This is a genomic window from Nannocystis pusilla, from assembly GCF_020073745.1.
GTDB classification, from domain to species: Bacteria; Myxococcota_A; Polyangia; order Nannocystales; family Nannocystaceae; genus Nannocystis; species Nannocystis radixulma.
Window position 1 is genome coordinate 1 of the sequence record NZ_JAIRAU010000009.1, and the last position, 57,671, is coordinate 57,671.

At 73.3% G+C, this 57,671-nt stretch carries 40 protein-coding genes; 22 read left to right on the plus strand and 18 right to left on the minus strand.

Annotated features, from left to right (window positions below; translation table 11 throughout):
* The 4 genes from K7C98_RS11185 to fni form a co-directional block, all read right to left on the minus strand.
* Window positions 1-700: mevalonate kinase family protein (locus tag K7C98_RS11185; RefSeq protein ID WP_431312829.1), on the minus strand; the 700-nt coding region annotated here is incomplete at its 3' end.
* The gene (mvaD, locus tag K7C98_RS11190) at window positions 697-1,692 is read right to left on the minus strand and encodes a diphosphomevalonate decarboxylase (protein WP_224191594.1); all 996 of its coding nucleotides are present in this window, start codon (window positions 1,690-1,692) and stop codon (window positions 697-699) included. The genes mvaD and K7C98_RS11185, both read right to left, overlap by 4 nt.
* On the minus strand, window positions 1,689-2,612 hold the full coding sequence (gene mvk, locus K7C98_RS11195) for a mevalonate kinase (RefSeq protein WP_224191595.1): 924 nt from the start codon (window positions 2,610-2,612) through the stop codon (window positions 1,689-1,691). Before mvk ends, mvaD begins: the two co-directional genes overlap by 4 nt.
* A complete protein-coding gene (gene fni / locus K7C98_RS11200) occupies window positions 2,609-3,673 on the minus strand; it encodes a type 2 isopentenyl-diphosphate Delta-isomerase (protein ID WP_224191596.1) in 1,065 nt (354 codons plus the stop codon). Before fni ends, mvk begins: the two co-directional genes overlap by 4 nt.
* A gap of 847 nt (window positions 3,674-4,520) precedes the next feature.
* On the opposite strand from fni, the gene K7C98_RS11205 reads away from it, so the two are divergent.
* Together K7C98_RS11205 and K7C98_RS11210 are read left to right on the plus strand one after the other, a co-directional pair.
* On the plus strand, window positions 4,521-4,928 hold the full coding sequence (locus K7C98_RS11205; RefSeq protein WP_224191597.1) for an AraC family ligand binding domain-containing protein: 408 nt from the start codon (window positions 4,521-4,523) through the stop codon (window positions 4,926-4,928).
* Complete coding sequence (locus tag K7C98_RS11210) at window positions 4,925-5,578, plus strand: HAD family hydrolase (RefSeq protein WP_224191598.1); 654 nt, start codon at window positions 4,925-4,927, stop codon at window positions 5,576-5,578. Before K7C98_RS11205 ends, K7C98_RS11210 begins: the two co-directional genes overlap by 4 nt.
* Before the next feature lie 207 nt (window positions 5,579-5,785).
* On the opposite strand, the gene K7C98_RS11215 is transcribed toward K7C98_RS11210, so the two are convergent.
* The 7 genes from K7C98_RS11215 to K7C98_RS11245 form a co-directional block, all read right to left on the minus strand.
* Window positions 5,786-7,129, minus strand: coding sequence for a D-arabinono-1,4-lactone oxidase (locus tag K7C98_RS11215; protein WP_224191599.1), 1,344 nt, complete (start codon window positions 7,127-7,129; stop codon window positions 5,786-5,788).
* 10 nt (window positions 7,130-7,139) lie between these two features.
* Window positions 7,140-8,852: a lipoxygenase family protein gene (locus tag K7C98_RS11220; protein ID WP_224191600.1), complete on the minus strand. Its 1,713-nt coding sequence runs from the start codon at window positions 8,850-8,852 to the stop codon at window positions 7,140-7,142.
* A gap of 282 nt (window positions 8,853-9,134) precedes the next feature.
* A complete protein-coding gene (locus K7C98_RS11225) occupies window positions 9,135-13,052 on the minus strand; it encodes a hypothetical protein (protein ID WP_224191601.1) in 3,918 nt (1,305 codons plus the stop codon).
* 116 nt (window positions 13,053-13,168) lie between these two features.
* Window positions 13,169-13,741, minus strand: a complete 573-nt coding sequence (locus tag K7C98_RS11230) for a hypothetical protein (protein WP_224191602.1) — start codon at window positions 13,739-13,741, stop codon at window positions 13,169-13,171.
* A gap of 25 nt (window positions 13,742-13,766) precedes the next feature.
* Window positions 13,767-14,144 carry a hypothetical protein gene (locus K7C98_RS11235; RefSeq protein ID WP_224191603.1) on the minus strand — a complete coding sequence of 126 codons (378 nt, stop codon included), beginning with the start codon at window positions 14,142-14,144 and terminating at the stop codon, window positions 13,767-13,769.
* Window positions 14,145-14,393: 249 nt separating this feature from the next.
* Window positions 14,394-15,170 (minus strand): hypothetical protein, encoded by a 777-nt coding sequence (locus K7C98_RS11240; protein WP_224191604.1) that lies wholly within the window; start codon window positions 15,168-15,170, stop codon window positions 14,394-14,396.
* 5 nt (window positions 15,171-15,175) lie between these two features.
* Complete coding sequence (locus K7C98_RS11245; protein ID WP_224191605.1) at window positions 15,176-17,383, minus strand: hypothetical protein; 2,208 nt, start codon at window positions 17,381-17,383, stop codon at window positions 15,176-15,178.
* An 84-nt stretch (window positions 17,384-17,467) separates the two neighbouring features.
* Between K7C98_RS11245 and K7C98_RS11250 the strand changes: the two genes are divergently transcribed.
* Window positions 17,468-18,616: a hypothetical protein gene (locus K7C98_RS11250; protein WP_224191606.1), complete on the plus strand. Its 1,149-nt coding sequence runs from the start codon at window positions 17,468-17,470 to the stop codon at window positions 18,614-18,616.
* 96 nt (window positions 18,617-18,712) lie between these two features.
* On the opposite strand, the gene K7C98_RS11255 is transcribed toward K7C98_RS11250, so the two are convergent.
* Window positions 18,713-21,097: an alpha-amylase family glycosyl hydrolase gene (locus K7C98_RS11255; protein ID WP_224191607.1), complete on the minus strand. Its 2,385-nt coding sequence runs from the start codon at window positions 21,095-21,097 to the stop codon at window positions 18,713-18,715.
* 69 nt (window positions 21,098-21,166) lie between these two features.
* On the opposite strand from K7C98_RS11255, the gene K7C98_RS11260 reads away from it, so the two are divergent.
* On the plus strand, window positions 21,167-23,785 hold the full coding sequence (locus K7C98_RS11260) for a glycoside hydrolase family 15 protein (protein WP_224191608.1): 2,619 nt from the start codon (window positions 21,167-21,169) through the stop codon (window positions 23,783-23,785).
* A 34-nt stretch (window positions 23,786-23,819) separates the two neighbouring features.
* Window positions 23,820-25,508 (plus strand): alpha-glucan family phosphorylase, encoded by a 1,689-nt coding sequence (gene glgP, locus K7C98_RS11265; protein WP_224191609.1) that lies wholly within the window; start codon window positions 23,820-23,822, stop codon window positions 25,506-25,508.
* Window positions 25,509-25,581: 73 nt separating this feature from the next.
* On the opposite strand, the gene K7C98_RS11270 is transcribed toward glgP, so the two are convergent.
* Window positions 25,582-26,583, minus strand: coding sequence for an NAD-dependent epimerase/dehydratase family protein (locus K7C98_RS11270; RefSeq protein ID WP_224191610.1), 1,002 nt, complete (start codon window positions 26,581-26,583; stop codon window positions 25,582-25,584).
* A 64-nt stretch (window positions 26,584-26,647) separates the two neighbouring features.
* Between K7C98_RS11270 and K7C98_RS11275 the strand changes: the two genes are divergently transcribed.
* The 8 genes from K7C98_RS11275 (at window position 26,648) to K7C98_RS11310 (ending at window position 36,233) form a co-directional block, all read left to right on the plus strand.
* Window positions 26,648-27,535, plus strand: coding sequence for a C-type lectin domain-containing protein (locus K7C98_RS11275; protein ID WP_224191611.1), 888 nt, complete (start codon window positions 26,648-26,650; stop codon window positions 27,533-27,535).
* Between the two features lie 108 nt (window positions 27,536-27,643).
* Window positions 27,644-28,903 carry a tRNA guanosine(34) transglycosylase Tgt gene (gene tgt / locus K7C98_RS11280; RefSeq protein WP_224191612.1) on the plus strand — a complete coding sequence of 420 codons (1,260 nt, stop codon included), beginning with the start codon at window positions 27,644-27,646 and terminating at the stop codon, window positions 28,901-28,903.
* A 99-nt stretch (window positions 28,904-29,002) separates the two neighbouring features.
* On the plus strand, window positions 29,003-29,374 hold the full coding sequence (gene yajC, locus K7C98_RS11285; protein ID WP_224191613.1) for a preprotein translocase subunit YajC: 372 nt from the start codon (window positions 29,003-29,005) through the stop codon (window positions 29,372-29,374).
* A gap of 30 nt (window positions 29,375-29,404) precedes the next feature.
* On the plus strand, window positions 29,405-31,546 hold the full coding sequence (secD, locus tag K7C98_RS11290; protein WP_224191614.1) for a protein translocase subunit SecD: 2,142 nt from the start codon (window positions 29,405-29,407) through the stop codon (window positions 31,544-31,546).
* A 10-nt stretch (window positions 31,547-31,556) separates the two neighbouring features.
* Window positions 31,557-32,975 (plus strand): protein translocase subunit SecF, encoded by a 1,419-nt coding sequence (gene secF, locus K7C98_RS11295; protein ID WP_224191615.1) that lies wholly within the window; start codon window positions 31,557-31,559, stop codon window positions 32,973-32,975.
* A 108-nt stretch (window positions 32,976-33,083) separates the two neighbouring features.
* The gene (gene recJ, locus K7C98_RS11300; RefSeq protein ID WP_224191616.1) at window positions 33,084-34,787 is read left to right on the plus strand and encodes a single-stranded-DNA-specific exonuclease RecJ; all 1,704 of its coding nucleotides are present in this window, start codon (window positions 33,084-33,086) and stop codon (window positions 34,785-34,787) included.
* Between the two features lie 33 nt (window positions 34,788-34,820).
* Complete coding sequence (locus tag K7C98_RS11305; protein WP_224191617.1) at window positions 34,821-35,741, plus strand: hypothetical protein; 921 nt, start codon at window positions 34,821-34,823, stop codon at window positions 35,739-35,741.
* 24 nt (window positions 35,742-35,765) lie between these two features.
* Complete coding sequence (locus tag K7C98_RS11310) at window positions 35,766-36,233, plus strand: hypothetical protein (RefSeq protein ID WP_224191618.1); 468 nt, start codon at window positions 35,766-35,768, stop codon at window positions 36,231-36,233.
* 88 nt (window positions 36,234-36,321) lie between these two features.
* Here K7C98_RS11310 and K7C98_RS11315 read toward each other — a convergent pair whose 3' ends face one another.
* The gene (locus tag K7C98_RS11315) at window positions 36,322-37,362 is read right to left on the minus strand and encodes a hypothetical protein (RefSeq protein ID WP_224191619.1); all 1,041 of its coding nucleotides are present in this window, start codon (window positions 37,360-37,362) and stop codon (window positions 36,322-36,324) included.
* Between the two features lie 183 nt (window positions 37,363-37,545).
* Here K7C98_RS11315 and K7C98_RS11320 point away from each other — a divergent pair, with 183 nt between their 5' ends.
* Both K7C98_RS11320 and K7C98_RS11325 read left to right on the plus strand, forming a co-directional pair.
* Window positions 37,546-41,490, plus strand: a complete 3,945-nt coding sequence (locus K7C98_RS11320; protein WP_224191620.1) for an adenylate/guanylate cyclase domain-containing protein — start codon at window positions 37,546-37,548, stop codon at window positions 41,488-41,490.
* A gap of 31 nt (window positions 41,491-41,521) precedes the next feature.
* Entirely contained in the window at window positions 41,522-42,124 is a 603-nt protein-coding gene (locus K7C98_RS11325; protein WP_224191621.1) for a hypothetical protein, read from the plus strand.
* A gap of 66 nt (window positions 42,125-42,190) precedes the next feature.
* On the opposite strand, the gene cls is transcribed toward K7C98_RS11325, so the two are convergent.
* The gene (gene cls / locus K7C98_RS11330) at window positions 42,191-43,660 is read right to left on the minus strand and encodes a cardiolipin synthase (protein WP_224191622.1); all 1,470 of its coding nucleotides are present in this window, start codon (window positions 43,658-43,660) and stop codon (window positions 42,191-42,193) included.
* 45 nt (window positions 43,661-43,705) lie between these two features.
* Here cls and K7C98_RS11335 point away from each other — a divergent pair, with 45 nt between their 5' ends.
* Window positions 43,706-45,076: an aldehyde dehydrogenase family protein gene (locus K7C98_RS11335; RefSeq protein ID WP_224191623.1), complete on the plus strand. Its 1,371-nt coding sequence runs from the start codon at window positions 43,706-43,708 to the stop codon at window positions 45,074-45,076.
* A gap of 159 nt (window positions 45,077-45,235) precedes the next feature.
* Complete coding sequence (locus tag K7C98_RS11340; RefSeq protein ID WP_224191624.1) at window positions 45,236-46,252, plus strand: hypothetical protein; 1,017 nt, start codon at window positions 45,236-45,238, stop codon at window positions 46,250-46,252.
* A gap of 122 nt (window positions 46,253-46,374) precedes the next feature.
* Here K7C98_RS11340 and csrA read toward each other — a convergent pair whose 3' ends face one another.
* From csrA to K7C98_RS11355, 3 genes are all read right to left on the minus strand, one after another.
* Window positions 46,375-46,590, minus strand: coding sequence for a carbon storage regulator CsrA (gene csrA, locus K7C98_RS11345; protein ID WP_224191625.1), 216 nt, complete (start codon window positions 46,588-46,590; stop codon window positions 46,375-46,377).
* A 262-nt stretch (window positions 46,591-46,852) separates the two neighbouring features.
* Window positions 46,853-48,598 (minus strand): peptidase MA family metallohydrolase, encoded by a 1,746-nt coding sequence (locus K7C98_RS11350; RefSeq protein ID WP_224191626.1) that lies wholly within the window; start codon window positions 48,596-48,598, stop codon window positions 46,853-46,855.
* Window positions 48,595-51,660: a DUF4175 family protein gene (locus K7C98_RS11355; protein ID WP_224191627.1), complete on the minus strand. Its 3,066-nt coding sequence runs from the start codon at window positions 51,658-51,660 to the stop codon at window positions 48,595-48,597. Before K7C98_RS11355 ends, K7C98_RS11350 begins: the two co-directional genes overlap by 4 nt.
* A 149-nt stretch (window positions 51,661-51,809) precedes the next feature.
* On the opposite strand from K7C98_RS11355, the gene K7C98_RS11360 reads away from it, so the two are divergent.
* The 5 genes from K7C98_RS11360 (at window position 51,810) to K7C98_RS11380 (ending at window position 57,669) form a co-directional block, all read left to right on the plus strand.
* Window positions 51,810-52,475 carry an RNA polymerase sigma factor gene (locus K7C98_RS11360; RefSeq protein ID WP_224191628.1) on the plus strand — a complete coding sequence of 222 codons (666 nt, stop codon included), beginning with the start codon at window positions 51,810-51,812 and terminating at the stop codon, window positions 52,473-52,475.
* A complete protein-coding gene (locus K7C98_RS11365) occupies window positions 52,472-53,140 on the plus strand; it encodes an anti-sigma factor family protein (protein ID WP_224191629.1) in 669 nt (222 codons plus the stop codon). Before K7C98_RS11360 ends, K7C98_RS11365 begins: the two co-directional genes overlap by 4 nt.
* Window positions 53,140-53,649 carry a hypothetical protein gene (locus K7C98_RS11370; protein WP_224191630.1) on the plus strand — a complete coding sequence of 170 codons (510 nt, stop codon included), beginning with the start codon at window positions 53,140-53,142 and terminating at the stop codon, window positions 53,647-53,649. The genes K7C98_RS11365 and K7C98_RS11370 overlap by 1 nt, the downstream gene beginning before the upstream one ends.
* A 139-nt stretch (window positions 53,650-53,788) precedes the next feature.
* On the plus strand, window positions 53,789-56,191 hold the full coding sequence (locus K7C98_RS11375) for a biosynthetic peptidoglycan transglycosylase (RefSeq protein WP_224191631.1): 2,403 nt from the start codon (window positions 53,789-53,791) through the stop codon (window positions 56,189-56,191).
* Between the two features lie 35 nt (window positions 56,192-56,226).
* Window positions 56,227-57,669, plus strand: a complete 1,443-nt coding sequence (locus K7C98_RS11380) for a hypothetical protein (protein ID WP_224191632.1) — start codon at window positions 56,227-56,229, stop codon at window positions 57,667-57,669.
* Window positions 57,670-57,671 lie beyond the last annotated feature (2 nt).

Consider the following 57,671-nt stretch of genomic DNA (forward strand, 5'->3'; position numbering starts at 1 on the left):
CGCGGATGGCGGTGAGGCCGGCGTCGGGGTCGGGGTCGGCGCTGGTATAGGCGGCGCGGAACTGGTCGGCGGCGCGGCGCAGCAGGTCGGTGGCCGCGGCGTGGCCGGCGGGGTCGCGCTCGCCGGCGGCGCGGACCTGCTGCACGAACGAGGCGGTGATCGCGGGGGCGCCGGCGTCGAAGAAGCCGACGTGCAGCCACGCGGGGTGGGCGACGGCGACGGGGGCCTCGCCGCGGGTGAAGGCGATGGTCCCGCCGAGCACGGCGCAGGCGACGTCGGCCCCGCTGCCGCCGCCCTGGACCTGGGCGTGGGCGGTCTGGGCCAGGCGCAGGGCGACCGCGCGGACCTCGGGGTCCTCGGGGTCGAGGCCGGCCTCGGCGAGGTGGAAGCCGACCACCGCGGCGACGGCGGCGGCCGAGCTGCCGAGGCCGAGCTTGCGCGCGCCGGCGGCGAACGAGCCGGTGTCGACGCTGGTCAATGGGCCAGGTGCGAAAGTACCTGTGCGTTCGGACAGGTACGCACGGACATGCGCGTAGGCGGCCTCGGTCAGCGGCGAGGCCGGCGGGCGGTCGGGGTCGTCGCAGTGGGAGGCGACGGCCCGGCGGCCGACGGCGGTGACGAGCGCGGTGGCGCCGGCGAGCACGGCGTACTCGCCGATCAGGAACGCCTTGCCGGGGGCGGAGACGGCCAGGCGGGTCACGCGAGCACCTCGACGGTCGGGTCGGGGCCGGGGCCGACGAGGTCGACGGCGTGGACGCCGGGGACGTCGCGCAGGCGGGCGGCGAGGTCGTCGGCCTGTCCCGAGAGACAGAGGACCTTGACGTGCGGGCCGGCGTCGCTGGTGACGTAGCCCTGCAGGCCCTCGGCGCGCAGGCGCCACACGGCGTGGACGACGTCGAGGGTGGCGCCGCGCCAGTACACGATCGGCGGGCGGCTGGCCATCATGCAGGCGTGCATCTTGAAGCAGGAGTGCTCGACGATGTCCCCGAGGACAGCCAGGTCGCGGGCGGCCAGCGCGGCCTCGGCGGCGGCGAGGTCGGCCTCGGAGGTGTCGACCCAGGGGCCGTAGTAGGGCGAGGTGTCGCGGCTGCGCTGCATGCCGGCGGTCGAGCCGATCGCCTTGGGCCCGCGCTCGGTGTGGACGATGAGCAGGCGGACGTCCCAGTGCGCCTGCGGGTGCAGCGGGTAGGCCCGGCAGTCGCTGCCGTCGGCCGCGACGCCGCGCTCGAGGCGGACGAAGCCGCCCCACAGCGAGCGCGCGGCCGAGCCCGAGCCGCGGCGGGCCAGCGCCGAGAGGGCCGGGCGCCCGGGGTCGTGGTCGAAGGCGGCGGCGGCCGCGAGCGTGAGCGCGGCGAAGCCGGAGGCCGAGCTGGCCAGGCCGGCGGCGGTCGGCAGGAAGTTGCGCGAGACGACCTCGCACGGCGGGCGCGGGCCGGCGTGGCCGGCGGCCTGCCACACGCGGTCGAGCTGGCGCAGCACCTTGCCGGCGACCTCGCCCGAGGCTGGCTCTTGGTTCAGGGTGAAAGAGTCATGTCCTGCGGGACAGACGGTGGTCTCGCTGCGCAGGCGGTCGAGGGTCAAGGACAGCGAGCCGACGGCCGGCAGATTGAGATCGGCCGGCGACGAGTCGCGCTTGCCCCAGTACTTGACGAGGGCGATGTTGGTGTGGGCGACGGCGCGGGCGCTCTTCATGACGCGGCGACCTCGACGAACAGCGGGCGGAGGGAGGGGAAGGCGGCGGTGAGGCTTTCGGGGGCGTCGCCTGCGAGGGCGAGCAGGCAGCCGCCGCAGCCGGCCCCGGTGAGCTTGGCGCCGCGCGCCCCGGCGGCGCGGGCGTCGGCGGCCATGCGGTCGAGCGCGGGCGACGAGACGTCGAGCGCGCCGAGCAGGCCGTGGGCGACGTCGAAGAGGACGCCGAGGGTGTCGAGGTCGCCGTGCTCGATGGCGTGGATGCCCGACTCGACGGCCTGACCGACCGCGATCAGCACCGGGCGGACGACGCTCGGCAGGTGCTCGAGGCGGCTGCGGCAGCGCGCGACCTGATCGGCGGTGCTGCGCGGGATGCCGCTCGGGATGATGCACAGCGGCAGCGGGGCGCCGGGGCGGATCTGCCGCGGCGGCTCGCCCCGGACGTAGCGCAGGACGCCGCCCTGGGCGGCGACGCGGCTGTCGAGGCCCGAGGGCTCGCCGTGGAACACGCGCTCACCGGCGAGCGAGGCGGCGACGACGTCGTCGAGGCTGGCACCTGGCCCATAGACCAGGCGCGCGAGGGCCACGGTGAGCGCGGCCGAGGAGCCGAGGCCGGCGCGCGGCGGCAGGGCGCTGCTGCCCCGGATCGCCCAGCCGGTGACGGGGCCGTCGCAGTGGGCGAGGACCTCGAGGCAGGCGCGCGCGACCGGATGATCGCTGCCGGGGTGGAGCTCGAGGTCGAGGTCCCAGGCGGGGATCGTGAGCGTGATCGGCAGGCGCGGGTCGGATCGCGGGCTCGCCTCGAGGACGATGCCCTGCGGCAGGCCGGCGGCGACGGCCGGGTAGCCGTAGACGACGGCGTGCTCGCCGAGGACGATGACCTTGCCGTGCGCCTCGGCGCGGGGGTGCAGCGGGATGGTCATCCGCGGCGCTCCGGGATCCAGCGGGCGAGGGTGGGGCCGAGCACCCGCGGGGCGCGCTGAAGATCGGCGATCGTGCGCGAGCCGGTGAGGAGCATGATGCTGCGGACGGTGAGGACGACGCGGCGGAGGAACGCGACCACGCCGTCGTAGCCGCCGGCGCGGTGGGCCTTGAGCACCGGCGCCGCGAGGCCGCCGGCGGTGGCGCCGAGAGCGACGGCGCGGGCGACGTCGCTGCCGGTGCGCAGGCCGCCGGTGGCGACGATGCCGCGGAAGCCGAGGCCCTGGACCTGCAGCACGCTGGCGGCGGTGGGGATGCCCCAGTCCCACAGCTCGTCGGCGAGGGCCCGCTCGTCGGGGTCGACGGCGCGGTGGGCCTCGACGGCGACCCAGCTGGTGCCGCCCGAGCCGCTGACGTCGAGGTGCTCGACGCCGACGCTGCGGACCCGCTCGGCGACGCCGCGCGACAGGCCGCAGCCGGTCTCCTTGACGACGACCGGGATGTGCAGCTCCTCGACCAGGCGGCGCAGGGTGTCGAGGCCGCGCGAGAAGTCGCGATCGCCGCCCGGCTGGACGATTTCCATGGCCGGGTTGAGGTGGATGCACAGGGCGTCGGCGCCGGTGTCGCGGCACAGCGCGGCGATTTCGTCGGTGCTCATGCCGCGGGCCTGGACGATGCCGAGGTTGCCGAGCAAGAGGACGTTCGGCGCGTGCTCGCGGACCTTGAAGGTGTAGGCGGTGTGCGGGCGGACGAACATGGCCCGCTGGCTGCCGAGGCCGAAGCCGAGGCCGAGCTGGTCGGCGGCGCGCGCGAGGTCGCGGTTGATCGCCGCGGCCTCGTCGGTGCCGCCGGTCATGGCCGCGATGACGACCGGGGCCGCGAGCCGCTTGCCCAGCAGCTCGACGCCGGCGTCGATCTCGTCGAGGTGCATCTCGGGCAGCGCGTCGTGCACCAGCTCGACCTGCTCCAGCAGGCTGGTCTTCTCGCGGAAACCGACGTTGTCGCCGGCGCACAGGGCGAGGTGGTCCTTCTTGCGCTGCGAGATGTCGAGGCGGTCGGCCATGAGCCAGGGCAATGTAGCTGCTAGCCCCAGGGGGCCGCCCGCTCCGCCGCGCGCCTGCCCGTGCGGAAACTCGTTCGCGCGGCCGGATGTCGCGGAGAGCGGGCGCTCGCGCCGCCCGGGCCCGTGATCCGCAGCACAGGACCGGTGGACTTCGGGTGATCCCGCAGCCGCGTCGGCGCGCGCGTGCGAGCCCGGCGAACCGCGTTTCAAGGACATGTCGGATCGGGCATGGCCGAACGGTCATGTCATTCCCGGGCGACGTCCCCGTGCCGCGCCTGGAGACACCCGCCGGGTCGTGTCGGTCGATCGGCTCGTCGCCGGCGACGGGCGCTCGGGACCGGGGCGAGCGGAGCGGCGAGCCGCGGGGCGCGCGGAGCAGGCGAATCGACCTGGCGCTCGGGACAGGCACGAGGGCGAAGAACATGGCGTTTGGGACAGGTGATCGGCGGCGCCTCGCGGGCTGTTTGAAAGGACAGAGTCGGTCGGGGCGCGGCGGACCGCGTGAGCGGAGCGAGGACCGGCGCGGCGCAGCTGCCGGGGCGAACGCGCTCGGCCTCGACTCGAACGTCACGACGGCCGCGTACCCCCGACCGATCGGCGGCGAGCGTGCGCGCCTGCGACCAGGCGGACGATCGCGCGGCGAATCGCAGCTTCGCCGCCGTGTCGCGCAGGGCGAGCGGGCGACGAACCATCTGGAGCCGAGCGGTCGCCTGCGCCGTCTGCCCGCCGCCACCGCACCGGGCTCGCCCCGGCGCGCCGGCGACAGGCCGCGCCTCGCGTGCGTGAGCGAGACGGTGGGCGCGCGCAGTTGCGCGGGGCGGCCGAGTCGCGCTACGGATCGGGCGCGATGCACCCGACGCAAAAGCTCCCCAACGGGGTGACCGTGTACAAGTGGCCGCACAACGTCGAGCCGAGCGCGGAGTCGGTGGCGGCCGAGATGGCGCGGTTCGGCTTCCGCAGCTACGACCTCCAGACGGTGCCGCCGTGGTTCTTCCGCAGCCGCCACGCGCACGACGAGGAGGAGATCCGCGGGGCGGTCAGCGGGGTGACGACGTTCCACTTCGACGAGGGGCCGGTGACGCTCGAGGCGGGCGACATCCTGATCATCCCGTCGGGGGTGCAGCACGAGGTGCGCAGCCACAACGGGCGCACGTTCTCGGCGTACAAGGGCTCGCGCAGCGGCGAACGCCACGTGACGGAGCACGGCGACGGCCGCGGCAGCGTCGAGGACCTGACGCGCGGGGGCGAGTCGTGACCCACCTGATCGCGCTCGACCTCGACGGCACGCTCGAGGACAGCCGCGACGACATGGTCGCGGCGGTGCTGCGCGTGCGCGCGAGCTTCGGCCTGTCCGAACAGCCAGGTGACCGGTTCCGCGGCTTCGTCAACGCCGGGATGGACCACCTGTACCGCAACTGCTTCGCCGACTACGTCGGCGCGGGCGGGACGGTCGACGACGTCCGCGCGGCCTACGAGGCCGACTACCTGGCCCACATCGCCGACTCGACCCGGCTCTACGCGGGGATCGGCGACGCGCTGGTCGAACTGGCGGCGCTCGGCTGCCTGGCCTGCGTGACCAACAAGCCGCAGCGCCTCAGCGCGGCGCTGCTCGAGGCGCTCGGGGTCGGGCGCCTGTTCTCGGCGGTGATCGGCGGCGACACCTGCCCCGAGAGCAAGCCGAGCCCGGTGGTGCTGGCGGAGGCCTGCCGCCGGGTCGGACGCACCGGCCAGGCGCTGATGATCGGCGACTCGGCGGCCGACGTGAAGTGCGGGCGCTCGTTCGGGGCGACGACGATCTGGTGCGCGTGGGGCTACGCGCCCGACCCGGGGGCCGAGGTGCCGCACCACACGGCCCGCACGCCGGGGGAGCTGCCGCGGCTGGTGCGCTCGCTCGTCGCGGGCTGAGGTCCGCGTCGTGAGCGACGGAGCCGCGGCGCGCTGCGGGGCGATCATCAGGCGGCGGCGAACAGCGTCGGTGTGCGATCCCGGCGTGGTCGTGGAAGAGCGGTCGGCGGATCCGCGAGAGCGGCGCGAGAATATGTCCTTTGTGACATGTCGAGATGGACATGTTCATGGGGGCATGCCTCGGAGAGCATGCCCTTCAGGACATGCTCAAGGGTGCAGCTGGAACACGGCGTCCTCGAGCCAGTCGTTGAGGAACAGGCCGCGGGGGTCGAGGGCGGCGCGGTGGGCCAGGAAGGCGTCCATCTTGGGGTAGCGGGCGCGGACGTCGCGGGGGCGCAGCATGTACTTGCCCCAGTGCGGGCGGGCGCCCTCGATCGCCAGCATCTCGGCGGTCCAGGCGTCGTAGAAGGCGTCGGCGTCGCGCGAGGTGCGGGTGGTGACGACCTCGATGTCGCAGATCGCCCGGGCGTGCGCGGGGGCCAGCAGGGCGGCGCTGGGGCCGATGAAGCGGGCGTGCACGACCATGTTGACGGGGAAGCGGGCGGCGCGGGCGAGGCGCTCGATGAGGCCGATCGTGCGCCGCCAGGCCCGCTCGGCGTCGGCCAGCGGGACGCCGTAGGACATGTCCCAGCAGCGCGGGTAGGCCCGCTGGTAGTGGAAGGCGCGCGAGGCCGGGGCGACGGCGCTGCCGGGGGTCATCGACAGCTTCGGCGCCAGCTGCATGAACGCGGGCGTGAGCTCGGGGGCGACGCGGCCGAGCAGCGGCAGCACGGCGTTGCAGGAGGCGAAGGTGCAGGCGTAGGTGAAGGCGAACTTGAGCCGCTGGCTCAGCGAGGCGCCGGGGTCGGGCGCGTCGGTGCGGCGCATCAGCTTGCACCACATGCGGTCGGTGAAGGGGAACCAGTAGAGCTCGAAGAATTCGTAGGTGCGGGCGAGGTCGGGCAGGTCGGCGAGCACGTCGTCGATCGCGATCATGCGGTCCTCGACGTGGAGGTGGAACTCGGGCCAGCAGCGCATGGTGACGTCGTGGACGACCCCGAGCGCGCCGAGCGAGCAGCGGGCGGCGTCGAACAGCTCGCCGTCGGCGGCGCTGAGGTGGTGCACGTCGCCGCGGGCGTCGACGAGGGTCATGGCGACGACCTCGTCGGACATGGTCGAGGTGCCCAGGCCGGTGCCGTGGGCGGCGACGGCGATGGCGCCGCCGACCGAGATGTCCTGGAAGATGGTCGGCGAGATCAGGGTGAGGCCGCGCGACTGGGTGAACTGCACGAGGTCGCGGACGGTCGCGCCGGCCTCGACGCGGATCGCGGGGGCGCCGTCGTGGCTGGTCTCGTGCATGCCGCGGAGCTGGCCGAGGTCGATGAGGCTGCCGCTGGTGGGCACGAGCGGGCTCCACGAGCACGAATTGCCGAGCGGGCGGATCCTGCCCTTGCGACCGGCGAGGCGCACGGCCTCACGCAGCTCGTGCAGGCCGCGCGGACGGTACAGATCGGCGGTGCAGGCGAGGTTGTCGTTCCAGTTGCGCCACTTGTACTGCGGGATCAGCTGCACAGTTCACCCGTCAGATGTTGATGCTGTTCGGGACCAGCCGCGGCAGCAGGTACGGGTACGGCCGCGGTCGGGCGTGGTTGCGCTGCTCGATCTCCCGCTCGATCGCGGCGAGGTCGGCGACGAGCCGCGCGATCGCGGGGCGCGCCGCGGCGACGTGCCCGAGCTCGAAGCGGCTGTAGTCGCCGAAGCGATCGAAGCGGTAGCAGGCGATCTGGTTGTTCTGGAACTGGTCGGCGCCGAGGGCGAAGGGCGGGAGCGTGGCGGCGATCCGGGCGGCGTCGACGACCTCGTGCTCGCGCGGCGGCGGGCGGTAGGCCGCGCCGGGGAACGCGGGGACGTAGGTGAAGTGGTCGGTCTGCGGGAAGTGCACGGCGGCGTGGCCGGGGCCGGCGATGAAGAGGAATTGGGCGAGGAGCTCGACGAGGACGTCGAGGCCGTCGAGCCGCAAGCCGGGCAGGAGGCCGCGCAGGCGCCCGCCGTCGTCGGCCTGCAGCTCGGCGACGAAGGCCTGCAGCTCGGCATCGTCGCGCACGGCGGCGTCGTCGCGGTAGTACGTGCGCACGTAGGCGGCGACGAAGCGGCGCAGGACGGGGGTCCACAGGCGGGCGTCGTCGCGCCAGGGGTACTCGCGCGGGCCGTCGCCGACGCCGCGGGCGGCGAGGTCGGCCTCGAGCTCCTGCTCGCGCACCGACCAGCGCTCGTAGCTGCGGACCATGATGTTGCGGGTCTCGGGCAGCTCGCCGGCGTAGAGGTTGGCGAACACACCATCTGGCTTTTGGAGCAGGTTGAGGGCGGCCCGGTTGACGGCGATGGTGTGCTGGGTGTGCGGCCGCAGCAGCACGTGGATCGGGTGCGAGGGCGCGAGCTGGCGCCGCATGCTGACCGCGAACGGCTCGGCGACGTAGTGGTGGCGGTAGATGTGGCTCGACATCGCCTGCAGGTTGAACTCGGCGATCTCGACGTAGGTCTTGGCGAGGGCCCAGCGCGGGCTGCCGTCGCGCAGGTAGACCGGGTTGGGCTCGGCGGCGCCGGGCTGGTCGACGCGGATCGCCACCGGCACGAGGTCGCACAGCGGATCGCGGCCGGGGCGCTGGCAGAACAGCGCGACCGGGGCCGGCAGGTACTTGCCGCGCCAGCGCGAGTCGCGACCGACGAGCGCGCCGGGGGCGAGGCTGCGGGCGAGGAGCTCGAAGTCGGCGACGAACAGGTTGCCGGCGGCGTGCTCGGCCGCCAGCGTGGCGCCGTCGCCGAGGACCTGCGCGAGCTCGGCGTCGCCGAGCGGGAGGCGCCGGCGCAGGTCGTCGAGGTCGCGCACGCGCGCGAGCAGCAGCGGGTTGGGGCCGTCGATGCGGTTGCGCGCGAACAGGCCGTCGCGCTGGTGCTCGGTGACGGCCGGCGGCGCGTGCAGGCCGAGGCGCGGGCTGAACAGGTCGCGGAAGCCGTCGAGCTTGTCGACGCCGCCGACGGCGGCGCGCAGGCGGTAGAGGAGCTTCTTGGCCTGGGCGTCGGCGACGGAGCGCAACAGGTGGGGCAGGTACGGCAGGGCCCAGCGCAAACTGTAGAGCTCGCTGAGCGGGAACTCGCCCGCGACGGCGATCGGAGCGAGCGGGTTGTCCTCGCGGCGGGCGTAGGTGTAGCGGGTCCGGGCGACGGCGAGAGCCCGGCGCCTGGCGGCCGGATCCGGGGCGTGCTGCGGCAGCGACGGCGCGGGTTCGGGCTTCATCGAGCTCGACCGTAGCACGCGGATCCAGGGGCTGACCTCGGGGCGGGCCTGCCCTGCACACACCCGCGTTCACGCCCCGCGTCCTCGCGGGCCCCCGGGCGAGGTCGCGGGGCCGCAGCGAACGCGGGCCTGTTTCTCGGGACAGGTCACTGTCGTCGCGCTCGCGGCCGGCCTCGCGCGGGTCCGCGCCGCGGCTAGCGATCGAGAACATGTCCCCGAGGGCAGGGCCTTCAGGGCATGTCCTCGAGACCCTGTCCCTCAGGGCAGGGCCGCGGGGTCAGGTCACGAGGTGCGCTTGCGGCGGGTGAACGAGCGGATCAGGGCGGCGACGTTGGCGCGGACCTGGGGGTCGGTGCTGAGGCGGTAGCCGGGGGTGCGCATGGCGGCCGGCACGAGCGGGAGCAGCTGGTCGTTGAGGGCCTTCTCGGCGCGGGCGTCGACGATCTTCTCGATCAGCTCGGCGACGACGGTGTCGCCCTCGAAGTCGAGCTCGAAGCGGGCGGCGCCGAAGTCGTAGTGCAGGCCGCAGACGAGGAAGTTGAGGCGGGCCGGGCCGTCGATCACGAGCGCCGGCTCGGCGGCGATCCGCAGGCGGCGGTCGTCGAGGCGCATGCGCACGCTGGTGCCGGGCTGGAGCAGGACGTCGACGAGGGAGTGGTGGAACACCAGGGTGCGGCCGCGCTCGTCGACGGGGAAGCGATCGAGCAGGCCGCGCACGCCGGAGGCCCCGGGGTCGCCGCTGTCGCCGATCTGGCGGCGGATGAGCGCCTCGACCAGGGCGTTCTCGAGCTGGCCGAGGCCGCCGACCTGGACCTCGCCGGTCTGGAGGTGGTAGCGGGCGCCGCGGAGCTGGATCGCCAGGCGCAGGCCGGGCATGCGCGCCGACAGGCCGCGCTCGCTCTCGACGGCGGCCTCGACCTCGCTGGCGGTGAGGGTGACGGTGTCGGCGGGGTCCATCGACAGCGTGAACTCGCCGTAGTCGCCGGGCAGGCGGGCGCCGAACACGGCGAACCGCGTGGGGTCTTCGGGGGGCGCGGGCGGCAGCGGGGGGCGCGGGAGGCCGAGCCGCTGGGCCCACACGGGCGGCAGCCGGGGCGCGACGAGGACCTTGTAGAGGTGCGAGAGCACGGCCTCGGTGACGGGGCTGACCGCGGCGGCCTCGTGGTAGGCCTGCTCGGTGATGCCGCTGATGTCGAGCTTGACGGCGGCGTCGCTGCTGCGCAGGCCGAGGTCGTGGAGGTAGAAGTCGGGCAGCCAGTCGAGCGCCTCGCCGGTGACGAACAGGCCGGCGGCTGACCGAAGGGACAGGCCGCCGTTGTCGAGGTGGAGGTCGATCGAGCCGCCCCTGGCGACGCAGATCTTGAGCGGGCCCCACGGCTTGCCGGCGCCGAGCGCCAGGAGGGTGTCGTGGCCGGCGCGGGGCGAGCGATCCTTGGGCCAGAAGTGGCGCATGAACTCGGCGAACAGCGCCCGCATGGCGTGGCTGACGAGGCGCTGCGCGAGCTCGCCGGCGGGCGGCGAGGCGTCGACCTCGAGGGTCCACGGCAGGAAGGTGAGGTCGACGCTGCGGACGGTGAGGCCGAGGCCGAGGCCGAGGACGCGCACGGTGGCGCCCTTGCCGAAGCCGATGTGCGCGCCGCTGCGGCTGAGCGAGACGTCGACGGTGCGCGCGGCGTCGGTGGCGACGCGCACGGCGCCGAGAGGGCCGAAGGTGTTCTCCCACACGACGAGGCCGGGCGGGACCGGCAGCGGCGGCGGGACGGGGGCCGCCGCCGGGAGCGCGAGGCGGCGCAGGACCTCGGCGAGCGGCCCGGGGGGGACGAAGCGGGCGAACAGGCGGCGCAGGACCTCGTGCATCAACGCGCCGGCGGGCGGGTCGCTCAGCAGCTCGAGCGCGGCGGCGGCCGGGCGGTAGCGCAGGGCCTCGATCCGGAGGTCGCCGAGCAGGGCGGTGCCTTCGGGGACGAGCTGCAGCGGGGCCCCGGCGCGCAGCTCGAGCGCGTCGGGGCTGCGCGTGAGCGCGAGGCCGGCGCCGGCCGGCAGCTCGAGGCGGACGCGCGCGCCCTTGCTGGCCTTGGGGACATGTGCCAAAAGCCAGGGCTCGTCGCGCCCGACCTGCGGGGCCAGGGGCAGGTGCGGGCGCACGCGGGCGAGGCCGTACTGCTCGACGCAGCGGGCGACCACGGCGGACAGGTAGTCGCCGAGCGGGACGTCGGTGTCGGCGCGCAGGGCGGTGGCGGCGATGTCGTGGTCGACGGCGGCGACGCGGAGGGCGAGGCGCAGCTCGGGGGCGACGACGGCGAGGCGCTGCCGGCTGGTGACGCCGAGGTCGGTGGGGCGGAGGCGGGCGGTCAGGACGTCGGCGGGGTCGAGGCGGACGTCGAGCGGGCCGACGACGGGGACCTTGACGCTGGCGGCCAGCGCGGGCAGCTGCTGCTCGAGCGCAGGGTCGAGCTGCGGGCCGCCGTCGCCGCGCACGCCGAGGATGGCCGGAAGGACAGGTGCGGCGCGGACCCGGATCAGCTGGGCGAGGGCGAGGGCGCCGAACTCGCCGAGGTCGGGGGTGGTCTCGGCGGCGACGCTGCCGTCGGCCCAGCGGTACTCGAGCCGGTGGATGTCGGCGTCGGGCAGCATCGGCAGGCCGTGGAAGCGCAGGCGCAGCCCGGCCGTCGCCTCGACGACCAGCGCCTCGCTGCCGTGGCGGACGTGCACCTCGGCGCCGGCGTCGGTGGTGAGCTCGACGCCGGTCCGCGGGTTGAAGGGCTGACGCAGGATCAGCAGCGCGTCGGCGTCGCCCCCGGGGACGAGGCCGAGGCGGCCCAGCAGGTCGAGCGGGAGCCGGGGGAGGACGCGGGCGTCGAGGAAGCGGCGCAGCAGCGCGCGCATCAGCGGGCCGAGCGGGGGGTCGGTCTGGACCTCGAGGCGGACGGGCGGCTCGCCGGGCGCGGCCGCGACCAGCAGGCCGCGGACCAGCCGCAGCTCGGCCAGCTCGGGCAGCTCGTCGGCGTGGACGGCCAGGCCGCCGGGGGCCTCGAAGCGGACGCCGCCGGCGGCGCGGGTCAGCACGAGCTCGCGCTCGGCGAGCAGCGCCAGCTCGCCGCGGGCGCCGAGCGGGATCCGGGCCAGGACGCGGGCCCCGGGCGGCGGCGCGCCGCCGTGCAGGCGCGCGGGGACGATGGCGGCCAGGCGGGCGCGCAGGCCGGACGCTGGCGCCGAAGACATGTCCCCAGGAGCATGCCCGGAGGGACCGGTCTCGATGGGCATGTCCGTAGAAGCCTGGTCGGAAGGGCCGGTCGAGGAGGACAGGTCCGAAGGGGCATGGCCGGAGGGACCTGTCGAAGAGGACAGGTCCGCGGGGGCCTGCGCGGAGCGACCGGCGCGCCGGGGCTTGCGGCGCGGGCGCGGCTGGCCGCGGAGCCGGCGCACGAGGTCGACGAGGCGGACGCGCCGCTGCTCGTCGGCGAACAGGTCGTAGCCGGGGATGGTCATGGCCGCCGGGAGGCGGCCGCGCAGCCAGCGGGAGGCGATCCAGGCGGCGAGGCGCAGGATGGCCCGGCGGACAGGTCCGGTCGGACCGGGATCGATCTCGAGGCGGGCCGGGCCGAACAGCAGGCGGACGGCGAGGATCGGCAGGGCGAGGCCGAGGACCCGGAGGAGCGCGGGCCGGCTGAGCGCGACCTCGGCCCGGTCGCCGCGCAGCTCGGCGGTGAGGCGGGTGTCGCCGTGGATCCACGCGCTGCTGGCGAGCGGGCCGCGCCACAGGCGACGGGCGCCGCTGGCCGGATCGGCGGGGAGGTTCTGCGCCAGGTGGTCGAGGAGGCTGCGGCCGGGCTGCCAGGCGAAGCCGCGGCGCAGGGCGATCCGGACGGCGACGCCGGCGGCAGCGAGCAGGAACGGGCCGATGGCGTCGGCGTCGGCGGTGACTGTCCCGTAGACCAGGTCGAGCCGCGTGCGCCGGACCTCGACGGTCGGCAGGTCGGGGACGCGGGCCAGGAGGGCGCTGCCGGGCTCGATCTCGAGGGCCTCGGCGTCGAGCGCGAGGCGCAGCGGGGCGCCCAGCGCGAGCTCGAGGTCGAGGGGACCGACGACCGGGATGTCGAGGCGACCGAGAGCTTCGCGCGGGACGTCGGCGCCGGCCGGGGCCCTGGGCCCGTCGTGCGGGCGCCGATAGCCGGGGACGTGATCGTCGGGGCCTGCCATGCTCAGGGTGTATCGGATCTGGCGGACGTTGGGCAGACGGAGGCGGTAGATCGGGCCGCTGCGAGGCGACTCGCAGCGCCGGAAATGCGGCGACGGACGAGCGGCGGTGTGCGCGCTCAATCGCCCGTGCCGCGGCGAAACGGGGCCGCAGGGGCGCGCTCGTGCGGGACGGCGATCGGGGTCAGCGTGGCCTCGACGAGCATCCGCAGCGCGCGTTGCTGGCGACGCAGGCTGCTGCGATCGGCGGCGAGCAGGCCGACGACGATCAGGAACGGGACGAGCAAGGTTGCGGCGACGACAGGGCCGGCGATCGCTATCTGGAATGCGGCCATCGCCAGGCCGAGCGCAATGATATACGCGAATGCGGTGCGCGTGAGCGGGTGGAGGCGGAAGCGGACGACGACGCGCGCCCCGTCGTCCTGCGGGGTCAGCTGGACCTCGCAGATGGCCCGCGTGCCGGGGCGCCAGGCGCCAGGATCGGCGGTGAGGTGGAAGCCGTGTTCGCTGCGCTCGAGCGCGTAGCCCGGGTCGGCGCCGTGGCCGGTGTGCTCGCGCAGCAGGGCGACCTCGGGCGCGGCGAGGAAGCGGTCGACGACGGCGGCCGGGGTGGCGGCGACGGTGAACTCGAGGGTGGCCGGGACGCGAGCGAGGGCCCTGGGACGGCGCGCGGGGAGGTCGGACGGCGACATGAGGGGCCGACCCCGCGCGAGCGACCTAGCCCTTGGGCAAGGACTTTTTGACCAGGTCGCTGGCGACCACGGCGAGCTTGCCCGCGGCCTCGGCGACGGCGGCGCTGGTGCCCATGGCGCGGACGATGCCGGACAGGGCGGTGGTGGCCTGGCGCAGGGCCTCGAGCTCGGTGCGCGACAGCGGCAGCAGCTCGACGACGACGAGGCTGACGCGCTGGTGCTCGTCGCGGAGGACGCTGATGCGCTCGTCGAGGCCGCGGATCTGGTCGTTGATGGCGCTCCAGCGGGAGGGCTGCTCGTACGGATCGACCTGGTCGAGCCGCTGGCGCATGCGCTCGCTGGCCTCGCCCAGCCGCGCCAGCGCCTGCGACAGATCTTCGATGAGTTCGTGTTTGTTGCTCATGCCGACGTGTCCCGCGGGTCGCGGACGGGAGGCCGCGGCGCCGGTCTTCGCCCGCCGCGCTGCCCTCGATCGCTGCCGCCTGTCCGCCACGTCGCAACACTACGCAACTCGCCGCGACGGCGCCAGCCGGGGCGAAGCGGGGCTGACTCGCCGCGGGCGCGCGGGCGACGTCACGGCGACGTGTCGCCGCGCGGGACGCTGCGTGGCGAGCGGCGCGGGCGTGTCGGCGAGCGGATGCGTCGCGTCGCGTCACGGTGGGGTGTTGCCGAGCGGAGCCGGCGTGGTGAGAGGCGAGGGGACGCTGGGGTCGCGGTGCGATTCGGGCGGCTCGCGCTCGTCGGGGCCGCGCGGCGGCGCGGTGGGATCGTCCGGATCGCCGGCGGGCGGGTTCGTGATGGTACCGGGGCCGGTGACGCCGTTTCCGCTGCTGCTGCTGCCGCCACCCCCGCCGCCCGAGCTGCCGCCGCTGGACGTGGCCGCGCCGACGGTGGCGCGGACGTCTTTGAGCCCGGCGTCGACCTGCTGGCCGACGATCGCGCCGTACTCGACGTAAAACCGCGCGCCGTCGAGGAAGCGCGGCGGGCTGGCGAGGACCAGCAGCTGCTGGACGAAGCGGTGCAGCGCGGCGCGGTCGATCGTGAGGCCGTGCGTGCGCGCGAGCACCGACTCCTCCCACTCGTAGGAGCGATCCTGCACCGCGGCGGTGGCGGTGGCGGCGGCCACGAGGGCGTCGTAGAGGGCGAGCTGCTTGCTGCGCTCGGGATCGCTGGCGATCTTCCAGAAGTGGATCGTGCGGGCGTTGAACTGGCCCTGCTCGGCGATCTGCTGCTGGCGCTCGACCAGGTTGCGCTGGCGCAGCTGGGCCACGGCCGCGCGCGAGGCCGCGAACTCGGCGGTCTCGCGCTCGAGCCGGCCGCCCGCCTCGGCCAGCACGGCGGCCTGGGCCCGCATCTCGCGCTGGGCGCAGCCTGGCGCGAGGGACAGGGTGAAGAGGACAGGGCCGAAAGTCCATGCTCGTGAGGACATGTCGATCACGGGGCGAGGACGGCCCCGGCGAGCACGCCGAAGCCGACGGTGGAGACGATGAGCTGGGCGAGGGCCTCGGGCGCCATGCCGCCCCGGGTGAACCTGACCAGCTCGGTGACGCCGGCGGCGAGGTAGACCTGGCGCAGGGCCATGGCGGCGCGCGAGCGGAGGATGCTGGCGTCGTGGCGGACGCCGAGGTCGAGCACGTCGGCGCGCTTCTCGTTGGCGCGGCCGAGGGTCCAGGCGTTACCGTAGGCGACGAGCGACTTGGTGAGCTCGTCGCGGCACTTGCCGGCCTCGTAGGCGGGCATGAGCGCCTGCAGGGTGCAGCCGGCCCGCTCGAGCCTGGCGAGGCCGGCGTGGGCCTCCATCAAGAAGACGGCCTCGTCGAGCTGAGCGGCCAGCTTGGCCCGCGCGAGCCGGAGCCGGCGCTCGGCGAGGGCGATGGCCTCGACCAGGGCGTCGTGCTCGACCCGCAGGGTCTCGCGGATCAGCGCCAGCACGGCCAGCTCGAGGGTGCTGACGGTCTGCTCGAGGCGGTCGATGCCGGCGATGGTGGTGTGGACGATGCGGGCGAACCGCGGGGCGCTGGCGAGGGCCTCGGCGGCCCTGGGGTCGTCGTCGGCGGCGGCCTTGCGGCGCGCTCGCAGCTGGCGCGCCTCGATCAGGGCGTCGACGGCCGCGAGCTGCTCGGCGAGCTGCTGCCGCCGCCCGAGCTCGGCCAGCGGCCGCAGGTCGTGGGTGACGAGCAGCGGCGGGATCGGGACCTCGGCGAGCTCGGCGAAGCGCGCCTGCAGGACGGCGTCGTCGCAGCCGCCAGAGGTGACGTCGAGGGCGCCGGGCGAGGAGGCATTGGTGGCGGTGCCGGTCGAGCCGGCGGTGGGCGCGGGGCCCTGCGGGAGCGAGGCCGCGCCGGCGGTCGTCGTGGCGGGCGCGCGGGCGGCGGGCGTCGGGGACGTGCTCGCGGGCGCGGCGGGATCGGGGCCGGCGGCCGGGGCCAGGGCGGCCCAGGGCTGGCCGAGCAGGCCCGCGCCGGGGAACAGCGCGGCCTGGCCGATCGGGCCGGTGAGAGCGGACAGGTTCAATCGGCCATGTTCTTCAGAACCTGCGCCGAAGGGCATGTCCGTGGAGACATGCGACGGAAGACCGGTCCCCGAGGACATGGTGCTCGGGACAGACGCGGCGGCGACCGAGGCGGGGCGATCGGGCGCGGGTGCGGGCTGGGCGGTCTTGCCTGGCTCGGAGGACAGGCCGGGCGTGGCGGGGTCGGGCGAGGCGGGCGGCCGGCGCAGCGGAGGCGGGGGGATCGGCTTGAGCTTGCCGGTCTGCGGCTCGGGGGCGGCGCACGCCTGCTTGGCGGCCTCGTAGGCGTGGAGGCGGCGGGCCAGCTCGTCGTTGTGCTGCCGCAGGGCGTCGTGGACGTCGAGCAGCTGGCCGACCAGCCCGCCGAGCTCGCTCGGGCCGCAGGCGGGGCCGTTGCAGACGACGCGATCGCGCAGGGCCTGGAGGTTGGCGCGCCGCTCGTCGCACAGCCGGCCCTGGCGGTCGCTGCTGGCTTGAAGGACAGGTGCATGGCCGGGGCGATCGAGGACGGGACAGCCGGGGCCGGCGGCGTCGGCGGAGCCGAGGCGCAGGGCGCGGGCGGCGAGCTGGTGCTCGTTTACGGCGCGGGCGAGTCGGCTCTCGGCGCTGTCGGGTCCCTTCCAGTGGCGCTGCAGGGTCCGCAGCTCGCGCAGGAGGTCGGCGGCCGGATCGGGGCCGGCGGCGACAGGGGCCCTGGTCTTGCTGCCGCTGACCGGCGCGGGCGGGTCGGACAGCGGGAAGGCGTGGCCGGTGAGGGCGTGCAGGCGGGTCGAGATCTTGCTGCAGAGGGTGGTCCAGCCGTCGCCCTTGAAGCGCGCGCGGCAGCGCGTGAAGTAGAGGACGGCGATCTCGGGGTCGGTCTCGCCCCTGGCGCCGAGGATGTCGAGGAGATCGCGGTTGCGGCCGACTTCGGCCCACGCCTGGGCGGCGGCGACCTCCTCGGTCAACATGGTCTGCGACTGCCCCAGCTCCTCGGCGAAGCCGTCGACGAGCCGCGCGGCCTTCAGCTCGCCGTCGGCGCCCTCGGCCGAGGCCGCGTCGCGCGGACGGTGAAGGTGCAGCCCGCAGCCGAGGGCCGCGACCATCACCACGGAGAGAAAGGGCGGGACGAACCGAAGCCGAGCGGGCACGGAGGCCCAGCACTGTGGCACGGCAACGCCGCACAAGCCAGCGCCCCCGCGGCGCGAGCCCGTGGGGTACGATCGCGCCCGACGATGGCGCCGTACTCGGGCCCGGAACCAGGTCGCGGCTCGCCCGGCGCGCTGCGGCGGCTGCACGACCGCCACGCGGAGCGCCTGCGGACGGCGGCGCGCTGGCTCGGGATCGACGATCACGAGCGCGACGCGGCCGTGACACGCTGTTTCCGGGCGATCGCCGAAGCTGTCCCCGAGGACAGCGCGGTCGGCTGGGCGGCGCTGATGCGCGCGCTGGCGCGGGCGCGCCCGTCGGACGTGCCGCCGGGGCCGCGCGCGACCGGCGAGGCGGCGCTGCTCGATTTCCTCGCCGGCCGGACCGCGGAGGAGCGAGCGGTGTTCGCCCTGGCCGAGCTCGGAGGCTTCGACGCGGTCCAGCTGGCGCAGGCGATCGGGGCCCCGCCGGCCGCCGGCCAGGCGCTCATCGTCGGCCTGCGCCGCGCGTTCGCGGCCGACCCCGCGGTGGCGGCGGCGGGCGGCCCGGCGACGGTGCTGGCCGAGTGCGTGGTCGTCGACCGCGCGCCGCCGGGCTGGCGGGCGCAGGCCTGGGCTGAACTTCTGGGCATGTCCGAAGAGGCAGGAGATCCGGGGATCCCGCGCGCGGCGATCGTGGGGGTCGCGGCGCTGGCCCTGGCGGTGCTGGTGGTGCTGCGCCCGCGCCCGCCCGCGCCGGGGCCCGAGCCCGCGCTGGCCTCGGGCCCGACGGTCGAGCGGCCGCCGCTGCACGAGGTGCCGGAGCCGCGGCCGGAGCCGACGATCGAGGCGCCGCCGCTCCTGGGTGAACCCAAGGACATGGCGAAGAGTTCAGGTCGCGAGCGCCAGGTGGTGGTGCGCAAGGGCAAGAAGAAGGGCGGCGGAGGCGGCGCGCGCAAGGAGGCGCTGGCCCAGCGCCTCGCGGCCGCCGAGGCGCGCGACCCGGGCAACGTGATCGTCGAGCTCGAGATGCTCGGCGCGGCCCGCAAGGCGCTGAAGTCGTCCCCCCACCAGGCGCTGGCGTACGCGGACCAACACGCGCGCGACTTCCCGAACAGCCAGATGGTCGAGCAGCGCGCGGAGCTGCGGGTCCGGGCGCTGTGCGCGTTGGGCCGCGCGGCCGAGGCCCGCGCGGAGGCGCAGCGACGCGCGTCGGCGAAGGTGCAGACGGCGCTGCGCGAGGGCTGCGGCGGATGAACGGGGGGACGCGAGCGGGCGGCTCGGACCCGCGCGACGCGGATGTCTGCGAGCACATGGCGATAAGGCCATGCTCTCGAGGACATGTTCATAGGATCATGGCGCGAAGACCAGCGAGCCGCCGGCGGGGATCGTGAAGTCGAGCTTGCCGAGCGCGGTCACGGTGGCCTTGTCGCCGGCGAGGACGTCGGTCAGCTCGGTGGCGGCGGCGAAGCCGAGGGCCGGGCCGGCGTCGACGCTGACCATTTGCGGCGCGCCGGCGCGGGTGAGGGCGACGATCGCGGCGTCGCCGTCGGCGATCTTGCGGCCGAACACCAGCGTGTCCTCGTCGGCGAACAGCGGCACGTAGGCGCCGCGGCGCAGCGGCGCGAGCTGCTGGCGGGCGGCGCCGAGCTTGCGCGCGTGCTGCAGGGTGGCCAGCTCGTCGGCCGACAGCTCGTCCTCGGGGCGCCACATCAGGCGGTTGTTGGGGTCGGCGCCGCCCCACTGGCCGTACTCGTCGCCGTAGTAGAGGAGCGGAGCGCCTGGCAGGCCGAGCAGCCAGGTGAGGCCGAGGCGCGTGCGCCGGTACGGCTCGGGGTCGTCGGGCGCGAGGGCGGTGTCGTCCCACTGGTTGCCCGGCACGCCCTTGTCGTGCTGCGCGTCCTGACCGCGGTAGTCGGCGTGGCTGACGAACCGCGGGGTGTCGTGGCTGCCGATGTACGGCGTCATGATCGCGCCCTCGGGCCAGCGATCGAGGCCGTGCCGGACCCAGTAGTCGGCGTGCAGCATGCCGGCGTCGCCCCAGGCGAAGGTGCGGTAGCTGACGCCGTGGTAGAGGACGAAGTCGAACTGGCCGTCGAGGCCGAAGGGGCCGATGTAGCGGGCGATCGTGCCGTAGTTCTCGTCGTTGCACGGGTCGGCGCAGTCGCTCCAGCCCATCGCCGTCTCGCCCATGAGGAAGTACTTGGTGCCGGCGCGCTCGAAGCCCTCGCGCACGGCGGCGGCGAGGTTGCGCGTGGCGGCCTCCTCGACGTGCTTGACGGCGTCGACGCGCAGGCCGTCGAGGTCGAAGCGGTCGAGCCACCAGGTGGCGTCGGCGACGAACTGGGTGTTGGCCTCGGTGACGCTGTGGTCGATGTCCGGCAGGTAGTCGGCGAACATGCACTCGAGGGCCTTCTCGGTCCAGTCGCAGCCGGGGGTGCCGCACACGCAGCCGGTGCGGAACCACTCGGGGTGGGCCTGCATGTACTCGTGCTCGGCGTGGACGTGGTTGATCACGAAGTCCTGGAGGATCCGGATCCCGTGGCGATGTGCCTCTTCGACCATGGCCGAAAGGGCAGCCTCGCCGCCGAGCCGCGGGTCGACCTCGCGGGCGCGGATCGGCCAGTAGCCGTGGTAGCCGGTGACCCAGTGGACGTTATCGGCGGCCTTGAAGGCGGCGTCGGGGTTGGTCTGGAACGGGGTCAGCCAGATCGCGCGCACGCCGAGCTGATCGAGGGTGCCGTCGGCGATGGCCTCGCGCAGGCCGTCGAGGTCGCCGCCGTCCCAGTCGCCGCGCGGATCGGCCATGGGCGTCGGCCCCGGATCGCCGCCGGGGTCGCCGTCGCGGAAGCGATCGGTGACGACCATGTAGACCAGCGCGTCGTCCCAGCGGAACGGCTCGGCCTCGATCCAGAACGGCAGGAGGATCGGCTCGCTGACCTGGCCGTCGGCCGACGCGACGCGGAGGACGACGCGGTGCTTGCCGTCGGGCAGATCGCCGAGCGCGACGGTGATGTCGCCGGTCACGCCGTCGACGACGAACTCGCCGTCGGTCAGCGGGCGCTCGTCGCTGCCGGTGCGCAGGAGCGCGCTGTAGGCCGCGGGATCGGGCCCGGCGCCGCCGATGCCGTCGACGTAGCGCAGGCTGGCGTTCCAGGTGCCGGCGCCGGGGCCCGGCCGGGCGGCCTCGGCGGCGGCGACGTCGACGCCGGGCCTGCGGCAGTCGGGCACCAGGACCGCGGAGTTCTCGGTCCCGTCGACGTACTTGCGCCGGCCCTGGCCGGGGTCGAGGACCCACTGGGTCGCGCCGCCCTGCTCGTAGACGACCTTGTAGGCGTGCAGGCCGGGCGCGAGATCGACTGTTCCTTGATACATGCCATCCGGGTCAGGTCCTTCGAGCCATGTCGCAGAGTTCAGGTCGAATCCGACCCACTCGCCGACCACGCCCGGGCCGGTGGCGCCGGGCGGCGGATCGAAGCGGAAGCGCGTCGGACACACGAGATCGCCGCCGCCGGTGGGATCGTCGGTGGTCGGGTCGGTGCCGGTCCCGGTGGTGATGCCGGTGGTGGTCGGCTCGGGCGTGGCGGTCGAGGCTGCGTCGGTGCCCGGGAAGCTGCTCGGGTTGTTCGTGAGTCCGCCGGTGGTGGGGCCGTCGCTGTCGCCCGCCGGCGGCGCGCCGCTCGAGCAGGCGCCGGCGAGCAGCAGGGCAGGGACGAGGCGGATCGACGGGCGCTGCATGCGGCCGACGATAGCAACACGCCGCGCGGCGAGACAGCGTCCGCGCCCGCGCGGTAGTGTGGACGGGTCATGTCGCGAAGAACATCCTCCGTCGCCCTAGTCGCCGCGCTGGTGTCGATGTCGCTCGCCGCGTCGGCCAGCGCCGCCGAGCCGCAGCGGACCCGCTACAAGCTGCCCAGCAGCAACGGCTGGGGGGCGCTGCTGGTCGATCTGTACGAGGGGCACGCGACCGAGCTGCGCGAGCACGTGTTCGCGGCCGAGGAGCCGCAGATCGACGCGCAGGGCCAGGACATCTGGGACGGCGAGCAATTCGCGACGGTCCACACCCGCAACGTGTTGTACGACGCGTACTTCGGGGTCCGCGCCGAGGGCGATCAGTTCTGGTTGACGTCGGCGCCGGTCGACCAGGACGCGAGCGGCTACGTCGCCTGGAACGACCTCGAGACGGCGGGCACCGGCATCGTCGCGATCGTGCAGCCGCTCGGGGCGCTCGAGGCGACGACCTTCGCGTTCGCGCCGCAGGGGCTCGAGGCGGCCGGGATGGTGCTGCTGCTGCGGCTCAAGAACACCGGGGCGCAGCCGCTGCAGGGGGTGCAGGCGTTCTCGCTGCACAACTTTCACCTCGGGTTCGGCCGCGCCGACCGGCCGTGGGACGTGCACGAGGACATCGCCGCCAACGGCGAGACGGTCGAGTTCGTCGGCGGCGCCGAGCCCCGCTTCCGCGAGCGCGGGTTCGCCGGGACGATCGTGACGCGCGCGCTGGCGCCGATCGTGCACCGCGGGGTCGGACCCGAGGTCGATCTGTTCGGCGTCGTCGCCCAGAGCCAGCTCGACTTGCCCGACAACGCGGCGCCGGCGAACGCGGTCGACGACGCGACGACGGCGTTCCAGTGGGACGTCGGCACGATCATGCCCGGGGCGGAGGCGTGGGTCGGGATCGCGGCGATCCACCGCGGCGACCCGTTCGCCGCGGCGGAGGCGGAGACGATGATCGACGCGTGGATCGACGGCGTCGGCCCGCAGGTGATGCTGGCCCGCGAGCGCAACGTGTGGGCCGACCTCCACGCGGCGACCAAGCTGCCCGACGGATTGTCGGCGCCGGAGGTGCCGATGCTGCGCCAGGCGGTCGCTATGTTGCACATGGGACAGGTCCTCGAGGACAGGTCGTTCGCCCGCGAGTGGTTGAGCCAGGACGGCGAGCCGCGGCGGACCCGCTTCCCGGGCCTCGACGACCAGCCGGCGACGCTGCCGGCGTGGATCAAGCACCGCGGCCACGGGGCGGTGCTGGCCAGCCTGCCGCCGGGCGAGTGGACGTACGCGTGGATCCGCGACGGCGCCTACGCGACCGCGGCGATGGCGGCGCTGGGGATGAAGGAGCACTCCCGCGCGGCGCTGAACTTCTACCTCGACGCCGAGGCCGGCCGGTTCCGGCAGTGGTCGGAGCTGCAGCCGTACGCGATGCCGCCGTACCAGATCAGCCTGGTGCGCTACCACGGCTTCGGGGTCGAGGAGACCGACTTCAACGCGTTCGGACCCAACCTCGAGTTCGACGGCTTCGGGCTGTTCCTGTGGGCGCTGCGGGCCCACGAGGTGCTGACCGGCGACACCTCGCTGGCCGACGCGCGCTGGGAGGAGATCGCGACCGAGGTCGCCGACGTGCTGGTCGCGCTGATCGACCCCGAGACCGGGATGATCCGCGCCGACTCGTCGATCTGGGAGACGCACTGGCTCGGGCGCCAGCGCCGGTTCACGTACACGAGCATCACGGCGGCGCGCGGGCTGTGCGACGCGGCGGCCATCGCCGAGCGTCGCGGCGACACTGCCCGTGCGGACATGTACCGAAAGACAGGCGAGTCGATCCGCGCGGCCATCGCCGCGCACGCGACCGACGGCGAGCGGGCGCTGGCCGGCAGCGTCGAGGAGCTGGCGACCGGCGAGGGCTACTTCGACGCGGCGGTGTGGGACGCGGTGGCGATGGGGCTGTTCGACCCGCACGGGCCGATCGCGCAGGCGACGTTCGCGGCGCTCGACGAGCACCTGCGCGTCGACGCCGGGCCGGGTTGGTCGCGCAACGACGACCGCTGGGACCACGCGAACATGGAGGACGCGACGCCGTGGGGCAGCGACTACGACAGCGCGGAGTGGGTGATCACGGACCTGCGCGGCTCGGTGGCGCTGCGCGCGGGCGGTCAGGAGGCCCGCGCCGACGCGCTGATCGAGTGGGTGCGGGCGCAGGCGGCCACGAACTACTTCATGACGGCGGAGACGTTCGACGAGCAGACCGGCACGTACAAGTTCAACGCGCCGATGCTCGGCTTCGGCGCCGGGGCCTACGCGCTGGCGCTGGCGCATCGCGCGGGGGCGCTGAGCGACCCGGCATGCGGGGCCTACTTCGTCGAGGACGAAGAGGGCACTACCGGCGCCGACACCGGCGACTCGACCGGCAGCACCGGCGCGCCCGACACGACGACCGCGGTGCCGACCACGGGCGCGACGACGGACGCGACGACCGAGGCGGCGACGACGACGGGGCTGACGAGCGGGGCGAGCGCGGGCACTGCAACTGCGGGCCTCACCGACGGCAGCAGCAGCGACGATGGCTGCGGGTGCACGTCGGGCAATTCGGGGGCGCCGGCGGCGCTGCTGCTGCTCGGGCTCGCTGTGCGGCGTCGGCGACGGCGCGCTTGACCCAGCGGCGCGCGGCGCTCCACCATCGGGCTGGATGACCTCCTCGCCCCAGCTCGTCGCTTACTTCTCGATGGAGATCGCCGTGTCGAGCGAGCTCCCGACCTACGCCGGCGGGCTCGGGGTGCTCGCCGGCGACCACTTGCGGGCGGCCGCGGACAGCGGCGTGGCGATGGTCGGCGTGACCCTGCTGTACCGCAAGGGCTACTTCCGCCAGGTCCTCGACGCGCAGGGTCACCAGCAGGAGCGCGACGTGCAGTGGCTGCCCGAGCACCACCTCGAGCGGGTGTCGGCGCAGGTGGTCGTGACGATCGAGGGGCGCGAGGTGAGGGTCGGGGCCTGGTGCACGTGGATCCACGGGGTCGGCGGCGGGCGCGTGCCGGTCTACATGCTCGACACCGACGTCGACGGCAACGGCGAGGAGGACCGCCGGATCACCGATCACCTCTACGGCGGCGAGGAGCGCTACCGCCTGCAGCAGGAGGCGGTGCTCGGGATCGGCGGGCGGCGCCTCCTGGCCGCGCTCGAGCTGGCGCCGACGCGCTACCACCTCAACGAGGGCCACTCGTCGCTGCTGGCGCTCGACATGCTCGCGGTGGAGATGTCCTCGAGGACAGACGGCCCGGAGGACATGGCGGCGGCGCTGGCGGCGGTGCGCTCGCGCTGCGTGTTCACCACGCACACGCCGATCCCGGCCGGCCACGACCGCTTCCCCGGGGCGCTGGCGACGGCGGTGCTCGGGCGCGAGCTGGTCGAGCTGTACGGCAAGCTGCCGACGCCGCACAGCGCCGAGATCAACATGAGCGCGCTGGGGATCGAGCTCAGCGGGTTCGTCAACGCGGTCTCGCACCGCCACGCCGAGGTCTCGTCGGGGATGTTCCCGGGGCACACGGTGCACGCCATCACCAACGGCGTGCACTCGTCCACCTGGACCGCGCCGGCGATGCGCGCCGTGTTCGACCGCTGGATCCCCGAGTGGCGGCGGCACGGCCACGCGCTGCGGCAGGCGCAGAAGATCCCGACCGCGGCGATCGTCGCGGCCCACCGCGAGGCCAAGCGCGCGCTCGTCGACGAGATCAACCGCCACGGCGACCACAACTTCGGCGAGGAGCGGTTCACCATCGGCTTCGCCCGCCGCGCCACCGCCTACAAGCGCATGCTGCTGATCCTGCGCGACGTCCGGCGCCTGCGCGAGATCGCCAGCCGCTGGGGCACGCTGCAGATCGTGTTCGCCGGCAAGGCCCACCCGCGCGACCTCGAGGGCAAGCGGATGATCGAGGCCGTGTTTCGCCAGCAGGAGACGGTGCTGCCGGCGGTGCGGATCGCGTTCGTGCCCGGCTACGACATGCGCCTCGGCGGGCTCATCACCGCCGGCGTCGACCTGTGGCTCAACACGCCGATGGCGCCGCTCGAGGCCTCGGGCACCAGCGGCATGAAGGCCGCGCACAACGGCGTGCCCAACCTCAGCGTGCGCGACGGCTGGTGGTGCGAGGGCTATGTCGAGGGCCAGACCGGCTGGGTGCTGGCGCCCGGGCACCCGAGCGACGACGCCGACGCGGCCCAGCTGTACCGCGTGCTCGACGAGGAGATCCTGCCGCTCTACCTCGGGGCGCCCGAGCGCTGGGCCGAGCGCATGCGGGCCAGCATCGCCCTCGCGGCCAGCTACTTCAACGCCCACCGCATGCTCGGCGAGTACGTCGACCGGGCCTACGCGCCTGGCTCGTGAGCGAAGGTACATGTCCTGGACGGCATGCTCCCTAGGGGCATGCTCCGAGGGACATGTCGCCCGGGACATGACCTTACAGATAGCCGTTGGCGGCGAACCACTCGGCGGCGCGGCGCAGGGTCTCGTCGAGCGGGCGCACGCTGAAGCCGAGCTCCTCGCGGGCCTTGCGGTTGTCGAAGTGCAGCGCCTGGCTGGCGTAGGCGACCGAGCCGGCGGTGATGAGCGGCTCGCGCCGGGTCACGCGGTCGGCCAGCCGCTCGAGCGCCCAGCCGGCCGCCCTGGCCACGGCGACGGGGGTGGCGAACATGGCGTGGCGCATGCCGAGGACGCGCCGCATCTCGGCGATCAGGTGGGAGATCGTCAGGTTGTGGCCGGTCAGCAGGTAGCACTCGCCGCGGCGGCCGCGCTGCTCGGCGAGCAGGTGGCCGCGGGCGACGTCCTCGACGTCGACGAGGTTGAGGCCGCCCTCGAAGCACACGCGGATCCGGCCGCTGAGCGCGTCGACGAGGGTCTTGCCGGTCGGCGTGGGGCCGACGTCGCCGGGCCCGAGCGGCATGCCGGGGCCGACGATCGTGACGTCGACCAGCGGCGCGAACGACAGCGCGACCTGCTGGCCGAGGTACTTCGAGCGCACGTAGTCGAAGCTGTTCGACCACAGGTTGAAGGGGGTGGCCTCGTCCGAGGGCACGCCGTCCTCGCGCACGCCGACGGCGGCGATCGAGCTGGTGTACACGACCTTGCGCACCCCGGCCTCGGCGGCCGCGGCGAGCACGTTGGCCGAGCCGGTCACGTTGACGTCGTAGATGACCTTCGGGTCAGGTACCCAGGTGCGGTAGATGGCGGCGAGGTGGTAGACGGCGTCGCAGCCGCGGACCAGCGTGCGCATGCGTTCGCGGTCCAGCACGTCGGCCTCGACGCGCTCGACCCGGGCGGGGTCGATGCCGGCGAGGTTGCGCGGGTCCTCGCCGGGCCGCAGCACCGCTCGCACCGAGCGGCCCTGCTCGACGAGGAGGCGCACGACGTGATGACCGATGAAACCGGCTGCGCCGGTCACGAGCACGGGACCTTCGGACATGCCCGCGATGAAACCGTAAACCACCCGTGACGTGAAGCCCCGCGCGGCGTGGTAGGGTGGAGACATGTGGTCCCCCCACCACGGCGCCCTCGCGCTGCTGCTCTGCGTCGCCGGCGGCTGCTTCGTCGATTACCCGCCGGAGCTGTCGGGGCCGGGCGGGTCCGCCGGCGGCGAGTCGACGGCGGCCGCGACCACCGAGGCGGAGTCGCACGCCAGCGACGACGGCTTCGAGGGCTGCCCGTCGACCGATCCGCCGGGGATCTGGTACCTCGACGCGGACGGCGACGACTGGGGCGTCGAGCCGGGGCAGGTGGCCTGCGACGAGCCGCCCGGGACCTCCCCGGCCCGCGGCGACTGCGACGACGACGACCCCGAGCGCTTCCCCGGCGCGCTCGAGGTGTGCGACGGCGAGGACGACGACTGCGACGAGATCATCGACGAGTTCTCGCCGGCCAACGACAGCTGCCTCGGCTGCTCGCTGAGCGAGCGCGACGGGGCCCCGCACTGGTTCTGCAAGGTCGACGCGATCGACTGGGTCGGCGCCCGCGCGGCCTGCGTGGCCCGCGGCTGGACCGTCGAGCTGCTCAGCATCCACGACGAGGCCAGCTACACGTGGGCGCGCAAGCAGGCCGAGGCGCTGTTCGACGTCGCCGATCCGATCGCCACGTTCTGGATCGGCCTGCGCCGCGCCGACCCGCACTGGACCGGCTGCGAGGCGGACGTCGAGCAGTGGCAGTGGAGCGACGGCAGCCCGGTCGACTTCGCGGCCTGGACGATGGGACAGCCCGACGCCGCGAACTGCGACCCGATGTGCTCGCCGCAGCACGCGCTCGACGACAGCTGCCCGCGCGAGAACTGCGGCCACATGCTCTACACGGAGGGCGGCTGGAACGACCGCGCCTGCTACGCCAAGGGCGTCGGCTACGCCTGTCGCGCGGCCGCACCGCCGTGAGCCCGTGCGCCGCGACGATCGGCCGCTCGCGCGAGCGGGGCAGGGCGGTCGTCGGCCGCGGCGGCGGGCGTTGCGGCGGGGATCCCGGTGTGGCATTCCTTGCCGACGATGACGACCCGGGCCGATCCGCGCCTCGACCTGTCCTGTGAGACATCCGGCCTGCAGCCCCGCCCGCCCGGCACCTTCGAGGTGCTGGCGCAGGAGCCGGGCTCGCCGGCGCGGGCCGGGCGCCTGTGGACGGCGCACGGCCCGATCGACACCCCGTGCTTCATGCCGGTCGGCACCTACGGCGCGGTCAAGGGCCTCGACGCCGACGACCTGCGCGAGGTCGGGGCGCAGATCATCCTCGGCAACTCGTACCACCTCGGCCACCGCCCGGGCTCGGCCCGCGTGGCCGCGCTCGGCGGCCTCCACCGCATGATGGCGTGGGACCGCCCGATCCTCACCGACAGCGGCGGCTTTCAGGTGTTCAGCCTGCGCGGGCTGCAGAAGATCGACGACGCCGGGGTCTCCTACCAGACGCACTTCGACGGCTCGCGCCACCGCATGACCCCCGAGAGCGTGCTCGCCACCCAGGCCGCGCTCGGCTCCGACATCTGCATGATCCTCGACCACTGCCCGCCGGCCGACGCGGCGCCCGCGCTGATCCGCGCGGCGGTCGACCGCAGCACCCGCTGGGCCGAGGAGGCGGCGCGCCGGCGCGGGGAGATCCTGCAGCCCGGGCAGCTGTGCTTCGGCATCGTCCAGGGCGGCACCGACGTGGCCCTGCGCCGCGAGCACCTCAAGGCCCTGGCCGACCTGCCGTTCGAGGGCCTCGCGCTCGGCGGCCTCAGCGTCGGCGAGCCGATCCCGGAGATGCACGCCACCATGGCCGCGATCGGCCCGGAGATGCCGGCGAACCGCCCGCGCTACGTGATGGGCATCGGCACGCCGCACGACCTGCTCGCCGCCGTGAGCTCCGGCATCGACATGTTCGACTGCGTGATGCCGACCCGGCACGCCCGCAACGGCCAGCTGTTCACGTTCTCGGGCCGACTGAACATCCGTCAGTCCCGCTTCCGCGACGACGACGCCCCGATCGACGCCGCCTGCCGCTGCCGCTGCTGCGCGCGCTACAGCCGGGCCTACCTGCGCCACCTCCACGAGCAGAACGAGCCGCTGTACGGCCGCCTGGCGACGATCCACAACCTGTACTTCTATCAACAATGGGTCGGAGCCCTCCGGCGCGCCTTGCGCTCAGGCCGCTTCGAGGCCCTTCGCGGCGAATTTTCATCCATTATTTCCAAGGTTTACGCCGACGCTGGCGCGGCCGACGGCAACGTCGACGAGGGCGCCGGCGCGGTCCACTCCGCGCCGGAACCGGCGTGACAGGCCCGGGGTTCTTTGGTACCCCCCTGCGACCGGTGACCGGCCTGCGTTTTTGCACGCGTCGGCCGCCCGCGGCGGCGTCAGAACGCAGGCGCCCCCGTGGATACTCCCGTCCGGACCATCGCCATGCTCGCCACGACCATCACCATCCTCGCCGAGGCCGCCCCCTCCAGCCCGTTGGGCGGCTTCATCGTCCCGATCCTGATGTTCGCGGCGATCTACTTCATCTTGATCCGCCCGATGGGCAAGCAAGAGAAGGAGCGCAAGAGCCGGCTCGACAAGCTGGCGACGGGGGACACCGTTCGACTCACCGGCGGCATCATCGGCCGGATCAGCAGCATCGACGGCCCGATCGCGATGGTCGAGGTGGCCGAGCGGGTCAAGCTCAAGGTCCTGCGCGCCGAGATCGCCGACCGCTTCGATCCCGAGGCGGCGACCGCGGCTCAGCCCGGCGCGGCGGCCACCAAGTGAGGAATTCAAGGCGGGAAGCAAGGCGGACCGATGCGTAAGTTCCTCAAGATCAAGGCCCTCCTGCTGCTCCTCATGGTCGCCACGGCGGTCATGATGGTCGTGCCCTCGATCGCCCAGATCGTCGGCCGCGACAAGGAGCTGCCGGGCTGGCTCACCAACACCTTCGACAATCGCTTCAAGCTCGGCCTCGACCTCCAGGGCGGCCTGCACCTCGAGTACTCGGTCGCCGTCGACGAGGCGCTCGAGAACAAGCTCGACCAGATCGCCGCCGAGCTCGAGGCCGGCTTCAAGGAGAAGAAGGGCGTCGCGGTCGACGTCGAGCGCCAGGGCATCGACCGCCTCGACATCAAGTTCGCCGACCCGAGCCAGGTCGCGACCGCCGAGGACGACGTGATGGGCGTCGCGCTCACCGACATGGAGCGCGTCGACACCCAGGACGAGTCCCAGGGCGTCATCCACCTCAAGATGTCCGACCAGCGGCTCGGCGAGCACCGCTCGCACGCGGTCGCGCAGGCGCTCGAGACCGTCCGTCGCCGCATCGACGCGATGGGCATCGCCGAGCCCAACATCTACCCGAAGAACCGCCAGATCGTGATCGAGCTGCCTGGTCTTTCGGACACCACCACCGAGATCAAGGCCGCCCGCCGCGACGCCGAGGACCGCCTGCGGCCGCTGCTGCAGCAGGCCGGCGCCAGCCAGGTCATCCTCGCCGACAGCGAGGAGGACCCGGGCGCCTTCCGCGTGACGCTGACCGACAAGGTCGCGCGCGACCTGCTGAACCAGGTGTTCGCCGGCAAGATGATCGAGCAGACGATCATCGACGAGCGGCTCGGCAGCGGCGTCGAGCTCGAGATCCTGCCCGACGATCCGGGCCGGCCGGCCGAGGCCGACACCGTCGTGGTCAAGCTGAGCGAGCGCTCGCGCGACAACATCCTCGAGGGCTCGAGCGACTTCCGCCGCCTGCTCAAGGTGGTCGAGCGCGCCGCGGTGCTCGAGATGCGCATGGTCGACGACGAGCTGCCGTTCGGGCCCAACAACGCCAACTACCTGCAGGCGCTGCTCGAGGGCGGCCAGGTCCGCCCGGGCATGGGCATCAGCGTCAACAAGATGCAGAACTACGGCAGCCCGAAGGGCCACAACGTCGAGAACGTGTGGGCCTTCTACGCCAAGGACCGCAAGACGCTCGAGGACTTCTTCAACCAGCTGCCGGCCCAGTGGCGCCTGCCGGCCTCGCACATGATCGCCTACGGCCCCGACGTGGTGATGCTGCGCGGCGAGCCGACCAAGGTGTGGCGCAGCTACATCGTCAAGTCGCGCGCCGAGGTCACCGGCGAGAGCATCCTGGCCGCCAACGTCAGCCCCGACCCGCAGACCGGCCTCCCGGGCGTCGACCTCAAGCTCGACCGCCTCGGCGCCGACCGCTTCGAGCAGATGTCGGGCGACAACATCGGCCGCCGCATGGCGATCATGCTCGACGACGCGGTCATGTCCGACCCGGTCTTCAACGACCGGATCCCCGGCGGCAACGTGCGCATCACCGTCGGCGAGACGCCGGGGCAGAGCGTGCGCGACACCGCCAACGACCTCGTCAAGGTGCTGAAGTCGGGCAGCCTCCCGGCCCGCCTGGTCAAGGAGTTCGAGATCCGCGTCGGCGCCGACCTCGGCAAGGACGCGGTCGAGAGCGGCTTCTGGGCCTTCGTCGTCGGCCTCGGCGCCGTCATCGTCTTCATGGCGGTCTACTACCGCGTGTCCGGCCTCATCGCCGTGTTCGGGCTGGTGTTCAACGTGCTGCTGATCCTGGCGGCGATGGCGTTCTTCCAGGCGACGCTGACCCTGCCGGGCATCGCCGGCATCGTGCTCACGCTCGGCATGGCGGTCGACGCCAACGTCATCGTCTACGAGCGCATCCGCGAGCTCGTGCGCGAGGGCTACACCGCCCGCGCCGCCATCGAGGCCGGCTACGACCGCGCCTTCACCACCATCCTCGACTCGCAGCTGACCACGGCGATCGCCGGCGTGGTGCTGTGGCAGTACGGCTCGGGCCCGATCCGCGGGTTCGCCATCACGCTGCTGATCGGCATCGCCACCTCGATCTTCACCGCCGTGTTCTGCACGCGCGTGTTCTTCGACTTCCAGGCCAACCGCCGCGGCTTCGACCGCGTGTCCATCTGAGGCACACACCATGGCGCAGAGGTTCTTCGAGCTCATTCCGCCTGGCACGCGGTTCCCCTTCGTCAAGACGGCGAAGTACTTCATCGGCCTGTCGTTCGTGCTGTTCATCGTCAGCATCGCGACGATGGCGTACAACTACACGACGCGCGGGTCGGCCCTGAACTTCGGCATCGACTTCGCCGGCGGCTCCTCGGTCCGCCTGCAGCTCGCGGCCGACAAGGACGTGCCGATCCAGGAGGTCCGCGACGCGCTCGACAAGGCCGGCTTCGAGGGCGCGTCGGCCGTCACCGTGCCCGACGCCGACAACCAGATCATGATCCACGTCAAGGACGTGGCCTCGATCGACATGGCGACCGCCAAGGCCTGCGAGGAGGCGGTCAAGGCCTACCCGAAGGCCAAGCTCAAGCGCCCGATGTCCTACCAGGACGGCGCGAGCAAGATGTTCTTCGTGTTCGAGTCGGCGCCGGTCTACAGCGAGCTCGAGGAGCTGCTCGCCAAGGCCGGCTGCGAGGGCAAGGTCGACAAGGGCACCGGCAAGCAGGACGAGTTCCCGGTCGAGCTCAGCCTGGTCGGCATCGGCGCCAAGGTCCAGGAGGAGATCAACCAGGCGTTCGGCGCCGGCACGGTGAAGTCGATCGTGTCGTCGGAGACGGTCGGCGCCAAGGTCGGCTCGCAGCTCAAGGCTGACGGTGTAAAGTCGCTGCTGTACGCGCTCGGCTTCATCTTCCTCTACGTCATGCTCCGCTTCGACCTGCGCTTCGCGCCGGGCGGCATCGTCGCCCTCGCGCACGACGCGTTCATCACGGTGGGGGCGTTCGCGCTGACGTGGAAGGAGTTCAACCTCCAGACCATCGCCGCGCTGCTGACGATCGTCGGCTACTCGATCAACGACACCATCGTCGTGTTCGACCGCATCCGCGAGCGCGTGGCGCTGAGCCGCGACGCGCCGATCGAAGAGACCACCGACGTCGCGCTCAACGAGACGCTGAGCCGCACGATCCTCACCTCCGGCACGACGCTGCTGGTGGTCCTGGCGACCTGGTCCCTCGGCTCCGGCACGATCAAGGACTTCGCGTTCGCGCTGATGATCGGCATCGTCGTCGGCACGTACTCGTCGCTGTTCATCGCCTGCCCGATCTTCTTGTGGGTCAACCGCCGCTTCTACGGCGGCGAGGGCCACCTGATGAGCGCCGAGGCCGCGGCGGCGCCGGTCGACGCGGGCACGGTGCTGGCGGCCGAGAACGCCGAGGTCGACGAGGCCACCGGCCGCGCGATCGGTGACCTGCGCGCCGAGGCGGCCGCCAAGGCGGAGGCGCAGGAGCGCGTGGACGAGATCGAGGGCGCGAAGGGGCAGGGCGTGGGTTCGGAGGACGGAGACGAACCGGCCAAGGCCAGCCGCCGCCGCCGCCGCCAGCGGCCGTCGAGCTGAGCCGCCCCGAGCTGGCCCAGCATGAGCTCGCGGCTCGCGCTCAAGAAACCCCGGCCGGCGCCGTCCGAGGCGCCCCGGCCGGACCCGCCGCCGCTTGTCCTTCGGGGCATGTCCCCAGAGGCAGGTGAACTCCGAGACCGGGCGGCCGCCCTCGGGGTCGGGACGCAGGCGGTGGCGCTGATGCTGCGCCGCGGGATCGACAGCCCGGAGGCGCAGGCCCGCCTGCTCCGCCCGCGGATGTCCGACCTGCGCGCGCCCCACGGGATGGCCGGCTTCGAGGCGGCGCTCGACCTCTTACAGACGGCGCAGCAGAAGCGGCTGCGGATCGGGGTGTTCGGCGACTACGACGTCGACGGGGTGACGACGACGGCGATCCTGACCACGTACCTCGAGGCGCTCGGGATCGACGTGGTCGCCCGCGCGGCCTCGCGCGAGGGCGGCTACGGGCTGCAGGTGGCCGACGCGCGGGCGCTGCGCGAGGCCGGGGCCCAGGTCGTGCTCACCGGCGACTGCGGGACGTCCGATCACGAGGCGCTCGCCTGGCTCCAAGGACAGGGCATCCCGACCGCGGTCATCGACCACCACCAGGTGCCCGAGCGCATGCCGCCGGCGAGCGCCCTGCTGAACCCGCACCAGCCCGGCTGCGCCTTCCCGTTCAAGGGCCTGTGCAGCGCCGGGGTGGCGTTCTACCTGTGCGCCTCGCTGCGCAGCGCGCTCGCCCGCAAGACCGGGGCGGCGCTGCCCGACCCGAAGGCGTGGCTCGACCTCGTCGCGCTCGGCACGATCTGCGACATGGTCCCGCTGGTCGACGAGAACCGGATCCTCGTGCGCTACGGGCTCGGCGTGATAGCGACGCGCCGGCGGCCGGGGCTGCGGGCGCTGCTCGAGTTCGCCGGCGTCGGCGAGGACGACCCGATCGACGAGAGCCACCTCGGCTTCCGCCTCGGCCCGCGCCTCAACGCGCCCGGCCGCCTCGGCCCGGCCGAGCCGTCGCTGCTACTGCTGCGGGCGCGCAGCTCGGTCGAGGCGCGGGCGATGGCCGAGCGCGTCGAGCACTTCAACATCCACCGCCGCGAGCACCAGGACGCGATCGTCCGCGAGGCGCTGGCGCTGCTGGCCGCCGATCCGCGCACGCCGCAGCGCTACGGGATCGTGGTCGCCGGCGAGTCGTGGCTGCACGGGATCGTCGGCATCGCCGCGGCCGGCGTGGTCGCGCAGTACCGCCGCCCGGCGCTGGTGCTGGCCGTCGACCGGGCGCGCGGCGAGGCCCGCGGCTCGGCGCGCACGGCCGGCGACATCGACGTGCACGCGGCCCTGCGCGCCTGCGCCCCGCACCTCCGGCGCTTCGGCGGCCACCGGGCGGCCGCGGGGGTGAGCCTCGATCCGGCCCAGATCCCGGCGCTGATCGAGGCCTTCGACGCCGCGGTGGCCGACCAGATCCGCGAGCGGCAGCTGGGCGAGCCGGCGGTCGAGCATGACGGCCCGCTGCCGCTCGAGGCCATCGACGAGCCGCTGCTCGTCGATCTGGAGCAGCTCGCGCCGTACGGGGTCGGGTTCGCGCCGCCGCGCTTCCTTTGCGAGGACGCGGTGGTCGAGCGGGTCCGCGTGCTCAAGGGCCGCCACCTGTCGATGGCCCTGCGGCAGGGCCGGATCGGCTTCGAGGCCATCGCCTTCGGCCAGGCCGCGGCCCACCCCGGCATCGCGCCGGGCGACCGGGTGGCGTTCCTGTTCGTCCCGCTGCGCTCCAGCTTCCGCGGCCGCGTGCGGCTCCAGCTGATGGTCGAGACGATGTGGCCGGCGCGTGGGTTTTGACGCCCCGTTGGCGACGGCGCTACACTGCAGTCGATGACGGCATTCTTGCCCCCGCACCGGTGCGCGATGGCCCCCGGCGTCTCGGTTCTCGCGGCCGGCCTGATCCTCGCCTGCGGAGCTCGCAGCGGCCTGACCGAGGACGACACCGGCGACGGCACGGGAGTGATGAGCGTCGACCCGCGCGAGGGCGGCTGCGACAACCCGATCGTCCTGCCGCTCGCCAACATGGAGGTCCGCGGGCGACTGCAGGGCCCGAGCCGCGTCGAGGGCTTCTGCGGCGACGGCGTGATCGACGGCGGCGCCGAGGACACGTACCTCATCGTCCCGACCTTCGACACCGACGTGCTGCTGCTGATGCAGCCGAGCACCGAGTTCACGCCGACACTCCGCGTCACGCGCGACGGCTGCTACGAGGACGACAACAACATCCCGCGGCTGTGCGCGGCCCCGGTCGGCGACGTCCTGTTCCGCCACTTCTTCGCCGAGGCCGGCCACGAGTACAGCGTCACGGTCGACTCGCCCGAGGGCACCGACGGCTACTACGCCATGCAGATCGTGTACACGGCGCCGACGCTCGACGGCTGCCCGGTCCACATGACGCAGATCGATCAGGAGCTCAACGGCAACTTCCGGTGGAGTAACACGCTGGGCGGGCGCGCCGGCCAGGTCGACGGCCGCTGCGGCGGACCTGGCGCGGAGAACATGTTCCAGGTCAACGTGGCCTCGCCCGGCGAGATCCTGTTCCGCGTCACCGCCGATACCAGCTTCGCCCCGGCCCTCAGCATCCGCACCGGCTGCGGCGGCTCGTCCGAGCTGGTCTGCACGTCGATGCAGGAGACGGGCTCGCCGACGCTGGAGATCCTGCAGTTCTTCGAGCCGGGCACCTACTTCGTCGTCGTCGACCAGAACGACATCCGCGGCGGCGAGTACGTGCTCGAGGTGCAGTTCTTCTAGGCGCCGCGCCGGAGCGAGGTCCGCGTGTTCATCCGCCTCCGCGCCGCGCGCCCCGAAGACTGGACGGGCAAGCTCAGCGACTTCCTCGTCGGGCTGGTGTTCCTGTCGGCCTCGGTCGCGGTGCTGCTGGTGCGCCTGCCCGACGCGTGGGTCGCGGCCGTCGACGGCCGGTCGTGGATCATCCGCGTCGGCCTGGTCCTGCTGCTGCTCTGGCTCAACCAGTGGGTCGGCAACATCATCCGCACGGTCCTGCCGCGCGCGCCGTACCTGTTCGGCCGCACGTTGACGGTCCGCGAGCGCGGCCGCCGGGTCCGCCTGCCGGTCCGCGAGATCGCCCGCGTCTACGTCGAGCCCCGACCGCCCGGCGAGCGCGACACCTTCGTCGTCGCCCTCAAGAACGGCGAGACCTACGACCTGTGCCCGATCGCCTGGCAGGGCGCGGCCCGCCTGTACGCGCGCCTGGCCCGCGCGCTGCCGCGTCCCGCCGCCTGACTCCGGGGGCAGGTCCCGGCGGACAGGCGCGAGCGGGCAGGTCGAATTGGACAGGCCCGCGAGGACAGGTCCTTGCGGACAGGCGGGTTCAGGTCGGCATGCGCGAGACCTGCAGCGTGTACTCGCTGCAGGACTGGTCGTTGGCGACCCGGATCACGCGGATGAACACCTTGGCCGGCCAGGGCACGTTGTTGAGGTAGTTGGGGTTGGGGTTCGGGTTGGGGTTCGGCGGCTGGTGGGCGTCGAAGAACTCCCACTCGCGGGCGGGCGGGGTGCCCGGGCCGAAGGTCGCGCCGAGGCCCTCGAACGGCATCTTGTTGCAGGCCGTGTAGACCTCGAGGCGGTAGTCGGGGTTGGCGGGGTCGCCGGGGTTGACCGCGAAGGCGGCGACGATCTTGCCGGCGTTGGGCCGGTTGCCCATCGCCATCGCCTCCGGGAATTCGACCCAGAACCAGTCCTCCTGGCCGTTGCCGGGGCCGTTGTCGATCCCGGTGATCGAGCCCTTGATCGGCGGGACGACGCCGCCCTCGGCCATGACGCCGAGGCTGCCGGCCATGCCCTCGGCGCAGGTGTCGGAGGCCTTGTCGGGGGGCGTGACCGCGCACTCGCAGTCCATGCCGTCGGACGCCTCGGGGTTGGCGTCGTCGCAGTCGGGGCCGGGGTCGTCGGGGCCGTACTGGTCGCAACCGACCCAGAAGCCGTCCATGTCGGCGTCGACGCAGACGCCGCAGCTCTGCCACGAGTTGAAGCTGGCGTCGTCGCAGTCTGGACCGGCGTCGCAGCCCTCGCCGTGGAGATCGCCGTCGTCGTCGACGCAGTCCGGGTCGGGCAGGGTGGTGGTCCCGGGCGTCGGATCGGCGGTGGGATCGCCGTCGGTCGGGTCCGAACCGTCGGTCGGCTCCGGGCTGGTGTTCGACTCGGAGGCCGACATCCCGCTGCCGACGGTGGGGTCGGGATCGGTCCCGGCGGTCGGCTGCCCGGACATGCTGTTGCTGCCCCCGTGGCTGTCGAACGGATTGCCGGAATCGGACCCGAATTCGCCGCCGGCGCACGCGCCGAGATGCGCGGAGGCGGCGAGCACGAGCGAGAGCCGGACGAGGGTCGGGGTGGGCCTGGACGCGCCGAGCATCCTCCGCAGAATACACAATGCCCAGCCCGGCTCCGCACTTCGGCGCATGTGAGCTCGAGGGTGGCCGGAACCGCGGGTCCCGCCGGGCCCCCGGCGAGCGAGTTTTTTCGGTCCGGATCCGGAAGACGGATCGCCGTCAGGACGCGCCGGGAGCGAGCGGCTTTGGTACGATGTCGCCCGACCTTGCCCGAGCTGTTCAAAGCGCTGGCGAGCTACATCCCGGCAATCGTCACGCGGCGGCTCTCGGTCGATCCGCGTCCGCTGCATCAACCGCAAGCCGAGATCGTGGCCGCCGCAGTCCTCTGCGCCGACGTCACCGGCTTTACGGCCCTCACCGAGGCGCTCGCCAAGCAAGGGCCCGCGGGCGTCGAGAAGGTGGCCGCAGGCCTCAACACGTACTTCGGCCGGCTGATCGAGATCACCGCGGCGCACGGCGGCGACGTCGTCAAGTTCGCCGGCGACGCCCTCACGGCGGTGTGGGTCGCCGAGGGCTCGTCGGCTCGCGCGGCCGAGGCCGCGGTCGCGTGCGGGCTGGCGATCCAGGCGGCGTTGCACAACCTCCCGATCGACGACGGCATCGAGCTGTCGCTGCGGATCGGCGTGGCGGCCGGGCGCATCGCCCTGGTCCACGTCGGCGGGCTCGGCGGGCGCTGGCAATTGGTCCTCGTCGGCCCCGCGATCGAGGCGGTCCGGCGGGCGCAGGCACTCGCGCGGCCGGGCGAGGTCGTCGTCGATCGCCGCGTGGCGGCGATGCTCGGCGGGCGCGTCGACGGCGAGCCGCGCGGCGAGCAAGGCTTCGGCCGCGTCGTCGTGCTGCGCGACCCGACGGTGCCGACGCCGCTGGTGCGCCCGCAGCTGCCCGACGCGGCCGAGGAGGCGCTGCGCGGCTACGTGCCGCCGGCGGTGATCGCCCGCCTGTCGGCCGGGCAGAGCAGCTTCCTCGCCGAGCTGCGCCGGCTCAGCGTCCTGTTCATCAACTTCCCCGACCTCAAGCACCAGACGCCGCTCATCGAGGCGCAGGAGGTCATGGCGGCGGTGCAGCAGATCGTCGAGACGTGGGAGGGCACCATCAGCCACCTCAGCGTCGACGATCACGGCACCACCGTGCTGGTCGCGTTCGGCCTGCCGCCGCTGGCCCACGAGGACGATCCGGTGCGCGCCGTCGAGGCGGCGCAGCAGGCCCGCGAGCTGCAGCAGCGGCTCGGGTGGCGGGCCACCTGCGGCATCGCCTCGGGGCGGGCCTTCTGCGGCACCGTCGGCAGCGCCGAACGTTGCGAGTACACCGTCCTCGGCGACGTGGTCAACCTGGCCGCGCGCCTGATGCAGGCCGGCGACGGCAAGTCGGTGCTGTGCGACCACTACACCTTCGTCGCCACCCGCGGGCAGTTCCTGTTCGAGGGCCTGCCGCCGATCTCGGTGAAGGGCAAGGAAGGGACCATCTCGATCTACACGCCGGCGAGCGCGCGGCTGCCCGGGCGCAGCCAGCAGCAGCGCGCGGTCTCGGGGCCGCTGCCGGCGGCGGGCGGCCCGAAGGCGACGCTGGTCGGGCGCATGCGCGAGCGCGGCGTCCTGATCAACGGCCTGCACGAGGTGCTGCGGGGCAAGAGCGCGACGATCGTGGTCGAGGGCGAGGCCGGCCTCGGCAAGACGCGCCTCGCCGACGATCTGCTCGATCAGGCCGAGGCCGCCGGGGCGCAGCGCCTGCTCGGCGCGCGCGAGATCAGCGACGCGGCCGGGCCGTACCACGCGTGGCTGCCGATCTTCGCCACCATCTTCGGCCTGAACCAAGGGACAGACGGCGGCCAGGGCTCCGATCCGTACCAGCGGGTGGTCTCGGGGCTGCGGCGGCTGGTGCCGGCGGCGGTGTCGCGGGCGCCGCTGCTCGGCGCGGTGCTGCCGCTCGACGTCGCCGACAACGACCGCACCGCGCCGCTCCAGGGCCGCGCGCGGGCCGAGCAGACGCGCGTGCTGCTGGTCCAGATCCTGCTCGCCTACCTCAAGGCCAACCCGACGGTGCTGCTGCTGGAGGACGCGCAGCGGTTCGACTCGGCCTCGTGGGCGCTGCTCGCCGAGGTGCGCGAGGAGGTCCACCCGCTGCTGTGCGTCCTCGTCACCGGCCCGGTCGACAGCGACACCGCCGCGGCCGAGCTGCGCCAGATCCTCGCCGACCGCGGCACCTATCACCTGCAGCTGCAGCCGCTGTCGCTGGCCGAGACCGAGAACCTGGTGTGCCGCCGCCTCGGCGTGTCGCGCCTGCCGCCCGAGGTCGCCAGCTTCATCTACGAGCGCGCCGAGGGCCACCCGTTCTTCTCCGAGGAGCTGGCCTCGGCGCTGCGCGACGCCGGGTTCATCACGATCTGGAACGGCGAGTGCCTGCTGTCCCATGAGGCAGGTGACCTGCGGACCGCGAAGTTCCCCGACAACCTCGAGGCGGTCATCACCAGCCGCATCGATCGCCTGCAGCAGCAGCACCAATTGGTGCTGAAGGTCGGCGCGGTGCTCGGCCGCGTGTTCTCGCTGAGCCTCCTGCGCGGCATCTACCCGCTCGAGGCCGACAAGGCGCAGCTGCCCGAGTACCTGCAGGCGCTCGAGCGCCGCGGCCTGGTGGTGCCCAAGCCCGGCGCCGCCGAGGGCACGTTCCTGTTCAAGCACGCGCTGACGCAGGAGGTCGCCTACAACCTGCTGCCGTTCGCCCAGCGCCAGCAGCTGCACCAGGCGGTCGCCGAGCACTTCGAGCGCGCGCACGGCAGCAAGCTCGAGCTTTACTACCCGCTGCTCGCCCACCACTGGTACCGCGTGGTCGCCTCGTCGGCGTTGGTCCCGGGCGGCGGCCGACCGAGCCCGGAGCTCATCGGCCGCGCGGTGCTCTACCTACAGCGCGCCGGCGATCAGGCGATCCGCAACGACGCCGGGCAGGAGGCGGTGAGCCACTACAGCCACGCGATCGAGCTGCTGCAACACCTGCCCGAGAGCCCGGAGCGGGTCGAGCAGGAGATCGGGCTGCAGATCGGCCTCGGCAACGCCCAGGTCGCCACGCTCGGGTTCGGCTCCGACGAGGTCGAGCAGACGTTCGCGCGGGCGCGCGAGCTGTGCCGCGAGGTCGGCGACACGCGCCACCTGTTCCCGGTCCTGTTCGGCCTGTGGCAGCACTACGTCGTGCGCGCCCAGCTCGACGTGGCGCGCGAGCTGGCCGAGCAGATGCTGGTGTTCGCCGAGCGCCGGCGGCAACGCGTGCCGCTGCTGGTGTCGCACCGCGGGCTCGGCACCCAGCTGTTCCACCAGGGCGACTTCGAGCGCTCGCGCGCCCACCTCGAGCGCTCGGTCGTCCTCTACGCCCCCGACTTCGACCGCAACCTCGGTCACCTCTACATCCACGACCCGCGGATCGCCGGCCTGGCGATCCTGTCGCTCACGCTGTGGATGCTCGGCCGCACGGCCGAGGCGCTCGAGCGCAGCCGCGTGTCGGTGGCCCTGGCCCGCGAGCTCGGCCACGGCTTCTCCACCACGTTCGCGCTGGTGACCGCGGCGATCCTGCGCCAGATCCTCCACGACGTCGACGGCGCCCGCACGCACGCCGACCAGGTCATCCAGCTCAAGGCCGAGGCCACGCTCGGCGCATGGGTCAGCTTCGCCGACGCCATCCGCGCCTGGACGATGGCCGAGCTCGGGCAGCACGACGAGGGCCTCGACATGCTGCGCCAGGCGCTGATCGAGCTGCAGGCCGCCGGCATGGGCATGTTCATGCCCTGGACCTTCTCTGTCTTTTCGGACCTGTGCGTACGGGCAGGTCGCATCGACGAGGGGCTGAGCGTGCTGTCCGAGGCGATGGAGTCGTCGCGGCTCAGCGGGGCGCGCTGGTGGGAGGTCGAGCTGATGCGCCAGCGGGCCGAGATCGTGCACGCGGCCGGCGAGGTCGACGAGGCGGCGCTGCTGCTGCACGAGGCGCTCGAGCTGGCGCGCGAGCAGGGGGCCCGCGCGCTCGAGCTGCGCGCCGGGCTCAGCATGGCGCGCCTGTTCCCCGACGACCCGTCGGCGCGCGCTCGCCTGCGCGCGCTCCACGACGAGCTGGCCGACAAGGTCGACGACGTGCTCCTGGCGGCCCTCGCCGCCGCCGCCGCCGGCGACTGAGCGCGGCCGGCGGTGCTATGGTGAGCGCCGCATGTGGAAGAAGCTGGCCATCTTCCTGCTCGTCCTCCTGCTGTTCGCCGGCGGGGTCGTGGTCTACCTGTGGCTGCAGGTGACGGCGCTGCCCGACTGGTACACCGAGCTGGCCGCCGAGAGCGCGGTCGTGCCGGTCGAGGGCCCCGACGGCAAGCTGCAGTGGGTGCCCGCGTCCGCGCACACGGGCCGCAAGGAGCTGCGCAACTTCCACCGCAAGGCCGCCCGCTCGGCCCCCGAGGTCAAGGAGGTCATCAAGGCGTCGCGCGCGACCTTCGAGGACGGCAAGCTCGAGGCCGGCGTGGTCGCCGACCTGCGCAAGCTGCCGACCGAGAAGATGAGCGGCGACCAGCAGGGCCTGTTCGAGCGCGCCCGCCAGGCGTTCCCGTCGCTGACCGAGCGCGACGTGTACATCGGCGTCGAGGACCCGTCGCCCGTGCTCAAGAACGGCAAGATCGGCGTCGGCCCCAGCGCCAGGGTCAAGATCGGCGAGTTCACGTACTCGCTCGACGGCGCGGCCGAGAAGCTCGGCATGACCCCCGACAAGCTGCGCGCCGAGCTGGAGAAGCACATGCGCGAGCTGGGGGTCGAGGCGCCGGACTGAGGGACATGTCCATGAGGGCATGCTCGAAAGAGCCTGTCCCGGCGGGCATGTCCGAACGAGCACGCCTCACAGCAGCGGCGACAGCAGGCGGGCGAAGCCCTCGCCGAGGCGCCGCGGCAGCGACAGCTGGCGCCGCGCCTCGGGCCGGACCTCGAGCGCCCTGGCCAGCTCGCGGGTGAACACCTCGGCGAGGTCGAGCGTGACGCGGCGGTCGTAGAACAGCGCGGTGACCTCGTAGTTGAGGTAGAAGCTGCGCACGTCCATGTTGGCGGAGCCGATCGCGGCCACGCGATCGTCGACCAGCAGGTACTTGGCGTGCAGCATGCCGGGCAGGTACTCGTAGATCCGGCAGCCGGCGGCCAGCAGCTCGTCGTAGTAGCTGGCGGCGGCGAGGCTGACCAGGCCGGAGTCGTTGTTGCGGGCCAGCGGCACGAGCAGGCGCAGGTCGCAGCCGCGCAGCGCGGCGGTCTTGAGCGCCAGCGTGAGCGGCTCGTCGGGCACGAAGTAGGGCGTGGCGATCCAGCAGCGGTCCTGCGCCGAGGCGATCGCGGCGGTGAACTGGGCCGCGATCGCGTCGATGAACGGCAGGTCGGGGCCGCTCGGGACGATCTGCAGCATCGGCCCGCACGAGTGCGCCGGCGGGCGCGCCAGCAGGTCGGCGAGCTGGCGCGCGAACGCGGGGTCCTCGGCGTGGTCGTCGGAGTGCGCGGCCAGCCAGTCCTCGAGGAAGATGGCCTGCAGGCCGAGCACCGCGTCGCCGGTGATCCGCACCTGCAAGTCGGACCACGGGCGCGCCCCGAGCCCGCGGCCGAGGTACTCGTCGCCGACGTTGAGGCCGCCGGTGAAGCCGAGGTCGCCGTCGACGATGACGATCTTGCGGTGGTTGCGGAAGTTGATCATGAGCGGGCGGTAGCGCAGGCGCACCGCGCCGAACGTGAGCACCTGGCCGCCGGCGACGGTCAGGCGATCGAACAGCTCGCGCGGGGTGCCGAGGCAGCCGAACTCGTCGTAGAGGAGCCGCACCTCGACCCCGGCGCGCGCGCGCTCGCACAGGAGGTCGATCCAGCGCCGCCCGGTGTCGTCGTCGCGCCAAATGTACGAGGCGATGTGGATCTGCCGGGTGGCGCGCTCGATCGCGGCCTCCATCGCCGCGAACGCCTGCGCCGGATCGGCCAGCAGGTCGACCGCGTCGGCCCGCCGCAGCGGCGCGGCCGAGCTGTTGAGCGCCAGCGCGACGAGCCCGCGCAGCGGCTGATCGAGCTCCTCCAGCGGCGTCTCGAGCGGCAAGAGCCCGCGCGTGACCTCGGTCGGGTTGACGCTGCGGCGCGCTCGCAGCCGCCGGCGCCGCCGCACGCCCGCGCGTCCGAGCAAGAAGTAGAGGCACAGCCCGAGCAGCGGGAGGAAGATCAGCGCGAGCAACCACGCGAGCGCGGCGCTCGGACGCCGTCGCTCCAGCAGCACCAGCGCCGTGATGCCGATCACGTAGGCGACGGTCGCGAGCTGGATGAACCAGAGCTCGGTGAAGACTTCAGGCAACGGGCGACAAGTGTAGCGCGGCGGGCGACGGCTATAGTTACGTCGATGTCCCCGGAGCGCCTCGTCCCGCACAATCCGGCCACCGGCCAGCCGCTCGATCCGGTCGACTGCACCACGCCCGACGCGGTCCGCGAGGTCGTCGCCCGCGCCCGCACGGCCCAGCGCGCGTGGGCGGCGACGCCGGCAGGGGAGCGGGCGCAGAAGATCCGGGCCGTCGCGCAGGCGATCGGCGCCCAGGCCGACGCGCTCGCGCGATCGATCTGCGACGAGATGGGCAAGCCGATCCGCGAGGCCCGGGCCGAGGCGCGCAGCATCGCCGCCCGCGTCGAGTCGTTCATCACCGCCGCGGATCAGGCGCTCGCCGACGACGAGGGGGTCGAGAACGGCATCGCCATGCGCGTGCGCTGGCGTCCGCTCGGGGTGGTGGGGGTGATCGCCCCGTGGAATTACCCGGTGGCCACGCCGAGCAACCTGCTGCTGTCGGCGCTGCTCACCGGCAACGCGGCGGTGTTCAAGCCGTCGGAGTTCACGCCGCACACCGGCGCGCTGCTCCACCGCCTGTACTCCGAGACATTGCCCGAGGGACTGGTCGGCCTGGTCCAGGGGGCAGGTGACGTCGGGGCCGCGCTGGTCGCGAGCGACGTCGACATGATCGCGTTCACCGGCTCGATCGCCACCGGCCAGGCGATCATGCGCACGGCGGCGGCGTCGATGAAGCGGCTGGTGCTCGAGCTCGGCGGCAAGGACCCGATGCTCGTGCTGCCCGGCGCCGATCTCCAGGCCGCGGCCCGCCACGCCGCCGACGAGGCGCTGCGCAACGCCGGGCAGGTGTGCGTCAGCGTCGAGCGCATCATCGTCCACGCCGACGTCGCTGACGAGTTCACCCGCCGCGTCGCCGATCTGGTGCGGGCGGTGAAGCCGGGCGATCCCCGCGACGAGGCGACCTCGTTCGGGCCGATGGCCAGCGCCCGCCAGCGCGACCTGGTGCTCGAGCAGCTGGCCGACGCCCGCCGCCACGGGGCGACCTTCGTGGTCGAGGGCCAGGCGCAGGGGCCCGGCTACTACCTCACGCCCACCGTCGTCACCGACCTCAAGCCCGAGATGACGCTGGTGCGCGACGAGACGTTCGGCCCGGTGGTGGCCATCCAGGTCGCCCGCGACGTCGACGAGGCGGTCGCGCTGGCCAACGACACCCGCTACGGGCTCGGCGCCAGCGTGTGGGGGCCGCCGGGGCCGCAGCTCGACGCGGTCGCCGACCGCATCGAGGCCGGCATGGTCGGGGTCAACCGCGGGCTGTCGACCGCCGCCGGCGGACCCTGGGTCGGCTGGAAGATGTCGGGCCTCGGCTACACCCGCAGCGTCGCCGGAATGCGCCACTTCCTCCAGCCGCAGTCGCAAGCCCGTCGCGCCGGCTGACCGCGGGGGCTGCGGACGGATCACGGTTCGGGGCCCGTGACGCCCCCGGAGCCCCTCGGAGGTCGCGGGGCGGCCGCCGGCGGGGGCGGCGAACGCCGGGCCGACGGACCGCCGTCGCCCGGGCTCCTGGCGAACGCGCGCATTTGTTATGGTTCGCCCGTGGGCCTGCTCTCCAGCCTGCTCGCCGAGGCGGCCACCAGCCGCCCGGGCGAGGTCGTGATCGAGACCGATCAGCCGCTGCGCCTGATGCACACGCAGGGCGGGGCGACGCTCGGCGAGGCGCTGTCCGGCGAGGTGGTGTTCGACGCGCTGGTCGAGGTGCTGTCGTGCGAGCAGCAGGCCGATCTCGCGCTCGGCGAGCCGGTCAAATTCGACCTGGTCGTCGATCAGGTGATGTGGCACCTGGTCGGAGAGACCGCCCGCGAGATGACCTCGGTGCGCGCGCGTCCCGGCGCCGACGGGTTCGAGCCGGGCGACAGCGTCCCGATCGCGCTCGACGAGCCCGAGGTGCCGGCCGACGTCCCGCGGGCGCCGCGGCGCCACCCGAGCGGACCGGCCGACATCGACATCGAGATCCAGATCGACGACGACGCGCTCGAGGAGCGCGCCGGGGTGCGCCTGGCCGCGCTGCGCCCGATCACGATCGAGGCCGAGCCGCGGGTCGGCTGGCCGCGTCGGGTCGCCGGCACCGGCTGGAACGGCCGCGTCGAGTCGCCGCGGCGCCGCGCGCCGCCGCAACCGCCCGGGCGGGACGTCGGTCGCCGCGAGGACCTCGACACGATGGCGCTGGCGATCCCGAGCGGCACGATGGCCTTCCTGCACCGCGCGAGCGGCGGGGCGGAGGCGCTGGCGCGGGCGCTCGGCTGGCCGCTGCGGACCATCGGCGAGCGCGACGTGCCCGAGCGCGTCCACGCCGAGTGCGCCGCGCTGCCCGACGGCGCCGCGTTGGTGGTGACGCTCGAGGACCCGAGCCCGTGGCTGCCGTGGTTGCTGCGGCGGGTCGAGGAGGGCCGGCGCGTGCTCGTCGAGACGCAGGCGACCTCGCCGGCGGGCGCGCGACGGATCGTGCTGGGCGTCGCCGCCAGCGAGCGCGCCGCGGACTGGCTGGGCGCGATCCGGGTGGTGCACGCGACTCAACTCGGCGGCGAGTGGACGCTGCTGTCCTTCGAGACCTGATTCAAAGGGCAGGTCGAACGAGCGGCCCGGCGTCGGCGCAGCGGCTCGAGCCTGGCGTCGGCGAGCTGCTGCTGTCCTTCGGGACCTGATTCAAGGTACAGATCGGCGCGGCGCCGACCGGCTCACTCCTCGCCGTCTTGCGGCTCCTGGGCGGCGGCCAGCGAGCCCTTGGCGCCTTCCTGGGCGATCTGCTGATAGAGCTCCTCGCGGTACACGGGGAGACCTTGCGGGGCCGAGATCCCCAGGCGAACCTGACGCCCGCGGATCTCTCGGACAACGATCTCGATGTTGTCCCCGATCCGGATCTTCTGCCCGACTTTTCTGGTTAGCGTCAACATGGAAACCCTCCGTGGCGGAGCGGGTGCACCCTCATGAGTATCACGCCGAAGCGATCTTCGTACCCGATAGCTATTGAGGAATATCGAGTTTTCTGCAAGAGCTTCTTTCGCGCGGGGCGGGCTGATTCCGCCCGGATTGCGGCCGCTTGCCCGAGCGGGCGCGGTTTTGAGCGGGCCTCGATCTGGCCCGAAGACCAGGTTGAGAATGCGGCTCGTGCGGCTGCACTGCGCAGTCGTCGACGGCTCGCGCGGCTGTCGATTGTCACTCGCGGCAGAGGCCCTGTTCGCGCTGCTGCTCGGTCGGATCGGTCGCGACCTGCGCGAGGTCGCAGTGCAGCGCCGGGATGAACGGGTTGACGCGCAGCGCCCGTGCGAGGGCGACGCGAGCCCCCGCGAGGTCGCCGACCAGTCGCAGCGCGCGACCCTCGGCGGCGGCGAGGTTGGGCTGCTCGGGGTCGTCCTCGCCAGCGCGGCGCAGCAGCGGCACGGCGCGCGCGGGCTTGCCGAGCTGCAGGTAGAGCTCACCGAGGCGCCGCGCGAGCTTGGGGTCGTCGCGCACGCGCGCGTCGGCGGCCCGCGCCTTCTCGTACTGCCTGGCCGCGGGGCCGAGGTGGCCGCGCAGCGTGAGCAGCACGCCGAGGCGCGCGTGCTGACGCGCCGCGCCGCCGCCGAGATGCGAGAACACGTCGCCGAGCAGCGAGAGATCTTCGCCCGCCTCGGCCGCGGCCTGCTGCTCCGGCGCGAGGAACTGCAGCTTGCGCAGCGCGCCGCCCGGCTTGCCCGCGGCGCGCTTCTTCATCACGTCGCGCCAGTGGGCGTCGAACCGCTCGAACGTGTCGCCCCACGCGGTCGCCAGCGCAGCCTCGGCGTCCTCGCCCGCGGCGACCCGGCGCAGCAGCTCGTCGATGCCGGCGCCGCCGCGCTCCTCGCGGAGCACGCCGAGCATGGTCTGGACCTGCGCGTAGGCGAGGGCGGCCCGCTCCTGCGACGGCAACATCGCCAGCGACGGGTACATCTCGGCGAACGTGACGAGGTCGTCGGCCGCCAGCGCCTTGGCCAGCAGCTTGCGCGCGGGCGGCTCGAGCGGCAGCGGGTCGGGGCTGCGCCAGCGCGTCTCGAGCAGCTTGGCCAGACCCTCCTGCAGCCACACCGGCGCGCGGTTGCGGGTCTTGAGGGTGACGAGGTAGTGCACGTACTCGTGCACGGCGGTGTCGATCCAGCCGTAGCCGTAGAGCATCACCCGCGGCGAGACCATGACGATCCGCCGGTACTTGGTGATGCCGACGGTGCCGGTGGTGTAGACGTTCTCACGCGTCAGCGGCGAGACCAGCGCCAGCTTGACGGCGTCGTCGAGGATCTCGAAGCGGACCGGGTGATCGGGCTCGATGCCGAGGTCGGCGCCGAGCGCCTGGCGGGCCTCTGCCATCGCCGCGAACAGGTACGGCGCGATCAGCTCGTCCTTGGCGTTGCTGAACACGACCTCGACCTGTCCGTCGGGGCTGGTGAGCCGGGTGGCCGGTCCGAGCGCGCGCTGAGCCCCGCGGGCGAGCTCGAGGTAGTGCTGCGCCTCCTCGCGCAGCGCGCCCGCCGGCGGCAGCTGCCCCGACGCGACCGCGCCGGCCAACAGCGCCTCGGCCTCGGGGTAGGTGGCGCGGTGGAACGCCAGCACGCCCGCCTTGACGTCGCGCGCCGAGCCGGCCGGCATCGCCGCCACCACCTCGGCCGCGTCGGCGAGGTCCCAGGCGTTGATCGCCTGATCGAAGCGCTCCGCGAGGTCGGACCACACGTCGGCGTCGACCGGCGCGGCCAGGATCGAGGCCGTAGCGACATGACCGATCGGACCTGTCGTTTGCACCCTGGCGAGGAGGACAGGGTCGATCGAGCCTGGCGCATCGGACCTGGCGCTGGCGACATGTTTGTTCGGACCGGCGGGGGCGGCGCGCGAGCCGCAGCCGGCGAGGGCGAGGGCGAGGGCGGCGCAGCGCCAGGCGGAGGGGCGGGGGGTCATCGCAGGAGTTCCTCGTAATAGCGCTCGACGGAGCCGCGGAAGCCCTCGGGCGCCCGCTCCTTCATCGCCTCCATCAGTTCGTCGCGCAGCGAGCGGTCGCGCTCGGTCTCCGTCGACACCTCCTCGGCGGAGGGAGCGCTCTGCGGGGCGGACGAGCTGTCGCGCAGGCTGTCGAGCGCGCGCTGGAGGCCGCCGAGCGCGCCGCCTTGCCGCTCGAGCGCCGGCCCGCCGCGACGCTGGCCGAGCGCATCGCTGCTGGCCTCCATCTCCGAGACCGCGCCGCGCATCGCCTGCTTGCCGGGGTCGGGGAGGTGCCGCGCGTTCGGGCTGTCGAGCACCTGCTCGGCCCGCCCGCGCAGGCCCTGCTGCTTCTGCGCGAGGGCGTCGAAGCGGGCCTGTGCGGCCTCGTCGAGGCCCTCCGTCGGGGCCGGGAGCTGGGCCTCGAGCAGCTTGCGCAGGGCGTCGCCGCGCTCGCGCAGCGGCCCGAGCTGGCGCCGCTCCTGCGAGTCGTCTCCAGAACCTGCGACCGCGCGCTCGAGCGCCTGGGCGGCGGCGCGGGCGGCCTCGGCGGCGGCGAGCGCCCTGGGTTCGGCGGCCTGGGCCTCGGCGGCGACGCGCTGCAGCTGCTCGCGCGCGTCCTCCAGGGCCCGCCGGCCGTCGCGACCGAGGCGCGCGTCGTTGACCCCGTCGAGCGCCTTGCCGATCGCCGCGGCCTGCTTGGCGGCCTGCTGCGCGGTGTTCTGATCGAGCGCGCGGGTCTGGGCCAGCTTGCGCCACTGCTCGTGCAGCGCGCGGCTCTCGCTGCGGAGGCCGGTCTCCTCGTCCTGAATCCGGCTGATCTCCCGCATCAGCTCCATACGGGCCCGCTCCTCGGGGGTCATCGCCGCAGCTGGCCCCGAGGCCATGCGGTCCTGGACGCCGCTGCGGAGCTTGCGGAGCTCGTCGAGGACGTTGCGGGCCCGATCGAGCGCGCCGTCGACGTCGCCCTGGCGCAGCTGCTCGCCGACGTCCTGCTGCCGCAGCTGCTCGGCCATCGCCTCGAACGCGTCGGTGTTGAGGAATTCCTGGCCGAGCTCCTTGTCGAGCTTGGCCCGCGCCTCGGACAGCCGCCGCAGGTCCTCGCGGATCCGCTGCTGCAATTGATCGACCTCGCCGCGCACGCTCTCGTCGCCGGCCTTGAGTCGCTCGAGCAGATCGACCAGCTTCTGCTGCGAGGTCTGCAGGCGCGCGACCAGCTGCTCGATCTGCGCCAGCAGCTCGTTGTCGACCAGGTCGTCGAGGCGGATGACCTCGTCCTCGAGCTGCGCGAGCTGCAGCCGGTTGGTGGCGACGAGCTTGCCGACGGTGCGCGCGGCCACGTCGGGGCGCTCGTCCTCGGCGCCGGGCGGGAGCTCCTCGTGCTCGGCCGACTCGCGGCGGTGCAGCTCCATCAGCCGCTTGTGCACGCCGACCAGGACGGCGACGTCGCGCGGCGGGGCCAGCGTGTCGACCGACAGGGCGTCGATCGCGGCGCTGATGGCCGCGAGCAGGCCGCTCGAAGCGGCCAGCAGCTCGCGCATGCCGCCGATCCGACGCGCCGGCTCGACGTCGACCGCGCCGGTCGCATCGTCGGCGCGGATCAGACCTGGCTCTTCGGTCAGCATGCGCCGCGCCAGCAGATCGACGGCGGTGTCGCGCAGCGCCGCGAGGCTGGCGAGGTTCTCGGCGTGCTCGGTCTCCTGATCGCGGATCGTCAGCGACATCCTGGCCGAGCGCGCGACCTTGCCCGGCGGGTCGGCGAGCGGCGCGAGGCCGAGGCCGGGGTCGTTGTCGCGGACCTCGATCCAGTAGGTGATCCGCCCGCGATCCTCGATCGGCAGCGACGACAGATCCCAGGCGTAGCGGTGCTGCCAGGTGCGCGCGCGCGGCGGCGGGGCGCCGGCGTCGAGGCGGACGGGCTGCTTGTCCTCGCCCTCGAACACCAGCACCGCGCTGGCGATGCCGAAGTCGTCGCGCGCCTTGAAGCGCAGCTCGACGCTGTCGAGCTCACTCGGCGCGCTCTGCGAGCGAGGCAGGGGCAGCAGCTCGATCTCGGGCGGCTCGTCGGCCTCGATCTCGAGCGGCGCCGGTGCGGAGCGGACCGGATCGTCGCCGTCTTCCGGGGTGACGACGACGTGCCAGCTGCCCGCGGCCCGCACGACGAAGCTGCCGCGCCACTTGCCGTCTGTCCCTTGCGACAGGTCGATGCGCTCGGGCGGCGGTGACTGCGACAGCGCGCCTTGATCGTAGGTGAGGATCACGTGCACGGCGGTGGCCGGCCGACGCGCCTCTAGCTCGATCTCGGTCTCGGTGCCGGCGAGCGCACGCACGGCGCCGCTCGGGTTGATGAGCTGCCGCGGCAACCTCCCGCTGTACTCGGGGTAGCGGAGGGTCAGGCTGAGCGCGGACCAGACCGGCTCGGGCGGCGCGGGCGGGCGGCCGTCCTCCGCGTCGAGCCACAGCTCGAGCCCGTGCGCGAACTCGGGGTAGCCCGCCAGCACGGCGCCGAGGAGGGCCAGGAGCGCGGTGGCGAGCGCGGGGACGCGGATGTTGGCGGGCGGCGCCGCGAGTTCGGGCCGGGCCTCGGTCAGCGACCATTCGACCTGGCGCACGTACGCGGCCGCGAGATCCTGCGAGCCCGGGTGGCCTCCGGGCCCGGCGAGCAGGAGCTCGGTCGCGCCGAGGATCTCGCGGCGCAGCGAGGTATCCGAGCGCAGAAAAGGTGAGGCCTCGCGCGGCCGGCGCGTGAGCGGCCCGCGGAATTGGGCTATGGTAAGCGCCGTCCGATGGGGAGTCCCAGTCAGTGCGAGGATCCGACGCCACGCTCGTCCGAACAGGGCCAGCAGCGTGACGACGGCGCCGGCGAGCCAGCCGGCGGCGGCGAGGTCGCCACGCAGGGTCCAGCCGGCGAGCCCGGCCGCGATCACGGCGAGGGCGAGCAGGGCCGCAGCAGCGTGGAGCGCCGCGGCCGCGAGCTCCCGCCGACGCACGACCCGGCGAACGGCTGCCAGAAACTCGAGCAGAGACGGGGGACGGACGTTCATGAGGGCCGGCGGGAGCGTCGGTCGCTCTTCGGTATATCCCCCTTAAACCACTTCGTCACGGTCCGGATCCGCGAGGCACTCCGGCAACTCCCCCGCGCGCTCGCCGCGCCCTGAATAGGGCGGCCGCGCGCCCGTAGAAGGACGCTCACGTGGTTCCTCCAGAAGCCGACGACCAAGCACTGGTCGAAGCGTGTCGCCAGGGCGACCGGCAAGCCTTCCGCCTCCTGACGCAGCGCTACCAGCGCAAGGTCTATTCGATCGCCTACGGGTTCTTGCGCAACCCGGAAGACGCGCTCGACGTCGTGCAGGAGAGCTTCATCAAGGTCCACCGCTACCTCCACAATTTCGAGGGCAACTCGAGCTTTTACACGTGGCTGTACCGGATCGTCACCAACCTCTGCATCGATCACATCCGCAAGAACCGCCGCCACAAGGAGCTCGAGTTCGACGACGGGTTGCGTCACGACGACGACGGTGACACTGCGTTCGTACCGCCGTCGGGCCTCGGCGATCCCGCCAGCCTGGTCCAGCGCCGCGAGATCCTGGAGGCCGTGCAGGACGGGCTCCAGCACCTCAGCGACAAGCACCGCGCCGTGATCGTGATGCGTGAGCTCCAGGGCATGTCCTACGAAGAGATGGCGCGCACGATGGGCTGCTCGAAGGGCACGATCATGAGCCGCCTCTTCCACGCCCGGCGCAACATGCAGCGGCTCCTGACCGAGCGGCTGGGCTACGTGCCGAGCGGCCCGACCGGCGGAGCCGATGAAGATTCCGACGCGGAACGCGTCCCAGCACCACAGGCCATGCTGCCATGACCGAGCCGCACTCCGACCCGCAGCCACTCCAGCAGCAAACGCTGCAGCAGCTACACGCCTTCCTCGACGGCGAGCTTTCACCGCCCGAGCGCGCGGAGGTCGAGCGGCTGCTCACGACCAACCCGGAGGCCAGCGCTTACGTCGCCGGGTTGAAGGCGCTCCAGGGCGCGATGGTCGCCGGCTTCGAGGCCGAGGCGGCCAAGGTGCCGGAGGCGCGCTTCGAACAGATCTGGGACGAGATCGAGCGCACCCTCGACCGAGATCTCCGTTTGCAGAAGGCGCCGGAACCCGCGCCTTCGCTGTGGACGCGCCTGCGCGGCGCGTTGCGCCCCGTGTTCGTTCCGGTGGCGTCGGCGGCGGCGGTGGCGGGCCTGGTCGCGGTGTTGTGGGGCGGCCGCGGCGCTGTCGAGACGCCGACGAATACCGCGCCGGTCGTGGCGTCGAAGCCGACGCCCGAGCAACCTGTCCTTGCGGACAGCTCAAGGCCCGCGGCCGAAGAGACCGACGTGGTGCTGCCCGCGCCCAACGGTGGCCCTGCCCACATTCAACGGATCGATTGGGGCGTCAAGTCGGGGCGCATCAGCGAGATCGAGGGCAAGCGCAACACGACGACCGTGATCTGGATCTCCGACGACGACCCTAGCAGCAGTGAGCGTTCCTTATGATGTACACCTCGACCACGAAGCGGCTGTTGGCCACGACCGTCGTTGCTGTCCTGCTCCCCGGCGTTGTCGGGAGCGCGTACCTCGTGCCGGGCGTGGCGCACGCCGCCGAGGTCCAGGCCGTCGCCTGCAAGGTCACCGCGGTCCTGGTCCAGAAGGACGGTGACGGCACGATCCCCGCGGATCTCAAGTTCCTCGAGGAGCAGCTGCGAGACGACCAGTTCGCGGCGTTCAAGGGATTCCGCTTGCTCGAGACCAAGTCGCTGCGCCTCGCCATCGACAAGCCCGGGCTGGCGGCGCTCAAGTCCGGGTTCCAGCTCAAGCTCAGCCTCCTCGGCGAGGCCAACAGCAAGCTGAAGCTGCACGCCAACCTGCTCGCTCCCGGACGCGACGCGCCGCTCGTCGACACCGACTACGCGATCGACGACAACGGCCTGCTCCTGGTCGGCGGCGTGCGCCACCTCGAAGGCAAGATCTTCTTCGCCATCCAGTGTGGTAAGCAGCCGAGCTGAAGCGCCCGACGCCGCGTGATCGCGCGAGGCCGCCTCCGACCGCGGGGCGTCACCGCGCTCCGCGGCGTCCGCTCGTTTGCTCGGAGCGCCAGCGGGCGGTACTCTGAGCCGCCTTTTCGCCGCCCCTGCGCGTTCGGCCATGACTCCCCCTGAGCCCACGAAGAGCCCGAGGCCTCGCTGGCGCCGCGTCGCGCTCGTCGGCGGCATCGTCGGCTCGCTGGTGCTGCTCGGGCTCGCCGGCGCGGTCGTCACGTTCCCCCGCTGGGGCGATGCCTGGGCCCACGAGCTGGCACTCGAGCGGATCCAGCGGATCGCCGGGGTGCCGGTCACGATCTCGCGGTTCGACGTGGTCGACTTCGACAGCGTGGTGGTCGAGGGCGTGGAGCTCGCGTTCGCCGATGGCTCGTCGCTCACCGTCGATCGCATCGACGTGGCGATCATCCGCGACGAGCTGTGGTCCGGTCGCGTCGTCGTCGATCGCGTGAACGCGACGGGCGGGCGCTTGACGGGCGAGGGCGGGGCGCTCCGCGACTACGCGCGAGACCTCCGCGCTCGCCTCTCGGCGCCCCGCGACGGCGGTGAGGCCCGCTTCAAGCTCGTGCCGCCGCAGGCCAGCCTCAAGGGCCTGCAGGTCGAGCTCCGCGACGAGCTCGGCGGCCGGCCGGTGTCCCTCCGCGGGGTGGCGACGACCGAGGCGCGGCTGTCCGAGCGGACAGCCGCGCTCAAGCTCGCGGAGGTCGAGGCGTCGATCGGCGAGCGGACGCTGCGGGCCGCCGAGCTGGCGACGACGATCGACCTGTCGCAAGGGACAGGTCTGGAGGCCGCGTTCCCGCTGACCGTCGCGGTCGATCGCGCGGCCACGGCGATCACGCCGCAGATCGCGGTCGCCGAGATCCGCGGGACCGTCACGCTCGCCGACGCCGCGGCCAGCCGGGTGCTGGTCGACCTCGCCGGCGGCTTCTCCGACGAGATCACCGGCGACGTCGAGCGCGACGCGTCGGCGCCGTTGTGGGCGCTCAGGGGCGACGTCGCCCGCGATCTCAGCGACGGCACCGTCGACCTCAACATGGACGCGTTCAAGCTCGGCCGCGTCCCCGACGTGCTCGCGCGCTTGCCCGTGATCGAGTCGGAGTCGGCGACCATCGGCGGCGAGCTCAAGGTCGCGTTCGCCGACGGCAAGGCCAGCCTCGTCGGCGATCTGGCGATCGCCGGCATCAACGTCGACCACCCGTTGCTCGCGCGCCAGCCCGTCCGCGACCTCGGGTTCTCGCTGGCGCTGACCGCCGACGTCGATCCGCGCTCGCGGATCGTGAAGATCGAGCAGGCGACGCTGCAGCGCGGGCCGGTCAAGCTCGCGCTGTCCGGCGAGTTCGTCCACGCCGACGATCCGACGGCCCGGCACTACCGCGCCGAGCTGACGATGCCGAAGGTGCGCTGCCAGGAGTTCCTGAGCGCGATCCCGGCCGAGCTCGTCCCCAGCCTGCAGGGCTTCGAGCTCAAGGGCGACTTCGAGTTCGAGATCAGCGCCGACGTCGACTTCCGCGACCTCGACGCGCTGGTGCTGTCGGCCAAGCTCAAGCCCGAGACCTGCAAGCCGGTCAAGGTCCCGGAGCTGGTGTCGGCCGCGCGGCTGAACGGTCCGCTGGTGCACCGGGTGCTGATGCGCGACGGCTCCGAGCGCTCCGTCGACGTCAGCGAGGGCTCGACCGACTACACCCCGCTCGACCAGATCTCGCCCTACGTGCTGGCCGCGGTGATGACGACCGAGGACGGCGGGTTCTGGAAGCACAAGGGCTTCATCACCTCGCAGTTCCGCGCCGCGCTGCGCAGCAACCTCGAGGCCGGCAAGGTCCGCCTCGGCGCGTCGACGATCACCATGCAGATGGTCAAGAACGTGCTGCTCAGCCACGAGCGCACGCTGTCGCGCAAGCTGCAGGAGGTCGTCCTGACCTGGTACGTCGAGCAGTCGCTGAGCAAGCAGCGGATCATGGAGCTGTACCTGAACGTGATCGAGTTCGGGCCCGGGGTGTACGGCATCACGCGCGCGGCCTCGCACTACTTCGCCAAGGCGCCGGCCGATCTCACGCCGCCCGAGGCCGCCTACCTCGCGTTGATGCTCCCGAGCCCGGTGCGCCGCCACGTCCACTACTGCGAGGGGGCGCCGTCGCCGGCGTTTCAGGCCAAGCTCAAGCGATTGCTGGCGATCATGCACTCGCGCGGTCGACTCGACCCCGAGACGTTCGAGCAGTGGAAGGACGAGGGTGTGGTGTTCGACGCGACCGATCTGACGAGCAGGCGCGAGTGCCTCGCCGAAGTCGAGCGGCTGCTGACCGCGTCGTCGCAGCAGCGCTCGCTGACCGGCCTGCTCGACGACGGCCCGGACATCGTCGATCTGTCGATCGACGCCGAGCCGCTGGCCGACGCGACCGGCGGACGGCCGAAGCAGCGCCCGCCGAAGGCCGGCTTCGAAGACGCCACGCTCGAAGTCATCGGCGGGCTGGACGAGGGCGACTCCGGGCGCAAGGCGAGGCGGCAGCCGTGATCCGTCGCGCGTTCGGGTTGGCTGTCTTTGCGGGCATGTCCTTTCGGGCAGCCGACGCGTCGGCCCAGGAGGTGCTGATCGAGGCCGACGCCAGCCCGCGCCCGCCGGAGTACCAGGTGCGCAAGGTCCACGGCGACATCCGCTTCGGCGCCGGCTTCGGCTTCGTCGCCGAGGACCCGATCTTCAGCGCCGAGCCGTCGTTCGGCCTCGACCTCCGCGACATCGCGCCGGTGCAGCTGCGCCTCGGCGCGCCGATCCGCCTGCGCATGTACGACCGTCAGCCCGAGCAGGGTCCGGTGGTGCGCAACACCGAGTGGGACGAGGCCGGCGACTACCTGGCGATCCTGCAGCGGCTGCAGTACAGCGGCGACTACGTGTTCGGGCGCGAGGGGCGGGTGCTGATCGACCTGCGCGTCGGCGATCTGCAGCGCGTCCAGGTCGGGCACGGCAGCCTGGTCCGCGGCTACGCCAACAGCCTCGATCTCGATCGCCGGCGCAGCGGGGTCGACCTCGACGCGCGCATCGAGGGGCTCCTGCTCGAGCACCCCGCGGGCGCCGAGATCGCGTTCGTGGCCGGCGACCTCGCCGGGCAGCAGATCTTCGGCACGCGGATCGCCGCCGACTGGGCCGGGGCCGCGCTCGGGTTCTCGGTGTTCGGCGATCCGTACGCGCCACGCACCCTCGTCGCGTGGGACGGTCGCGCCGACGCGCTGGCCGTCGACAACAAGAACCGGCTGCAGACCTCCGGCTCGCTGGGGGCGATGGCGATGGGCGTCGACCTCAGCTACCGGTGGACCGATCGCTGGCGCTTCCTCGTCACGCCGTACCTCGACCTCAACCTCATGCCCGGGCTCGGCAAGGGCATGCACCTCGGCCTCGACACCGAATTCATCCTCGGTCGGCGCCGGCGCGCGCGCCTCGGCGTCGTCGCCGAGCTCACCGTCGGCGATCGCGGCTACGACCCGACCTACTTCGACGTCTTCTACACGATGCAGCGCATGCAGGCGCAGTTCGTGGCCTACCCGGGCGACCTGCCGCCCGACTTCGGGACCACCGCGCTGCCCAAGTACAGCTTCGTGCTGCAGAACAACCTCGCCGGCGTCGGCGGGTACGGCGGGATCCGCTTCGCCCACGACGACGGCGCGTTCTTCGAGACCGGCTATCGCTATCGGCCCGGTCCGCTCGGGCACACCTGGGAGACCCGGCTCGGCATCGATCTCGAGGTGGTGCAGCTGTCGCTGTTGCACGCGCACCGCGGGAAGCTGGGCTTCGACATCATCGACCCGGCGGGCAGCCTGGCGCGCTTCGACCTCAACGTCCCGGTGCTGCGCTGGCTCGACGTGTTCGCCCAGGCCGGCTTCCAGTACCAGGTCCGCCGCGCGCCGATGGAGCCGGCGACGGCGCGGCAGCCCGCCGGCGGGTTCGTCGGCGGCGGCGGCCTGATGCTCCTCGGGGTCGCGGGCAAGTTCGGCTGGTGATC

Bases quoted from the DNA above. Each gene is read 5' to 3' on its own strand.
- mvaD (WP_224191594.1), bottom strand. From the start codon at position 1,692: ATGAAGAGCGCCCGCGCCGTCGCCCACACCAACATCGCCCTCGTCAAG.
- mvk (WP_224191595.1), bottom strand. From the start codon at position 2,612: ATGACCATCCCGCTGCACCCCCGCGCCGAGGCGCACGGCAAGGTCATC.
- fni (WP_224191596.1), bottom strand. From the start codon at position 3,673: ATGGCCGACCGCCTCGACATCTCGCAGCGCAAGAAGGACCACCTCGCC.
- K7C98_RS11205 (WP_224191597.1), top strand. From the start codon at position 4,521: ATGCACCCGACGCAAAAGCTCCCCAACGGGGTGACCGTGTACAAGTGG.
- K7C98_RS11220 (WP_224191600.1), bottom strand. From the start codon at position 8,852: ATGAAGCCCGAACCCGCGCCGTCGCTGCCGCAGCACGCCCCGGATCCG.
- K7C98_RS11225 (WP_224191601.1), bottom strand. From the start codon at position 13,052: ATGGCAGGCCCCGACGATCACGTCCCCGGCTATCGGCGCCCGCACGAC.
- K7C98_RS11230 (WP_224191602.1), bottom strand. From the start codon at position 13,741: ATGTCGCCGTCCGACCTCCCCGCGCGCCGTCCCAGGGCCCTCGCTCGC.
- K7C98_RS11235 (WP_224191603.1), bottom strand. From the start codon at position 14,144: ATGAGCAACAAACACGAACTCATCGAAGATCTGTCGCAGGCGCTGGCG.
- K7C98_RS11240 (WP_224191604.1), bottom strand. From the start codon at position 15,170: ATGTCCTCACGAGCATGGACTTTCGGCCCTGTCCTCTTCACCCTGTCC.
- K7C98_RS11250 (WP_224191606.1), top strand. From the start codon at position 17,468: ATGGCGCCGTACTCGGGCCCGGAACCAGGTCGCGGCTCGCCCGGCGCG.
- K7C98_RS11255 (WP_224191607.1), bottom strand. From the start codon at position 21,097: ATGCAGCGCCCGTCGATCCGCCTCGTCCCTGCCCTGCTGCTCGCCGGC.
- K7C98_RS11260 (WP_224191608.1), top strand. From the start codon at position 21,167: ATGTCGCGAAGAACATCCTCCGTCGCCCTAGTCGCCGCGCTGGTGTCG.
- glgP (WP_224191609.1), top strand. From the start codon at position 23,820: ATGACCTCCTCGCCCCAGCTCGTCGCTTACTTCTCGATGGAGATCGCC.
- K7C98_RS11270 (WP_224191610.1), bottom strand. From the start codon at position 26,583: ATGTCCGAAGGTCCCGTGCTCGTGACCGGCGCAGCCGGTTTCATCGGT.
- K7C98_RS11275 (WP_224191611.1), top strand. From the start codon at position 26,648: ATGTGGTCCCCCCACCACGGCGCCCTCGCGCTGCTGCTCTGCGTCGCC.
- tgt (WP_224191612.1), top strand. From the start codon at position 27,644: ATGACGACCCGGGCCGATCCGCGCCTCGACCTGTCCTGTGAGACATCC.
- secD (WP_224191614.1), top strand. From the start codon at position 29,405: ATGCGTAAGTTCCTCAAGATCAAGGCCCTCCTGCTGCTCCTCATGGTC.
- secF (WP_224191615.1), top strand. From the start codon at position 31,557: ATGGCGCAGAGGTTCTTCGAGCTCATTCCGCCTGGCACGCGGTTCCCC.
- recJ (WP_224191616.1), top strand. From the start codon at position 33,084: ATGTCCCCAGAGGCAGGTGAACTCCGAGACCGGGCGGCCGCCCTCGGG.
- K7C98_RS11305 (WP_224191617.1), top strand. From the start codon at position 34,821: ATGACGGCATTCTTGCCCCCGCACCGGTGCGCGATGGCCCCCGGCGTC.
- K7C98_RS11315 (WP_224191619.1), bottom strand. From the start codon at position 37,362: ATGCTCGGCGCGTCCAGGCCCACCCCGACCCTCGTCCGGCTCTCGCTC.
- K7C98_RS11325 (WP_224191621.1), top strand. From the start codon at position 41,522: ATGTGGAAGAAGCTGGCCATCTTCCTGCTCGTCCTCCTGCTGTTCGCC.
- K7C98_RS11335 (WP_224191623.1), top strand. From the start codon at position 43,706: ATGTCCCCGGAGCGCCTCGTCCCGCACAATCCGGCCACCGGCCAGCCG.
- csrA (WP_224191625.1), bottom strand. From the start codon at position 46,590: ATGTTGACGCTAACCAGAAAAGTCGGGCAGAAGATCCGGATCGGGGAC.
- K7C98_RS11350 (WP_224191626.1), bottom strand. From the start codon at position 48,598: ATGACCCCCCGCCCCTCCGCCTGGCGCTGCGCCGCCCTCGCCCTCGCC.
- K7C98_RS11355 (WP_224191627.1), bottom strand. From the start codon at position 51,660: ATGAACGTCCGTCCCCCGTCTCTGCTCGAGTTTCTGGCAGCCGTTCGC.
- K7C98_RS11365 (WP_224191629.1), top strand. From the start codon at position 52,472: ATGACCGAGCCGCACTCCGACCCGCAGCCACTCCAGCAGCAAACGCTG.
- K7C98_RS11370 (WP_224191630.1), top strand. From the start codon at position 53,140: ATGTACACCTCGACCACGAAGCGGCTGTTGGCCACGACCGTCGTTGCT.
- K7C98_RS11375 (WP_224191631.1), top strand. From the start codon at position 53,789: ATGACTCCCCCTGAGCCCACGAAGAGCCCGAGGCCTCGCTGGCGCCGC.
- K7C98_RS11380 (WP_224191632.1), top strand. From the start codon at position 56,227: ATGTCCTTTCGGGCAGCCGACGCGTCGGCCCAGGAGGTGCTGATCGAG.